Origin of the sequence: Pseudomonas sp. SLFW (assembly GCF_009905615.1) — a bacterium.
Taxonomy (GTDB): domain Bacteria; phylum Pseudomonadota; class Gammaproteobacteria; order Pseudomonadales; family Pseudomonadaceae; genus Aquipseudomonas; species Aquipseudomonas bambusae.
Window position 1 is genome coordinate 114437 of the sequence record NZ_JAAAKW010000002.1, and the last position, 57671, is coordinate 172107.

A 57671-nucleotide genomic window follows, 5' to 3' on the forward strand; every position below is an offset into this window, starting at 1 on the left:
GGGCAGCTCATCGATGGAGGTGCGGCGAATGAATGCGCCTACGCGGGTGACACGGGAGTCGTTTTGCGTCGCTTGTTTCACTGATGTGTCGTCGTGTAAGCGCATGGAGCGAAACTTCCAGACCATGATGATCAGGCCGTTACATCCATGCCTCGGCTGACGAAAAAACACCGGACCGGGAGACGACAGTTTCACCGCAACGGCCACGCTCAGCATCACTGGCAGCAGGACGATCAACGCCATCAACGCAATACAACGGTCGAACAATTCCTTGCCCAAGGCTGCCGCCGGATGCGAACTGATTGGGGTTTCGTTGAGGTAGATCGCAGGGAAACGCTCGATCTGCGAGATGGACTGATTGAGCAGCATCATGCTGCTGAAATCAGGAATCCACACCACGTCGACGCTGAGGTCCAGCAGGGCCAGGTAGATCGCTTCTATTTGTGCCGCCTTGCTCAACGGCATCGCGATGTACACACGACGAATATTGCTTCGGCTCACCAGATCATTGAGGTTTTCCAACGAGCCCAGCACCGGAAGATCATCGTCGTCAGGGGCGTGAGGAACGTCATCTCCGGTCGCGACCATGCCGAGCACAGGCACTCGTTCACGCAATTGCTGAGCCAGGCTGTAGGCGAGGGGACAGGTGCCGACGATCAGCGCCGTGCGTTCGAAACGCAACCAGCGAGCGTGGAGATTGGTCAGGTAGCGCAATGGCAAGTAGCTGCACGCTTGCGCCAGGAAGCCAAAGCCGACGAGTTTCGCCAACAGCGGCTGATCCAGATTGGCATAGTCGAGGCAGACCAGCACCACGGCTGACAGCGATACCATCAGCACCAGCCAGGCAGCCAGCAACCGCAGCAGTCCAAGACCGTAGCCGTAGCGCTTGTGATAGACGTGCAGGGCCGAATAAATCGGCACCGACGCCAGCATCCCCAGCAAAAGAAGGACGCGGTAGGGAATGGGGATGTGACCGAAGTGATCGTAGACCAGGTAGCAGATGGTCAGATTGGACAGGGCCGTGGCACTGATCCACTGACCCCAGAACGTCAAGCCTCTCCGGTTGACCGAAGGATGTAAGCGTCGAGCAAGCATGGTGGTACTCCCAAGCGTTCGTCGCGTGGCCTGTAATTCGTCGCCCAGGCTGAGCTAATGATTTTCTGTAGCGACAGTCGCCGTTATCCCATTACACCGTTGCCTAATAGGCCTCACCCGGCAGATAGCCGTAATAGCCTTGATGGTCGTAGCGCAGATTGACTGCTGAGACCTGGTTAAGAATCACGCCAATCACCGGCGCCCGATTGCGCAGCAATTGCCCGACCCCACGCTGCACCACGGGCGTGGCCGAGCTGTCGGACTTCACGACGTACAACACCGCATCCGCCAACGCGCACAGCAACGCCGCGTCGCTCACCGAATGACTGGCGGGGGAGTCGATGATGATGCGGTCGTAACGCTGCTTGGCCCACTCCAGAAAACTGTTGAAGCGGGGAGAGGCGAGCAGCTCCAGCGGGTTGGACGGCACGGCACCGGCTGGCAGGACATCCATGTCGCCAACTTGCTGAATGCATTCGCCGCTTCGAGCGCTGCCGTTGACCAGATTGGCCAGGCCGATATGGCCATTGCTCAGGCCGAGGTTTTTCGCCAGCGTTGGCCGACGAAGATCCGCTTCGATCAACAGCACGCGCTCAAGGCGTCCCAGTGCGCAAGCGAGGTTCACCGCGATCGCGCTTTTCCCTTCACCGGGCACGGAGGAGGTGATCACCACCACGTTGCGACGCACCTCGATGTCGCTGAGCATGACCCCCGTTCGCGCCGTTCGAATGGCTTCGCTGAATGCCGAATCGTCGTTGTGTTCGAACTGCCGGGCGATCCGTGCACGATTTTTCTTTTGCAGCAGCGGCACCACACCCAGCACCGGGAGGCGAAGTTTCTTCTCCACGTCGTCGCTGGATTTGACGGTGTTCTTCATCGCATCACGCACCAGCGATAACCCGCACGCCAAACCAAAGCCAAGAATCGCGGCAATCGACAGAATCAGTGACTTGCGCGGCATGTTCGGGATCAACGGCGGGATGGCGTCGTCGACGATGCGCGCATTGGTCGAACCCAGGTCGGATGTCGCCGTGGTTTCCCGCAGGCGATTGACGAAGGTTTCGTACAGCGAGCGATTGCTGTCCACGTCCCGCTGCAATTCGCGCAGCTTGAACTCTTTGCGTGCGATGTCCTGAATCTGTGCACGACTGGTGTTCACCGACGTTCTCAGGGCGCTCTCGTTGGCTTGTGCCAGTTGGTAGTTGTTCTGCAAACCGGCAACGACCTGATTCACCTGCGTCGCCATGCTCGCCTTGGCGGCCGCCAAATCGGAGCGCGCGGCGACCATGCTGGGGTGCAGATCTCCGTAGCGTTTCGACAGCTCATCGACCTTCGCTTGCGCCTTCGCCACATCGGCCTGGAACTGCTGCACCACCGGGTTGTTGATCACTGCGGGCAGTGTGGAAAGCTGCCCCGCACCCTTGCCATTGATCGACTGAACTTGTTGGTACTGACTTTGGGCTTCGGCGCGTTCACGGCGTGCATCGATCATGCGATCGCTGGTACGGGATAACTCATTGGCGGTCAGCGTCGTCACACCGCCCACGTCCACCAATCCTTCGGCATCCCTGTAGGCCTGGAGCTTGTTCTCGGCCTCCTGCAATTGCGTGCGTAATTCGATGACGCGCGAATCCATCCAGCGACTGGCATTGAGTGAGTCATTCACTTGCGCGTCCAGCCGACTGTCCAGATAGCCCCGAGCCAATGCGTTGGCCGCTGCGGCTGCCGTCTGCTTGTCCTCCAGCGTGACCCCAATCGTCACCAACTGACTCTTGCCCACCGAGCCCACCGATGTGTGTTCCATCAATTCCGCTACGGCGGCATCGAACACCTGTGTCGGCGTCAGCACTTCCCCTTTGCTCCACGTCGCAGGAAACATTTCCGGCCAGACTGAGGAGACCATCGCCTTGAAGCGCGTCATCAGGTAAGGCCGTTGGCGCGGGTCGAACTCGGGGTGCTGTGTCAGATTGAGTTGGCGCACCGCGCGTTCTGCCACGCCGCGACTCTGGATCAAGCTCAGCTGCGTTTGGAGGTAATCGCTGGTGGGGTTGTTGGGATCGGCAGGGGGCTGAAAGGTGATCACCGACGTGCCCTTGGGTTCGATCACCAGCGATGCCACCGCGCGAAACATCGGCGTGACTGTCTGCATCAACGCTGCGGCCAGTATTACCGCGAGGAGGGTGAGGGTCAGAATGCTCCATTTGCTCGACCACAGCGTCTGACCGATCTTGCGCGAATCGATGAAATCCTTGTCTTCATCGGGCATGCCGGCGGGATACCGTGGAATCTCGTTTCTTCTGCTAATGCTGATCTGGCCCATGATCAAAAGAACCCCTGATCGATGTTAATGGTGTCACCCGGTTCAACCAGGGTGCTCAGCGTTGCCTTGATCTCGTTGCGTTTTAAGTCGGAGCCACGGACCAACGTGATGCGTTTGTCAGAGGCCCGCTCGGTCAAGCCGCCTGCCAGTGCAATTGCCCGGTCGAGCGTCAGCCCTGGCTGGAATGGATAGCCGCCTGGCAACTTGACCTCGCCGCCAATGAAAAACGGCCGGTACTTGAGCACGCTGACCGACACTCGCGGATTCACCAGATAGCCGTCCTTGAGCCTGGTGGTGATCAATTGCTCGACGGCCGTTGGGGTCATCCCCTTCGCAACGACTTCTCCGAGAAACGGGTAGCTGAACGCGCCGGCATCGTTAAGGACGATCTCCTTGAAGGTGAGGTCGTTTTCCCCGAATACGTTGATGGCGATCGTATCGCCGGAGCTCAGTTGGTACTGCGCCGCCGCCCACGTCGATGCGCTACAGACCAGCAACATCGCGGCGATCATGATTTGACGTACAGACATGAGGGCACCTCCTTTCCAGAATGAAACGCTTGCGACCGGGCGCCCCTATAGACTCAGGGCGACCGTCAGCATGTACACGTTGCGGGTGTAGGTCTGATCGCTGAGATCAGAGTCGTTCTTCCACCGCTGATACCCGAGCGAGACCTCGGCCCATCGAGTGGGTGAGTAGATAACCGATGCGCCGTAGTCATTCAGCTTGTCGTCACGGCCTCCCACGCCCAGGTATTCGAGGTCGGCGTAACGGTAGTGCACGTCAGTGGCGACCCAAGGCGTCCAGGTGTGTCGCCAACCCAAACGCGTGCTGGTGTCGTGAACGGTGTTTGCGCCATCGTCCCCTTCCTCGAAGGCTTTGCTCGCCTTGATGGAAAACGTGGAATACGTGCGCGGCTTGTACTCGACGTTGGCCTCCCATGTCGGGCTGCTGTAGTCGTTCACGTCGTTGTTGTCGAAGTTCTTGCGCTCGTAGCCCACGCGCACGCTGCCACTGAGCTTGGCGGTGATGTCACGTGTCACACCGACGAGGGCCGCGTCGCCGGTGCTGTTGCGCGGGCTGTCAGAGAGGACGTAATCGAAGTCGCTGTGGCGTAACTCCACCAGCGTTCGGGTCTGGCCGCCAAGGCGGTGATACCAGGTGCCGATGTACGTTTTAGTGTCGTGTTCCTTGTCGTCGTTGAGCGTGCCGCTGTTGCGATAGCGCAGCTCTTGGTACTCCGCTGACACCTCAAGCTGGTTCATCGCCGTTCGCGCGCCGTAGATGTAGCCCACCTTGCCATTCTTCAATGTGTACTTGTCGTTCTCACGCGGCTCAGCGGTTTGCACCGTGTCTTCAGCCCGTTTGTAGCCCAACTCCCAATTCAGCCTGTTACGCGCATCCAGTTCCATGACGCTTCTGGCCGTCAGCGCCTGATCAACGTGGTCAGCGGCTGAGTGGTCCTGATAGGTGCGGCTATCGACGGCGTACTCCAGTTGATAGCCGCTTGTGCGGGTCTGGGTTTCCAGCACAAACGTCGGGCGCACGGAGGTGATCCACGACGCTTCTTCGTGGTCCGGCAGGGTTCGAAAGTTGTCGTCGTAAAACTCGCTGACTTTCAGCGTTGGCGTGAAATCAAATCCGCCCAGTTCCACGCTTTGAGGTTTGCCCGCCATGGCGACCATCGGGAAGGGGACAAAAACGAGCAACGTCATGAGATTTTTGCGGTTGATCATTCACACATCCTTTCACGCGACAGGGCCAAAAAACGGACATGGAAATAGAGCAAAGCGAAGCTGGAGCCCGTCCGGACATTCCAGTAGGGCCGATCTTGATCTGGGATTTTTAGCCAGTCATTGCCGAGGCGTGTCGCAGGGCAGATGGCGTACTGCTCAATCGGTTTGTCCGATGGCAGCGGGTACAACAGGCAGGATTAAAATTTTGGGTATAGCTACCGCACCGAGGTGACTCGGAAGTGGCAAACCAAAATGGGATTTCTCACATCAACCATGCGTAAAGCGGGGACGCACGGGACAACCGATGACTGCTGATCCGTCACGACTTCAGTCGCATCCGGGGAACTGCGTCGGCGACCATTGGGTGCGTCGGGACAATAGGATATGTCTTCGACGGCATCGCTCGACGGTCTGAGTATGCTTGAGGAATATGACTTGTGTGAGTCTATCGACGGACGGTCTACGAGCCCGTAACAATTTTGAGACACGTCCAACAGAGAGTGTAATTTCATCGATACAGTCATCTCTGAGCGGGCCCTCTAAGTCAGGTGTCTCCGTTCGTGAGCTTTATATCCTGTTCGATATTTGGATCAAGTACTGTCCAGATCTGAAACGCCTACGCAATGTTCCACGTGGAACACACAATCGAAGTGTTCAAAAAAAACCGGCACATGGCCGGTTTTTTTTGCCGGGCTTAAATCACCCAGCGATACAGCAATGACAGCGTTAGAAATCGAGATTCGACACAGCCAGCGCGTTAGCTTCAATGAAGTCACGGCGAGGCTCTACAGCGTCGCCCATCAACGTGTTGAAAATCTGGTCGGCTGCGATTGCATCTTCGATGGTGACTTTCAGCATACGGCGGACGGTCGGGTCCATCGTAGTTTCCCACAGCTGATCCGGGTTCATCTCACCCAGACCTTTGTATCGCTGAATGGTGTGACGCTTTGTGCTTTCCGCCATCAACCAAGCCAAGGCTTCCTTGAACTCGGTGACAGGCTTCTTACGCTCGCCACGTTGTACGTAAGCACCTTCCTCAAGCAGCGTGCTGATCTGCGCGCCCAAGGCTGTAACGGTCTTGTAATCGTTACTGCCGAAGAAGTCGCGGTTGAACGTGACGTAGTTGGAAAGACCGTGGGAGATCAGCTCGACTTCTGGCAGCCAGACATTACGCTCGCGGTCTTCACGCAAGCTCGCCTTGTAGACCAAGCCAGACTTTTCACCGACACGCAGGCGCTCATCAAACTTCGCCAGCCAATCCTGCATGGCTGCATGGTCAGAAAGCTGATCCATCGACACGGGTGGCAGGTAGACGAAATGCTCGGTCAGTTCCTGCGGATAGAGACGTGACAGACGCTTGAGCGTCTTCATCACCATACGGAAATCGTTGACCAGTTTTTCCAGCGCAGGACCGGAAATGCCAGGGGCCGATTCACTCAGGTGCAGGCTCGCATCTTCAAGAGCCGACTGAGTCATGTACTCTTCCATGGCCTCGTCGTCTTTGATGTATTGCTCTTGCTTGCCTTTCTTCACTTTGTAGAGCGGCGGCTGAGCGATGTAGATATAACCACGCTCGACCAGTTCCGGCAGTTGGCGGAAGAAGAAAGTGAGCAACAGCGTACGGATGTGCGAACCGTCAACGTCGGCATCGGTCATGATGATGATGTTGTGATAACGCAGCTTGTCGATGTTGTACTCTTCGCGACCAATGCCACAGCCCAACGCCGTGATCAAAGTGCCAACTTCCTGCGAGGAAATCATCTTGTCGAAGCGGGCTTTTTCAACGTTCAGAATCTTGCCTTTGAGTGGCAAAATTGCCTGAGTCTTACGATTACGCCCCTGCTTGGCCGAGCCGCCAGCAGAGTCACCTTCCACGAGGTACAGCTCGGAGAGGGCAGGGTCTTTCTCTTGGCAATCAGCGAGTTTGCCTGGCAAGCCAGCGATGTCCAGCGCGCCTTTGCGGCGGGTCATCTCACGCGCTTTACGCGCAGCTTCACGAGCACGCGCAGCGTCGATCATCTTGCCGACAACAGCCTTGGCTTCATTCGGGTTTTCCAGCAGGAAGTCGGAGAAGTATTTACCCATCTCCTGTTCCACAGCAGTTTTAACCTCAGACGAAACCAGCTTGTCCTTGGTTTGCGAACTGAATTTTGGATCAGGCACTTTGACCGAAATGATCGCGGTCAGACCTTCACGTGCGTCGTCGCCAGTGGTCGCAACCTTGTGCTTCTTCGCGAGGCCTTCCTGCTCAATGTAATTGTTCAGGTTACGCGTCAGTGCGGAACGGAAGCCCACGAGGTGAGTGCCGCCATCACGCTGGGGAATATTGTTGGTAAAGCAAAGCAGGTTTTCGTTGAAGCTGTCGTTCCACTGCAACGCGATCTCGACGCCCACACCATCATCACGCTGGATGTTGAAGTGGAACACTTGGTTGACTGGCGTTTTGTTGGTATTGAGATATTCAACAAAGGCACGCAGACCACCTTCGTACTTGAACAGCTCTTCCTTGCCACTGCGCTCATCCTTCAAAACGATACCAACGCCGGAGTTCAGGAACGAGAGTTCACGAATCCGCTTGGCCAGGATGTCCCAGCTGAAGTGAATATTCTTGAAAGTCTCGGCCGACGGTTTGAAGTGGATCTCGGTACCCGTCGAATCGCTATCGCCAACGATTTTCATCGGCTCTTGAGGCACGCCATGGACGTAGGTCTGCTCCCAGATCTTTCCGCTGCGGCGAACGGTGAGATTCAGCACTTCGGACAGTGCGTTAACGACCGATACCCCGACGCCGTGCAGACCGCCGGATACCTTGTAAGAGTTGTCATCAAACTTACCGCCTGCGTGCAGCACAGTCATGATGACCTCGGCAGCCGACACGCCTTCTTCTTTATGCACATCGACCGGAATGCCGCGACCGTTGTCGCGTACCGTAATGGACTCATCCGGGTGGATGATGATGCTAATGTCGTCGCAATGGCCAGCCAGCGCTTCGTCAATAGAGTTATCCACGACTTCAAACACCATGTGGTGAAGGCCGCTACCATCGTCCGTATCGCCGATGTACATACCGGGACGCTTGCGCACGGCATCGAGTCCTTTTAGCACCTTGATGCTGGACGAGTCGTACGTTTGATTTTCGCTCATGCATTCACTCCCGATGGTCGTGGGTCTGGGTGATACTGCCGTGTTCCACGTGGAACAAAGCAACTGGCGTTTCCGTCTGCCAGCCTTCCCTCAACAATTCATGATCTACACAGGTGATAAAAACCTGGCAGCGTAATTCTTCCAGCAAGCGACACAACGCGCTGCGGTGATGCTCGTCGAGCTCTGAAGGCAGATCGTCGACGAGGTAAATACATTGGCCACGTCGGGCCTGGCTTACGAGATGTCCCTGCGCGATACGCAACGCGCACACCACCAGCTTTTGCTGGCCGCGCGAGAGAATATCGGCTGCGTTATGGCCACCTAGCCTGAGCCGCAAATCCGCGCGTTGCGGACCTGCCTGGGTGTGGCCCATTTGCTGATCGCGGTGTAGGGAAGAGGCGAGCACTGTGCTCAAGTCTTTTTCTTTATCCCAACCGCGGTAGTAACTCAGGGTCAAACCTTCAAGCTGCACCAACTCGCTCAAAGTTTGCTCGAAGACGGGTTTCAGAGCTTTGATATAGGCCCGCCGAAACTCATCGATTTCGTCGCTGGCTAAACACAGCTCACGGTCCCAAGCAGCCTGCGAAGCGCCGTCAAGTGTACCATGCCGAAGCCACGAGTTCCGCTGCCTCAACGCCTTCTGTAAACGCTGCCAAGTGGCCATGAAACGAGGTTCCACGTGGAACACTCCCCAGTCGAGGAACTGCCGACGGATCTTCGGAGCCCCTTCAAGAAGACGGAAACTGTCTGGGTTGATCAACTGGAGTGGAAGCGTCTCCGCTAACTGGGCAGCGCTTTTGGCGTTTTGACCATCGATACGAATCTGAAACTCGCCCTGACGGTCACGGGAAATGCCCAAATTACTGTGGCCCCCTTCAGCGAGTGAAACCTGACCGAATACCGTACAGGCAGGTTGTTCGTACTGAATGACTGGCTGCAATCGAGCGCTGCGAAACGAGCGGGCAAGCCCGAGCAGATGTATGGCTTCCAGGACACTGGTTTTCCCACTGCCATTGGCACCATAAAGAATGTTGATTCGGGGAGAAGGGGAGAAGGTCACCGGGTGCAGATTGCGCACCCCGGTGACCGAGACGCGACTGAGAGACATCGAGTGGCAGCTGGTTACAGGCGCATCGGCATGACGACGTATGCAGAATCATCGTTGCCGGATTCTTGCACCAGTGCACTGCTATTGGAGTCGGACAGAATGAGGCGCACTTGTTCGGTGGTCATGACACCGAGAACGTCGAGCAGATAACTCACGTTAAAACCGATTTCCAGCGAGCCGCCGTTGTAATCGACGCTGATCTCTTCCTCTGCTTCTTCCTGCTCAGGGTTGTTCGCTTGAATCTTGAGTTGACCGCTGGCGAGTTGCAGGCGGATACCACGGTACTTCTCGTTGGAAAGAATCGCCGTACGGCTGAACGCTTCACGCAGCGCCTGGCGATCACCGACCACCAACTTGTCGCCGCCTTTGGGCAGAACGCGCTCATAGTCAGGAAATTTGCCGTCAACCAGTTTGGACGTGAACGTGAATTCACCCGTCGTCGCACGGATGTGATGCTGACCCAACACGATGCTGACCAGACCATCCTGCTCGGTAAGTAGACGCGCCAGCTCAAGGATACCCTTGCGCGGGACGATCACTTGATGACGATCAGCCTGCTCGATTTCTGCGGCCATGGAACACATCGCCAAACGGTGCCCGTCAGTGGCAACAGCGCGCAAGACGCCAGACTGAACCTCGATCAGCATCCCGTTGAGGTAGTAACGGACGTCCTGTTGAGCCATTGCAAAACTGGTGCGCTCAATCAGGCGGCGGAGTTTGCTCTGCACCAGGTTGAACGTCAGCGAGCCTGGACCTTCCTCGACTGTCGGGAAATCATTCGCCGGCAAAGTGGACAGCGTGAAACGGCTGCGACCCGCCTTGACGACCAGCTTCTGCTCGTCGACCTTAATATCGATCAGTGCGTCATTGGGCAAGCTCTTGCAGATGTCCATCAGCTTGCGCGCAGGCACAGTAATTTCACCCGGCTCTGCCGGCTCTTCCAACTGCACGCGACCAACCAGCTCGACTTCCAGGTCGGTACCGGTCAGGGACAACTGCTGGCCTTCGACAACCAACAACACGTTAGACAGAACCGGCAAGGTCTGGCGGCGTTCGACAACGCCGGCGACCAGTTGCAGGGGTTTCAACAGGGCTTCGCGTTGAATGGTGAAATGCATGGTCTAGTCCCTTGCCTTGATAAGCTGCGCTGGCATTACGTAGTCAGCGTGCGCAGCAGGTTCTTGTAGTCCTCGCGGATGTCCGCATCGGATTCTTTAAGTTCGTTGATCTTGCGGCAGGCGTGCAGCACCGTGGTGTGGTCCCGACCGCCGAACACATCGCCAATCTCTGGCAAGCTGTGGTTCGTCAGCTCCTTGGACAACGCCATCGCTACCTGGCGCGGCCGCGCGACCGACCTGGAACGCCGTTTAGACAACAGGTCAGATATCTTGATCTTGTAGTACTCAGCGACGGTGCGCTGAATGTTATCCACACTCACAAGCTTGTCTTGCAACGCCAGCAGGTCCTTGAGCGATTCACGAATCAGCTCAATGGTGATATCACGGCCCATGAAGTGCGAGTGAGCGATGACACGCTTCAGCGCGCCTTCCAGCTCACGTACGTTTGAGCGGATACGCTGGGCAATGAAGAATGCGGCATCGTGAGGCAGGTCGACCTTCGCCTGATCCGCTTTTTTCATCAGGATCGCGACGCGTGTTTCGAGCTCGGGTGGCTCGACGGCCACGGTCAAGCCCCAGCCAAAGCGCGACTTGAGACGTTCTTCAAGACCTTCGATCTCTTTGGGATAACGGTCACTGGTGAGAATGACCTGCTGTCCGCCTTCCAGCAGTGCGTTGAAGGTGTGGAAAAACTCTTCCTGCGAACGTTCCTTACGGGCAAAAAACTGAATGTCGTCGATCAGCAATGCGTCGACCGAGCGATAGAAACGCTTGAATTCGTTGATCGCATTCAGCTGCAATGCCTTGACCATGTCGGCCACGAAACGTTCAGAGTGCAGGTATACGACTTTGGCATTCGGATTCTTCTTGAGCAGGTGGTTACCCACAGCGTGCATCAAGTGCGTCTTACCGAGACCAACCCCTCCATAAAGGAAGAGCGGGTTGTAGCCATGCTTGGGATTGTCCGCTACCTGCCAGGCCGCGGCGCGGGCCAGCTGGTTGGATTTACCTTCAACGAAATTCTCGAACGTAAACGTACGGTTCAGATAGCTCGTGTGCTTTAACGCACCCTCGACCTGAACATTACGCTGCTCGGCCCTGGCAGGCGCCTGCTGAGAACTCGCGCCTGCCATGGGGTCAAAACTGGCACGTGATGGCTCGTCGTCCACCTCCAGTATCGCCTGGACAAGGGGCGAGGGCGCTGACATGGGTTCGGCAACAGGCTGCTGGACGGGTGTAGGAGTGCTACCCGAGTTCTGAGCGGCCTGAGACGCTGCTGCTGCGGCCGCCAGTGGAGCATTCGGCGCGGCACGAGGCGCTGAACTCCGTTTGCTGCCTATTAATAAAGAAAGCGCAGGTGCAATACCTTGGCCTTTTTCACCCAAGAGTTCGAGCATACGGCCCAGGTATTTTTCATTCACCCAGTCGAGCACGAACCGGTTAGGCGCATAGACACGCAACTCGTCGCCCTCGGCTTCGACCTGTAGTGGACGGATCCAGGTGTTGAATTGCTGGGCAGGCAGCTCATCGCGCAAAAGCTCCACGCACTGCTGCCAAAGTTCCACTGACACGGATATCCCCTAAGTTTCGAAAGCCGGTGAGGCAAAAACAAGCGCCCATTGTACCCAGCCCCAGCCGACTTATCCACATGTGGCAGGCTGACAGGCATCTCAAAATCAAGATCTTATAGTTATGAAAGAGGGGCCGGTATCTGTGCATAAGCCCTGTGGATAACGGTAAATGAGCTCTTTGCATAACGTGGACTGAAAATCTGTGGACAACCACCCTGTGGATAAATGCGGGTTTCGCGCACAGGTTTTCCGAGGGTGCAGCACAGGCGGAGCACGGTTTTTCGACAGGCTTTCATTTCTCTGTACAGCACACATAACCTGGCTTTCAGAATCTTATCCACAGATACATAGAACCCTAGCTCTTATAAGCTTTACAGAGAAGCTTTAAATACTTTCCTTCTTTATTTCTATGTCTAATCCTTCGCGCTCTCCGAGAAGCCTTGCCCAAGGCGCTGAAAATCCATCCATGAAGTAAATGCACGAAACGCTGGTTGGAAATTGACCTGCGAGCTTGCTTTCTCTAGAATCCCCGCTCTCTTAAAACGGGGTCATTCCGGCCCGTTGTGGACGAACCAGGTAACACACCATGAAACGTACTTTCCAACCGAGCACCATCAAGCGCGCCCGCACCCACGGTTTCCGTGCTCGTATGGCTACCAAAAACGGCCGTGCAGTTCTGTCGCGTCGTCGCGCCAAAGGCCGTAAGCGTCTGGCAGTTTGATTAATCGGCACAGGTGGTGAGTCAGGACTTCAGTCGGGAAAAGCGTTTGCTGACACCCCGGCATTTCAAGGCAGTCTTTGACTCCCCCGCCGGCAAGGTTCCGGGGAAAAATCTCCTGCTCCTTGTGCGCAACAACGACCTGGATCACGCCCGCTTGGGTTTGGTGATCGGTAAGAAGAGCGTCAAGCTTTCCGTTGAGCGCAATCGTTTGAAACGCCTGATGCGCGAATCGTTTCGTCTCCACCAGGACAACCTGGCTGGATGGGATATCGTAGTTGTCGCGCGTAAAGGCTTGGGTGACATTGAAAACCCCGAATTGATTCAGCATTTCGGCAAGCTCTGGAAACGTCTGGCGCGCAGCCGACCCACTCCAGAAGTCAAAACCGAAACTGCGGGGGTAGACAGTCCAGATGCGTAAACTGGCGCTCGCTTCGATCCAGTTTTACCGCTACGCCATTAGTCCGCTGATGGCCAGAAACTGTCGTTTCTACCCCAGTTGCTCCTGCTATGCGTACGAAGCCATTGAACATCATGGCCTGGTACGCGGCGGCTGGCTGACCTTACGCCGTTTAGGCCGCTGTCATCCTTGGAATCCCGGTGGTTTCGACCCGGTTCCATCAGCTCCCACCTCCCGTTCCTCTTCGATGGCCGAGTAATCATGGATATTAAACGCACGATCCTGATCGTCGCCCTGGCAATCGTGACCTATGTCGGTGTCCTGAAATGGAACCAGGACTATGGTCAGGCTGCTTTGCCGACTCAGAATGTTGCCGCCAACACCAACACATCCGCGCTCCCTGACACCCCGCAAGGTACAGCTGCTGCCAATGCAGACGTTCCAAGTGCAACAGGTGAAGTAGCCGCGCCTGTCGAGACGCCGGTTGTCGCCAGTAAAGACCTGATTCAGGTCAAAACCGATGTGTTGAATCTGGAAATCGACCCGGTGGGCGGTGATGTGGTGCAACTTCGCTTGCCACTTTATCCTCGTCGTCAAGACCACCCAGAGATTCCATTCCAGCTGTTCGACAACGGTGGCGAGCGTACTTTTCTTGCGCAAAGCGGTCTGACGGGTGCAAACGGCCCTGATGCACGCGCGGGTGGTCGTCCGGTCTACTCGGCCACACAGAAAAGCTTCCAACTGGCTGATGGTCAGAATGATCTGGTCGTCGACCTGAAATTCAGCGATGCCGGCGTCAACTACATCAAGCGTTTCACATTCAAACGCGGCTTGTACGACCTGACCGTCAGCTACTTGATCGACAACCAGAGTGCTCAGCCCTGGAACGGCAACCTGTTCGCTCAGCTGAAGCGCGATGCCAGTGCCGACCCTTCGTCGACCACTGCGACCGGTACTGCCACGTACTTGGGTGCGGCGATGTGGACACCTTCGGAGCCTTACAAAAAGGTTTCAATGAAGGACATCGACAAAGGCTCTGTAAAAGACACCGTTCAGGGTGGCTGGGTGGCCTGGTTGCAGCACTATTTCGTGACCGCATGGATTCCGAACAAGGCTGACAGCAACACCGTGACCACCCGTAAAGACAGTGCTGGCAACTACATTATTGGCTTCACCGGTCCTGCGGTGACGATCGCACCGGGTGCCAAGGCCGAAACAACGACCACGCTGTATGCGGGTCCGAAGAGCCAGGCTGTTCTGAAAGAGTTGTCCCCAGGTCTGGAACTGACGGTCGATTACGGTATTCTGTGGTTCATTGCCCAGCCAATCTTCTGGCTGCTGCAACATATCCACAGCATTGTGGGTAACTGGGGTTGGTCGATCATCTTCCTCACCATGCTGATCAAAGGGCTTTTCTTCCCTCTGTCTGCCGCCAGCTACAAGTCGATGGCGCGCATGCGTGCCGTAGCGCCGCGTCTGGCTGCTCTGAAAGAGCAACATGGCGATGACCGTCAGAAGCTTTCGCAGTCGATGATGGAGCTGTACAAGAAAGAGAAGATCAACCCGTTGGGTGGATGCTTGCCAATTCTTGTTCAAATGCCGGTGTTCCTGTCGCTGTACTGGGTATTGCTGGAAAGCGTCGAGATGCGTCAAGCGCCTTGGCTGCTGTGGATAACCGACCTGTCGATCAAGGATCCGTTCTTTATCCTGCCGATCATCATGGGCGCGACCATGTTCATCCAGCAGCGTCTGAACCCTACACCTCCGGACCCGATGCAAGCCAAGGTGATGAAGCTGATGCCGATCATCTTCACCTTCTTCTTCCTGTGGTTCCCGGCAGGCCTGGTGCTGTACTGGGTGGTGAACAACACCCTGTCCATCACTCAACAGTGGTACATCACGCGCAACATCGAGGCCAAGGCCAAGAAAGCCGCTGCTTGATCTACCCTGTGAATAAGTAATGCATAACGCCCCCTCGTGGGGCGTTTTGCTATCCGTCAGTTATTCAGGAGCCGGACCATGAATGTCCCTCGTGAAACCATCGCCGCCATTGCCACTGCTCAAGGTCGGGGAGGCGTTGGGATTGTGCGTATCTCCGGCCCGTTGGCGAGTGCGGCGGCGCAGGCCATCGTCGGCAAGCAACTGCTGCCACGGCACGCTCATTACGGCCCATTTCAGGATGAACACGGTCAGATCATCGATGAAGGCATCGCCCTGTATTTCCAGGGTCCGAACTCCTTTACCGGCGAAGATGTGCTGGAACTGCAAGGCCACGGCGGCCCGATCGTGCTCGATATGCTGCTGCAGCGCTGTGTACAACTCGGTAGTCGCCTGGCCCGCCCAGGAGAATTCAGCGAACGTGCATTTCTCAACGACAAACTCGACCTCGCTCAAGCCGAGGCCATTGCTGACCTGATCGAAGCGAGTTCTGCACAAGCGGCCCGAAATGCGCTGCGTTCGTTACAAGGTGCATTTTCCCAACGTGTGCATAGCCTTACAGAGAAGCTCATCAAGCTGCGTATCTACGTTGAAGCCGCGATTGACTTCCCCGAAGAAGAGATCGACTTCCTTGCGGATGGCCATGTGCTCAGCATGCTTGATGACGTTCGCGAACAGTTGTCCACAGTGCAGCGTGAGGCCAATCAAGGCGCGCTGTTACGCGATGGTATGACTGTGGTAATCGCTGGCCGTCCGAACGCTGGAAAATCCAGCCTGCTGAATGCGCTGGCCGGTCGTGAGGCTGCAATCGTTACAGAGGTCGCGGGCACCACGCGAGATGTGCTTCGGGAACATATCCACATTGATGGGATGCCACTTCACGTCGTTGACACTGCGGGGCTCCGCGATACCGACGACCAAGTAGAGAGGATAGGTGTCGAACGAGCCTTGAAAGCGATTGGTGAGGCCGATCGCATCTTGCTCGTGGTTGATGCCACTGCGCCTGAGGCCGTGAACCCATTTGCCCTGTGGCCAGAATTTCTTGATGAACGCCCTGATCCTGCCAACGTCACATTGATCCGGAACAAAACCGATATCAGCGGAGACATCGTAGGGCTACAGATGAGCGCCGACGGCCACGTCACGATCAACCTGAGTGCCAAGGCCGGCGGAGAGGGCCTTGAACTGCTGCGCGAGCACCTGAAAGCCTGCATGGGTTATCAACAGACCTCTGAAAGCAGCTTCAGCGCCCGTCGGCGTCATCTGGAAGCGCTGCACAAGGCCAGCGCCTCCCTCGAACACGGTCGTTCACAGCTGACACTGGCGGGCGCCGGTGAGTTGCTGGCTGAAGATTTGCGACTGGCACAGCAGTTCCTGGGCGAGATTACAGGCGCGTTCAGCTCAGATGATCTGCTGGGACGCATCTTTTCCAGCTTCTGCATCGGTAAATAACGCCTCCGCTTGTCCACAGGCGGACCCTTTTTCGCGGTCTGCCTGTTTTTTCTCCTTCACATTCTTTCCATCCGCACCGTTCAGGCCGTCGGATCGCTTTCGTGCGTCTGCTTTTTAACCGCGAAGCCACTACGAAATGAGAAATGAGCCCTGTGCATAACCGCCAATCAGCTCAGTTGATAAGTTGGCCTTTGACCTGAGGATAATCCCCCCTGTGGGTAACAGATCATTTAATCCACAGGCTTAAACGGGTTATCCAACGCGCTCATTGCTACCTGATCACAGAGTTTTGATTCTCTGTACAGCAGGTAGCATGTGGGCTGTATGAATCTATCCACAGAAAGGCGGTCCACTAAACATAAACATAAAAACAAAGCTTTTATAAATTTCTCTTCTTTTTATTTTTTTATCTGCCATTCATCCACAGTTGGTTAAATTTTGTGCAAAAGGTTCCTTTCAGGGGGGCGAAGTCCCTATACTTGCCGCCAATTTCCTATTCCCCCCATTAACAGGCACGAGGTGCGTGGTGGATTTCCCTTCCCGTTTTGAAGTGATCGTCATCGGCGGCGGTCATGCCGGTACCGAGGCAGCACTGGCGTCTGCTCGCATGGGTGCGAAAACCCTGCTGCTCACGCACAACGTGGAAACCCTCGGCCAAATGAGTTGCAACCCCGCTATTGGCGGCATTGGTAAAAGCCATCTGGTCAAGGAGATCGATGCGCTTGGCGGGGCAATGGCTACCGCCACTGATCTGGGCGGTATTCAATTTCGCGTTTTGAACAGTCGCAAAGGCCCAGCGGTGCGTGCGACACGTGCCCAGGCAGATCGCATCCTCTACAAGGCTGCCATCCGCGAGATCATTGAAAACCAGCCGAACCTGTGGATATTCCAGCAATCCTGCGACGACCTTATCGTCGAGCAGGATCAGGTGCGCGGTGTAGTCACACAGATGGGCCTGCGTTTCATGGCAGATTCTGTCGTGTTGACTACCGGAACCTTCCTCGGTGGACTTATCCACATTGGGTTGCAGAACTACTCAGGCGGCCGCGCCGGCGACCCTCCCTCAATCGCGTTGGCAAGGCGTCTTCGAGAATTGCCCTTACGCGTTGGCCGCTTGAAAACAGGTACACCGCCCCGCATCGATGGCCGGTCTGTTGATTTCTCCGTGATGACCGAGCAACCGGGAGACACGCCGATTCCGGTGATGTCGTTCGTGGGTTCGAAGGAACAGCATCCTCGCCAGGTCAGTTGCTGGATTACACACACCAACGCACGCACCCACGAAATCATCGCGGCCAACCTTGATCGCTCGCCGATGTATTCCGCTGCCGGTGAGATCGAAGGCGTCGGTCCTCGCTACTGCCCGTCGATTGAAGACAAGATTCACCGCTTTGCGGACAAGGAAAGCCATCAGGTCTTCATTGAGCCGGAAGGGTTGACTACCCACGAGCTGTATCCGAACGGCATCTCGACGTCTTTGCCTTTTGACGTGCAATTGCAGATCGTGCGATCGATTCGCGGGATGGAAAATGCCCACATCGTGCGTCCCGGGTACGCCATCGAGTACGACTACTTCGATCCGCGGGACCTGAAATACAGTCTGGAAACCAAGGTGATTGGTGGTCTGTTCTTCGCGGGTCAGATCAACGGCACTACCGGTTACGAAGAAGCCGGTGCGCAAGGTCTGCTCGCCGGCGCCAACGCTGCGCTGCGGGCCCAAGGCAAAGAAAGCTGGTGCCCTCGCCGCGATGAGGCCTACATCGGCGTGCTTGTGGATGATTTGATCACCCTTGGCACCCAGGAACCGTACCGGATGTTTACTTCCCGCGCCGAATACCGGCTGATCTTGCGGGAAGACAATGCCGATTTGCGCCTGACTGAAAAAGGTCGCGAGCTGGGCTTGGTCGATGATGCGCGTTGGGCAGCGTTCTGCGCCAAGCGCGAAGGCATCGAACTGGAAGAACAGCGCCTGAAATCCACCTGGATTCGACCAGGTACGGAACAGGGCGATGCGGTCTCGGCTCACTTCGGTACGCCGCTGACCCACGAATACAATCTGCTGAATCTGCTCAGCCGTCCGGAAGTGGACTACGCAAGCCTTGTAGCCATCACAGGCAATGGATCAATTGATCCACAGGTCGCTGAACAGGTTGAGATCAAGACCAAATATGCGGGATACATCGACCGCCAGCAGGATGAAATTGCACGCCTGCGCGCCAGTGAAGACACCAAGCTTCCAGCGGACATCGACTACACCGGCATTTGCGGGCTTTCGAAAGAAATTCAGAGCAAGCTGGGGATAACTCGTCCAGAGACCCTCGGCCAGGCATCCCGCATTCCGGGCGTTACTCCAGCAGCGATTTCATTGTTGATGATTCATTTGAAAAAACGCGGCGCGGGCCGTCAGTTGGAGCAAAGCGCTTGAGTTCTATGGTCACCCCGCAACACGCAGAAGAATTGACCCTCGGCGCCCGCGAGCTTGGCGTCGAGCTGACCGAAACCCAGCACACGCAGCTGCTGGGTTATCTGGCGCTGTTGATCAAATGGAACAAGGCGTACAACCTGACCGCCGTCCGTGATCCTGATGAAATGGTGTCCCGGCATTTGCTGGACAGTCTGAGCGTGGTGCCTTTCATCGAAGGAAACCGCCAGTTGGACGTCGGCAGCGGCGGAGGCATGCCAGGCATTCCGCTTGCGATCCTGTTTCCGGACATGAAAGTCACGTGCCTTGACAGCAACGGAAAGAAAACCCGGTTTCTTACCCAGGTCAAACTTGAGCTGAAGCTCGACAACCTGGAAGTTATCCACAGCCGCGCAGAAGCCTTCCAGCCAGACGTGCCGTTCACCGGGATCATCTCCCGCGCTTTCAGCAGCCTTGAAGACTTCACGCAGTGGACGCGGCACATGGGCGACACCGAAACACGCTGGCTGGCGATGAAAGGTCTGCATCCTGCGGACGAACTGGTAGCATTGCCCGCAGATTTTCATCTGGAAAGCGCGCAAGCCTTGGCCGTCCCCGGTTGCCAAGGTCAACGGCATCTGCTGATACTGCGCCGCACGGCATGACAGGGAACACACGCAATAATGGCTAAGGTATTCGCGATAGCGAACCAAAAAGGGGGTGTGGGTAAAACCACCACCTGCATCAACCTCGCAGCGTCGCTGGTCGCCACCAAGCGTCGGGTGCTGTTGATCGACCTCGATCCACAAGGCAACGCCACCATGGGCAGCGGTGTGGATAAGCACGCGCTGGAACATTCGGTCTACGATCTGCTGATCGGCGAATGTGATCTGAATCAGGCGATGCATTTTTCCGAGCACGGCGGCTATCAGCTCCTGCCGGCCAACCGTGACCTGACCGCCGCCGAAGTCGTTCTGCTGGAAATGCAGATGAAAGAGTCCCGTTTGCGCACCGCGCTGGGACCGATTCGGGAAAACTACGATTACATCCTCATCGACTGCCCACCATCATTGTCGATGCTCACGCTCAACGCACTGGTTGCGGCCGATGGCGTGATCATTCCCATGCAGTGCGAATACTTCGCTTTGGAAGGTCTGAGCGACCTTGTGGATAACATCAAGCGCATCGCCGAATTGCTGAATCCACAGCTCAAAGTCGAAGGCCTGCTGAGGACGATGTATGACCCGCGCCTCAGCCTGATCAACGACGTTTCCGCGCAGTTGAAGGAACACTTCGGCGATCAGCTTTACGACACGGTGATCCCGCGCAACATCCGTCTGGCAGAAGCGCCGAGCTTCGGCATGCCGGCGCTGGCCTATGACAAGACATCCCGAGGCGCCTTGGCGTACCTGGCCCTGGCCGGCGAAATGGTTCGTCGTCAACGTCGCGGTACGTCACGCGCCGCAGCCCAGCCCACTTAAGGAAATCCCATGGCCGTCAAGAAACGAGGACTCGGGCGTGGGTTGGACGCACTTCTGAGCAGTCCTACCGTCAGCGCGCTGGAAGAACAGGCCGTCAAGGCTGATCAGCGTGAGCTGCAACACATTCCACTGGACCTGATTCAGCGCGGTAAGTACCAGCCGCGTCGGGACATGGACCCGCAAGCGCTGGAAGAACTGGCCAACTCGATCAAAGCGCAGGGTGTCATGCAGCCGATCGTGGTACGGCCGATCGCTGACAACCGCTACGAGATCATTGCCGGTGAACGCCGCTGGCGTGCCAGTCAGCAGGCCGGCGTGGACACCATTCCGGCGATGGTGCGCGATGTGCCGGATGAAGCCGCCATCGCCATGGCGCTCATCGAGAACATTCAGCGTGAAGACCTGAATCCGATCGAAGAGGCCATTGCACTGCAACGTCTGCAGCAGGAATTTCAACTGACCCAGCAGCAGGTGGCCGAGGCTGTGGGCAAGTCGCGCGTCAGCGTTGCCAACCTCCTGCGCCTGATCGCGCTGCCTGAGGTGATCAAGACCATGTTGTCCCATGGTGATCTGGAAATGGGTCATGCCCGTGCATTGTTGGGTTTGCCGGAAGAACGGCAGGTGGACGGGGCGCGACATGTTGTCGCACGCGGTCTTACCGTGCGCCAGACTGAGGCACTTGTGCGCCAGTGGTTGAGTGGTAAACAAGAGCCTGCCGCTCCCGCCAAAGCCGACCCGGATATCACGCGACTCGAACAGCGTCTGGCCGAGCGGCTAGGCTCTAACGTGCAGATTCGCCATGGGCAGAAGGGTAAAGGCCAGCTTGTGATTCGCTATAACTCGCTCGATGAGTTGCAGGGTGTCCTCGCCCACATTCGCTGAAACAAATAGTCCGTAGCGTGTAGTCGGAAATCACTACCCAGCAGTTGAATAGGGGCTGAACCGCCCCTATACTCTGCGCGCATTTTGTCGGCACAAATTATGCCAAGTTATTGATTTTGGCGGCTGGCATACGAGGAGCCCATGTGATGGAGACACGCACGCCAAACCGCTTGCCATTCCATCGCCTGGCTGTTTTCCCGGTACTGCTGGCTCAATTTATTTTCCTGTTACTGGCGGCGGTGACGCTTTGGCAGTGGCATGGAGTCGTAGCTGGGTATTCAGGGCTGTGCGGAGGCCTGATAGCGTGGCTGCCCAATTTGTACTTTGCTCATAAGGCATTTCGGTATTCCGGTGCCAGGGCAGCGCAAGCCATCGTTCGGTCGTTCTATGCCGGCGAGGCGGGCAAACTGATTTTCACGGCAGTGCTTTTTGCACTGACCTTCGCAGGTGTGAAGCCGCTGGCCCCGCTGGCGGTCTTCGGCGTGTTCATACTGACCCAGTTGGTCAGTTGGTTCGCACCCCTGCTAATGAGAACAAGACTTTTGAGACCTTAGGGCGTTTGAGGCAACCATGGCAGAGCAAACAGCTTCGGGCTATATCCAGCACCACTTGCAGAACTTGACCTTCGGTCATTTGCCTGACGGCACTTGGGGCTTCGCGCATTCCGCAGCAGAAGCAAAAGAAATGGGCTTTTGGGCTTTCCACCTCGATACTCTCGGCTGGTCGGTTGCTCTGGGTCTGATTTTCGTCCTGATTTTCCGCATGGCCGCCAAAAAGGCGACTTCTGGTCAACCAGGTGCACTGCAAAACTTCGTTGAAGTCCTGATCGAGTTCGTCGACGGCAGCGTCAAAGACAGCTTCCACGGTCGCAGCGCGGTCATCGCTCCGCTGGCACTGACCATTTTCGTCTGGGTATTCCTGATGAACGCGGTCGACCTGGTACCCGTTGACTGGATTCCACAGTTGGCCGTCATGATTTCCGGTGACCACCACATTCCGTTCCGCGCCGTGTCGACCACCGACCCGAACGCCACCATCGGTATGGCGCTGTCGGTCTTCGCACTGATCATTTTCTACAGCATCAAGGTCAAAGGCATCGGCGGTTTCATTGGCGAGCTGACACTTCACCCGTTCGGTAGCAAGAATGTTCTGGTTCAGGCGCTGTTGATTCCTGTGAACTTCCTGCTTGAATTCGTGACGCTGATCGCCAAACCGGTTTCTCTGGCCCTGCGTCTCTTCGGCAACATGTACGCTGGTGAACTGGTGTTCATCCTGATCGCGGTCATGTTCGGCAGCGGCTTGCTCTGGCTGAGCGGTCTGGGCGTGGTTCTGCAGTGGGCGTGGGCTGTATTCCACATCCTGATCATCACCCTGCAAGCGTTCATCTTCATGATGCTGACCATCGTCTACCTGTCGATGGCTCACGAAGATAACCATTAAGACTCGCCTGGCGAGTCTGATGATCCCCTCATTGCGGTGAGGGGGCGCCCGCAAGGGCGGATGTAAAAAACGATTTTGCTTTACCGCTTTAATCTAAAAAAACCTAACCAATACGACGTAAAAGTCGGGAGGAAAGATGGAAACTGTAGTTGGTCTAACTGCTATCGCTGTTGCACTGCTGATCGGCCTGGGCGCACTGGGTACTGCAATCGGTTTCGGCTTGCTGGGCGGTAAATTCCTGGAAGGCGCCGCGCGTCAACCAGAAATGGTTCCAATGCTGCAAGTTAAAATGTTCATCGTGGCTGGTCTGCTCGACGCCGTAACCATGATCGGTGTTGGTATCGCTCTGTTCTTCACTTTTGCGAACCCCTTCGTTGGTCAACTCGCTGGCTAATCGCTCGAATTTTCGAGTTGATTGGTGTGATGGACAACGAACGAGCGAGGTGTTGGCGTGAACATTAATGCAACCCTGATTGGCCAGTCCGTTGCGTTCTTCATTTTTGTGCTGTTCTGCATGAAGTTCGTGTGGCCTCCGGTCATCGCGGCTTTGCACGAACGTCAGAAGAAGATCGCGGATGGACTGGACGCTGCTACACGAGCAGCTCGCGACCTGGAGCTGGCCCAAGATAAAGCGGGTCAGCAACTGCGCGAAGCGAAAGCTCAGGCAGCTGAAATCATTGAGCAAGCCAAGAAACGCGGTAACCAGATTGTCGACGAAGCCCGTGAACAGGCCCGTGTCGATGCTGACCGCATCAAAGCTCAGGCTCAGGCCGAGATCGAGCAGGAACTGAACGGCGTCAAAGACGCGCTGCGCGCCCAACTGGGCAGCCTGGCAGTCAACGGCGCAGAGAAGATTCTGGGTGCCACAATCGATCAAAACGCGCACGCGGAGCTGGTTAACAAACTGGCAGCAGAAATTTAAGCGAGGGCGATCATGGCAGAACTGACCACGTTGGCCCGACCTTACGCTAAGGCAGCCTTCGAGCATGCCCAGGCCCACCAGCAACTGGCCAATTGGTCAGCCATGCTCGGCCTGGCTGCTGCAGTGTCGCAAGACGACACAATGCAGCGCCTGCTCAAGGCCCCGCGACTGACGAGCGCAGACAAGGCCGCCACTTTTATTGAAGTGTGCGGCGACAAGTTCGATGCCAAGGCACAGAATTTCATCCACGTCGTTGCTGAAAACGACCGTCTCCAGCTTCTGCCGGAGATCTCCGAACTGTTCGAGCTGTACAAGGCCGAGCAGGAAAAATCGGTAGATGTGGATGTCACCAGTGCTTTCGCATTGAACCAAGAACAGCAAGACAAACTCGCCAAGGTTCTCAGTGCACGGCTCGGCCGGGAAGTGCGCCTGCACGCTGCGGAGGATGCTGCCCTGATAGGTGGTGTCATCATCCGCGCCGGCGACCTGGTTATCGATGGCTCAGTTCGCGGCAAACTCGCGCAACTAGCCGAAGCATTGAAATCTTGAGTTTGAAGGGGCAGCAGAGCAATGCAGCAACTCAATCCTTCCGAAATAAGTGAAATCATCAAGGGCCGCATCGAGAAACTCGATGTAGCCTCCCAAGCCCGAAACGAAGGCACTGTCGTCAGCGTGTCTGACGGTATCGTGCGGATTCACGGTCTGGCCGACGCTATGTACGGCGAAATGATCGAGTTCCCGGGCGGCGTTTACGGTATGGCACTGAACCTGGAGCAAGACTCCGTGGGTGCGGTGGTACTGGGCGCTTACACATCGCTGGCTGAAGGCATGAGTGCCAAGTGCACCGGCCGCATCCTGGAAGTTCCGGTTGGTAAGGAACTGCTGGGTCGCGTTGTCGACGCACTGGGTAACCCGGTCGACGGCAAAGGCCCCCTGAACAACACCGAGACCGATGCGGTCGAGAAGGTTGCTCCGGGCGTTATCTGGCGTAAGTCGGTAGACCAGCCTGTACAGACTGGCTACAAGGCTGTCGATGCCATGATCCCTGTCGGCCGTGGCCAGCGTGAGCTGATCATCGGTGACCGTCAGATCGGTAAAACCGCTCTGGCGATCGACGCGATCATCAACCAGAAAGACAGCGGCATTTTTTGCGTATACGTAGCAGTTGGTCAGAAGCAATCGACCATCGCCAACGTTGTTCGCAAGCTGGAAGAAAACGGCGCTCTGGCCAACACGATCATCGTGGCTGCCAGTGCTTCCGAATCCCCTGCGCTGCAATTCCTGGCTCCGTATGCCGGTTGCACCATGGGCGAATTCTTCCGCGACCGTGGTGAAGACGCGCTGATCGTTTATGACGATCTGTCCAAGCAGGCTGTGGCTTATCGCCAGATTTCCCTGTTGCTGCGTCGTCCACCAGGACGTGAAGCTTACCCAGGCGACGTGTTCTATCTCCACTCCCGTCTGCTGGAGCGCGCATCCCGCGTTTCGGAAGAATATGTAGAGAAGTTCACCAATGGCGCAGTGACCGGCAAAACCGGTTCGCTGACCGCATTGCCGATCATCGAAACCCAGGCTGGCGACGTTTCCGCGTTCGTTCCGACCAACGTGATTTCCATCACCGACGGTCAGATCTTCCTGGAATCGGCCATGTTCAACTCCGGCATCCGTCCGGCAGTGAACGCCGGTGTTTCGGTATCCCGTGTGGGTGGTGCCGCTCAGACCAAGATCATCAAGAAGCTGTCCGGTGGTATCCGTACCGCTCTGGCTCAGTACCGTGAACTGGCGGCATTCGCCCAGTTCGCTTCTGACCTGGACGAAGCGACCCGTAAGCAACTTGAGCATGGTCAGCGCGTTACCGAGCTGATGAAGCAGAAGCAATATGCGCCAATGTCGATCGCTGACATGTCGCTGTCGCTGTATGCCGCTGAACGTGGGTTCCTGACCGACGTTGAAATCGCCAAAGTCGGCAGCTTCGAACAAGCGCTGATTGCTTACTTCAACCGCGATCACGCCGATTTGATGGCCAAGATCAACGTGAAGGGTGACTTCAATGACGAAATCGATTCTGGCCTGAAAGCCGGTATCGAGAAGTTCAAGGCCACCCAAACCTGGTAAGCCGCAGCGGGAGCCGCGAGGCTCCCGCTTGCTAACCTGATAGGTGTTACATGGCAGGCGCAAAAGAGATTCGCAGCAAGATTGCGAGCATCAAAAGCACGCAAAAGATCACCAGCGCCATGGAAAAAGTGGCGGTCAGTAAAATGCGCAAGGCTCAAATGCGCATGGCTGCTAGCCGTCCTTACGCGGAGCGCATCCGCCAGGTGATTGGTCATCTTGCCAACGCTAACCCGGAATACCGCCACCCGTTCATGATCGACCGTGAAGTCAAGCGCGTCGGTTATATCGTGGTAAGCAGTGACCGTGGTCTGTGCGGTGGCTTGAATACCAACCTGTTCAAGGCTTTGGTCAAGGACATGGCGAAGAACCGTGAAAACGGCGTAGAGATCGATCTGTGCGTGGTCGGCAGCAAAGGTGCGGCGTTTTTCCGCAACTTCGGCGGTAACGTCGTCGCTGCGATCAGCCACTTGGGCGAAGAGCCGTCGATCAACGATTTGATCGGCAGCGTCAAGGTGATGCTGGATGCCTACCTGGAGGGCCGTATTGACCGCCTGTCCGTGGTATCCAACAAGTTCATCAACACCATGACTCAGCAACCAACGGTCGAGCAGTTGATTCCGTTGGTCGCCACCCAGGATCAAGAACTCAAGCACCACTGGGATTACCTGTACGAACCCGACGCTAAAGAGCTGCTGGACGGCTTGATGGTCCGTTACGTGGAGTCGCAGGTGTACCAGGCGGTGGTCGAGAACAACGCAGCTGAACAAGCCGCGCGGATGATCGCGATGAAGAACGCTACTGACAACGCCGGCGACCTGATCAGCGATTTGCAGCTGATCTACAACAAGGCACGTCAGGCAGCGATCACCCAAGAGATCTCGGAAATCGTCAGCGGCGCTGCCGCGGTTTAACGGTTCAAATATTCAGAGGATCCAGCTAATGAGTAGCGGACGTATCGTTCAAATCATCGGCGCCGTGATCGACGTGGAATTTCCACGCGACAGCGTACCGAGCATCTACAACGCGCTGAAAGTACAAGGCGCGGAAACCACCCTGGAAGTTCAGCAGCAGCTGGGCGACGGCGTGGTTCGTACCATTGCGATGGGTTCTACCGAAGGCTTGAAGCGCGGTCTGGACGTTATCGACAGCGGCGCAGCCATCTCCGTACCGGTCGGTAAAGGTACCCTGGGCCGTATCATGGACGTCCTGGGTAACCCGATCGACGAAGCGGGCCCGATCGAAGCTGACGAGCGTTGGGGCATTCACCGTCCAGCGCCTTCGTTCGCTGATCAGGCAGGCGGCAACGACCTGTTGGAAACCGGCATCAAGGTTATCGACCTGGTTTGCCCGTTCGCCAAGGGCGGTAAAGTCGGTCTGTTCGGTGGTGCCGGTGTCGGCAAGACCGTAAACATGATGGAACTGATCCGTAACATCGCCATCGAGCACAGCGGTTATTCCGTGTTCGCTGGTGTGGGTGAGCGTACCCGTGAGGGTAACGACTTCTACCACGAGATGAAGGACTCCAACGTTCTGGACAAAGTAGCCTTGGTATACGGCCAGATGAACGAGCCGCCGGGAAACCGTCTGCGCGTTGCTCTGACCGGCCTGACCATGGCAGAGAAGTTCCGTGACGAAGGTAACGACGTTCTGCTGTTCGTCGACAACATCTACCGTTACACACTGGCCGGTACCGAAGTATCCGCACTGCTGGGCCGTATGCCTTCCGCAGTAGGTTACCAACCGACCCTGGCTGAAGAGATGGGCGTGCTGCAAGAGCGCATCACTTCGACCAAAGAAGGTTCGATCACGTCGATCCAGGCGGTATACGTACCAGCGGACGACTTGACCGACCCGTCGCCAGCGACCACTTTCGCCCACTTGGACGCCACCGTCGTTCTGTCCCGTGACATCGCTTCCCTGGGTATCTACCCGGCGGTTGACCCACTGGACTCGACTTCGCGCCAACTGGACCCGAACGTTATCGGCCAGGACCACTACGACACCGCTCGCGGCGTCCAGTATGTTCTGCAGCGCTACAAAGAGCTGAAAGACATCATCGCGATCCTGGGTATGGACGAGCTGTCGGAAACCGACAAGCAGTTGGTATCCCGCGCTCGTAAGATTCAGCGCTTCCTGTCGCAGCCGTTCTTCGTGGCTGAAGTCTTCACCGGTGCTTCGGGTAAATACGTTTCCCTGAAAGACACCATTGCTGGCTTCAAAGGCATCCTCGCCGGTGAGTACGACCATCTGCCAGAACAAGCGTTCTACATGGTCGGCGGCATCGAAGAAGCGATCGAGAAAGCCAAGAAACTGTAATCCAGGCGCCCGGCAACGGGCGCTAATCAGGTTGAGGCAAGCAAATGGCTATGACAGTCCATTGCGATATCGTCAGCGCGGAAGGAGAGATTTTCTCCGGTCTGGTCGAGATGGTGATTGCACACGGTAACCTGGGTGATATCGGTATTGCTCCAGGTCACGCGCCGCTGATCACTGATCTGAAGCCGGGTCCTATCCGTCTGATCAAGCAGGGTGGAGAAGCCGAGGTGTTTTACATCTCCGGTGGTTTCCTTGAGGTTCAACCGAACATGGTCAAAGTGCTTGCCGATACCGTGCAACGCGCTGCCGACCTGGACGAAGCCTCTGCTCAGGAAGCCGTCAAGGCTGCCGAGAAAGCCCTGAATGAAAAAGGCGCAGATTTCGACTACGGATCTGCTGCTGCACGTCTGGCGGAAGCCGCAGCCCAGCTGCGTACCGTTCAGCAAATTCGCAAGAAGTTCGGGGGCTAAGGTCGGCGGCTCTCATGCGCGATTGAGTAAAAGGGTAGCCTCGGCTACCCTTTTTCTTTTTCGGCTCTTTCTCCTGAACCACCTGCCCGGCCAAGGCTGAGGCTAGTCCGCCTGGAATCCCTTCATGTCTCTCGATATCGTCATTCTCGCCGCAGGTCAGGGCACCCGCATGCGTTCGGCGCTGCCCAAGGTGCTGCACCCGGTCGCCGGCAACTCTATGCTGGGCCATGTTATCCACAGCGCCCGTCAGCTTTCTCCGCAGAGCATTCAAGTCGTGATTGGCCACGGCGCGGATCTGGTACGGGACCGTCTCGCCGCTGACGACCTGAGCTTTGTGCTGCAGGACAAGCAACTGGGCACCGGCCACGCCGTAGCGCAGGCTGTACCTGTCCTGAGTGCTGACACCGTGCTGATTCTCTACGGCGATGTGCCGTTGATCGAGGTGGAAACACTGCAACGCCTCTTGACCCTTGTGAATGACCAACAGCTCGGCCTGCTGACAGTCAATCTGAATGACCCCACCGGCTACGGCCGCATCGTCCGCGACGCAGATAACCGTGTCAGCGCCATCGTCGAACACAAAGACGCCACCGAGGCACAGAAGGCGATCAAGGAAGGGAATACCGGCATTCTGGCGGTGCCGGGCAAACGTCTCGCCGACTGGCTCGGTCGTCTGTCGAACAACAATGCTCAGGGCGAGTACTACCTTACCGACGTTATCGCCATGGCGGTGTACGATGGTCTGACCGTGGCCACGGCGCAGCCGCTGGACGCGATGGAAGTGCAAGGCGCCAACGACCGCAAACAACTCGCGGAGCTTGAACGCCACTATCAGATGCGTGAAGGCCGCCGACTGATGGCCCTAGGCGTGACGCTCCGTGATCCTGCGCGATTTGATGTGCGAGGCGACGTCACCGTGGGCCGCGACGTGCTGATCGACGTGAACGTGATCCTCGAAGGCCGTGTCGTGATTGAGGACGACGTGTCCATCGGTCCGAACTGCGTGATCAAGGACAGCACCCTGCGCAAAGGCGCCATCATCAAGGCCAACAGCCACCTTGAGGGCGCCATCGTGGGTGAAGCGGCCGACGCAGGCCCGTTCGCGCGTCTGCGTCCTGGCAGCGTGCTGGGCCCTCGCGCCCATGTGGGTAATTTTGTCGAGTTGAAGAATGCCGAGATGGGCGAGGGCGCCAAGGCGGGTCATCTGACTTATCTGGGTGACGCGGTCATCGGCGCGCGTACCAACGTCGGTGCCGGCACGATCACCTGTAATTACGATGGTGCGAACAAGCACAAGACCATCCTGGGCGAAGACGTGTTCATCGGCTCCAACAACTCTCTGGTCGCGCCTGTGGATATCTCATCCGGTGCCACGACGGCCGCTGGTTCAACCATCAATCAAAATGTAGGTGCCGAGCAATTGGCAGTCGCACGCGCGCGTCAGCGCAATATCGACGGCTGGAAGCGGCCAGTTAAAACCAAGAAAACCTGAGTTATCCACAATTGGAACCGGCGTGAGCGTCAGTGAGGGCGTTCAGGCCGGATTCAGTCCCCATGTGCCACGCTGCTTGGCATTCGAATGCACCGCCCTCGAAATATGCCGCCATTTCACAGCCACCTCTTGACGAACATCTTTCGATAGGTTTCAATTACGATCGTTATCTTTCGAAACGAAACTTAAGGTCGACCATGTCGAAGCGCAATACCCCTCAACGCCGCCACAACATTCTTACGCTGCTTAACGAGCAGGGTGAGGTAAGTGTGGATGCGTTGGCAAAGCGTTTCGAAACATCCGAAGTTACGATTCGTAAAGATTTGGCAGCGCTTGAAAGCAATGGTCTGTTGTTGCGTCGCTACGGCGGCGCTGTGCCTATGCCACAAGAGCTGATCGGTGAACCCGGACAGCCAGTGTCGCGTTACAAGCAGGCCATCGCTCGTGCCGCCGTCGCGCGTATTCGTGAACATGCGCGCATCATCATCGACAGCGGCAGTACCACCGCCGCGATGATTCCTGAACTCGGCCAGCAACCCGGCCTCGTGGTCATGACCAATTCCTTGCATGTTGCCAACGCGTTGGGTGAGTTGGAACATGAGCCGGTGCTGTTGATGACCGGTGGCACCTGGGACCCTCATTCCGAGTCCTTTCAGGGGCAAGTCGCCGAACAGGTGCTCCGATCCTACGATTTCGATCAACTGTTTATCGGCGCAGATGGTATCGATTTACAGCGCGGTACAACGACATTCAACGAACTGCTGGGCTTGAGCCGCGTCATGGCGGAAGTCGCCCGGGAAGTGATCGTGATGGTCGAGGCCGACAAAGTCGGTCGCAAGATTCCCAATCTGGAGCTGCCATGGAGCAGCGTCCACACCCTCATTACCGATGATCGCCTGCCCCAAGAGGCTCGCGACCAAATTCAGGCTCGCGGCGTGACATTGATCTGCGCCGCTGTTTCCTAGGAGAAGACCATGTGTGGAATCGTCGGCGCCGTCGCTGAACGTAATGTCACAGCCATCCTGCTGGAGGGCCTCAAGCGCCTTGAATACCGCGGCTACGACAGCGCCGGTGTCGCGCTGTTCAGTAACGCCGGTGTATTGGAGCGCCGTCGCCGTGTGGGTAAGGTCAACGAGTTGGAGCAATCGCTGGCAGGTGAACCATTGGTGGGCCGCCTGGGCATTGCCCATACCCGTTGGGCCACCCACGGTGCGCCGCTGGAACACAACGCCCACCCCCATTTCTCCAGCGGCGAGTTGGCGGTTGTCCACAACGGCATCATCGAAAACCACGAGCCACTGCGCGAGCGCCTGAAAGGTCTGGGCTACCTGTTCACGTCCGACACGGACACAGAAGTCATCGTCCATTTGCTGCACCATAAGCTGCAGGACACGCCGGACCTGGCCGCTGCCCTGAAAGCCACCGTTAAAGAACTGCACGGTGCATACGGCCTGGCCGTGATCAGCGCCAAGCAACCGGATCGTTTGATTGCTGCCCGCAGTGGCAGCCCGCTAGTGGTGGGCTTGGGGCTTGGGGAAAACTTCCTGGCATCGGACCAATTGGCGCTGCGCCAGGTCACCGACCGCTTCATGTACCTGGAAGAAGGCGACATCGCTGAAATCCGCCGTGACAGCGTCCAGATCTGGACCGCAGATGGCCAGCCGGTCGAGCGCGAAGTGGTCCAGTACCGTGAAGGCGCAGAAGCGGCCGACAAGGGCGAGTTCCGCCACTTCATGCTCAAGGAAATCCACGAGCAGCCAAAAGTCGTGCAGCGCACCCTGGAAAACCGCCTCGGCCACGGCCAGGTGCTGGTCCAGGCCTTCGGTCCACAAGCCGCCGAGCTGTTCGCTAAAGTGCGCAACGTGCAAATCGTTGCCTGCGGCACGAGCTATCACGCGGGGATGGTCGCGCGTTACTGGCTCGAAGGGCTGGCGGGCATTCCGTGTCAGGTCGAAGTGGCCAGCGAATTCCGCTACCGCAAAGTCGTGGTGCAGCCAGACACGCTGTTCGTCTCGATCTCGCAATCAGGCGAGACCGCTGACACGCTTGCTGCACTGCGCAACGCCAAAGAGCTGGGCTTTCTCGCCAGCCTGGCCATCTGCAACGTCAGCATCAGCTCGCTGGTACGCGAATCCGACCTGACCCTGCTGACCCAGGCCGGTCCCGAAATCGGTGTCGCATCGACCAAGGCCTTCACCACGCAACTGGTGGCGCTGATGCTGCTGACCCTGTCGTTGGGCCAAGTCAAAGGCACGCTGGAAGCCGGCGTTGAAGCCGAACTGGTCGAAGAACTCCGTCGCTTGCCGACCCGGTTGGGCGAAGCGCTGGCGATGGACAGCACCGTGGAGAAAGTGGCCGAGCTGTTCGCCGAGAAGAACCACACCCTGTTCCTGGGCCGTGGTGCCCAATTCCCGGTGGCAATGGAAGGTGCGCTCAAACTTAAAGAGATTTCCTACATCCACGCCGAAGCCTACCCCGCTGGCGAGCTGAAACATGGCCCGCTGGCTCTGGTCGACAGCGACATGCCTGTCGTCACGGTAGCCCCGAACAACGAGCTGCTGGAAAAGCTGAAATCCAACCTCCAGGAAGTCCGCGCCCGTGGGGGCGAGCTGATCGTCTTCGCCGACGAACAAGCCGGCCTGAACAACGGCGAAGGTACCCACGTCATCTCGATGCCGCACATCGTCGACGCCTTAGCCCCGATCCTCTACACCATCCCGCTACAACTGTTGTCGTACTACGTCGCAGTGTTGAAGGGCACGGATGTGGATCAGCCGCGGAATTTGGCGAAGTCGGTGACTGTCGAGTAAGTCACGCGTCAGCTCAGAAAAAAAAGAGGCCGCTATCACGCGGCCTCTTCTCTGAAAAATTTAAACCTTCGCCAGCGGCTCATACGCCTGTTCCGGTATTTCGGACAGTCCGGACGCATGCACCTGTCCGCTCAGGCCATAGAACTTCTGAAAGCTCATGATCAATGGCGTCCATTTGTCCGGATCGATCCGATTGGCGTGGCCGTCCATGAGCACATCTGGGTGGACGTGCACGCGGTTGATCCTGACTTCGTTGATGACTCATGGTGCGTCCCGGTCGTGATCAATACGCTCCGATTCTTGCTGCGCTAATGCCACCAATCAGAGGGCGGATGTGCGTTTGATGAAATCAATCAGGTAGGTGGATAACGTTTCGTAATCATCGTTGAAATGGTGATTACCTGGAATTCCGACAGTCTTTCCGACGACGGTGGCATCTGTACACCCGCTCTTGCGCGCTTCATCCGTGCCGTACACACAGAACACCTTACTCGCAGGGAGTCGCGCCATTTCCGGGCCTGTCGGGTATTTGCCGGTGTCTTTGCCCATCATGCCTTCGATGCGGATTTCGAAGTTGGCGCTACGTGCGAACGACAGCAGCACAATGCTCTGAACATCGGCCTGATCGCTAACAGGCAAGCGATTGTAGAGCGCGGGGAGTACATCGGCGCCAAACGAATAGCCGGTGAGAATGAAGTGTTTGATACCCCATTTCTGGCGGTAGTGTTCCATCATTTGGGACAACTCTTGGGCGCTTTTTTCCGGGCTTTTGAAGTCCCAGTAATACTCCAGCGCATCGACGCCGACGACGGCGATATCGGCGTCGGACAGATGTTCCGAAACACGCTTGTCCAGTCCCCGCCAACCGCCATCACCTGAATAAAAGAGCGTTAGTGTGTCGCTGGGGCTGGCGGCAGGCAGTTCAATCAACGGCAGTTTGTTGAGCATGTTCAGTTCGGGGATGTTGAGAATCGTATGACGCAGATACGTTTCCAGTTCCTCGGAAATCAGCTTTTTCGGCGTCATCGGTGTGGTGACGTGAGTCGCGACGCCGTTTTCCCAAACCGTCAATTTGTTCGACGTCAGGTTGTGCCATGTCCCTTTTGACGGGAGCACGGTGGCGGGGTCTGCGCAGACTTCCTTGCTGGCCTCGCCAATGCCATCGGTCGTCAGCGAAACGGCGACCGCCCGTTCATTTGTTTGCAGGGAGAGCCAACGCTGCGCCAGCATGGCCTCTTCATCGAGCCCTACGACAATATCGGCAGTCGGCGCGAAGCGTCGCAAGGACTCGTCGAATTTGCGAAGGGCCTGCAGGCAATCGGAAGGTGAAAGCTCGATCTTCACAACGGTGGCGGAGGCATCGAAACTCAGTTTCCGCAGGCGCTTGGTCTCCAGATCGTTGTCCACAGGCACAGCGATGACGATGGTTTTTTTCGACACATTGGGCACGAATAGCGTCAGCGTCGACGAGCCGCCGAGGTCGTGAGTCTGCACGGTGGGCAAGACGCGCGGCAGCATGGCTCTGCGAGCTTTTCGTTCAACGACCGAGTGAGAGTGGACCGCCCATGCAACGGCCAATGCGACGAGGACAGCGATGGCGACCAGCAGGTATTTTTTTTGTTTGAAGCGCCGACTGAGGGCTTTGATCGTTTGCATTCTGATTATTCTAAAAAGCCTTTCTGCCTCAGGTATCGCGAGGAAAATCTCTGACGGGCACAGGGCGAAAACGTGGGTATGGGATTGGGCGCAAAAGGCACCCGAGCGCAGGCGCCGCATCATACGTGAAGACTTGAATGCCGTTCACTGTATGCCGCTCCGCCTGTCTGAAGGCTGACGGACTATCGTCCACAGGAATCAATAGAGGAAAAAAAACACCCGTAAGTGGTTTAAAAAGAGGGTGTAACTAGGTCGCCGGTGAAACCTCGCAGGTGTTTGAACTCACGCGACCTTGTGCACACTCGCTGCTTCACGAACATGCCCCTTTGCCGTCTTGCCCGCCTGTTGTACCGCCCACTTCATGAACTCGACGATAGCCCATTCCTCGCGCCGCTCTTTGGCGCAGTACACGAAGTAATCGAATTTCAGTTCGGACGTAGCGTTGGTCACTTGCACCAGGCGCTTGGAGCGCAGGGCTTCGGACGCAAACACGTTGTTGACCAAGGCAATCCCTTGACCCGCGCAAGCGGCACTTATCAACAGGGATTCATCGCCATAACTCGATCCCTGGATCATTTTGCGGTTGTTCACACCGAACGCATTCATCCACACCTTCCAGTAGTTGCGTTCGGTGTCTTGCAGCAGTGGATAAGTCAGGCAGTCTTGTGGACTGTCGATGGTCCGTTGTTTGGTGAGCAAGTTTGGACTGCACACGGGGATCAAATAAGACGACCAGAGGCGGGTGGCATGGTTGTCCGGGCTGCTGGCCATTTCTCGCTGAATAGAGATATCCACATGGCCATGCTTGAGATCCGAGAGGCCATTGCAAATCTGTATCGAGATTTCGATGGTCGGGCAGCGCTCTTTGAAATCTCCCAGCGCGGGGATCAGCCAGGAGCTGGCGATGGTGGACGTGGTGCTGATGACCAGGCGGGTCTGGCGAGGCTGTTTGAGGGCCGCGCCAGACCAGGCTTTTTCGATCACGTCGAAGGTGTCGGACAGCTCATCGAACAGGCTGCGGCCACTGGTGGTGAGCTGAATGCCTTTGGCGTCGCGTTCGAACAGACGTTTTCCAATTTGATCTTCCAGCCCTTTGATCTGCTGGCTGATGGCGGCGGGGGAGACGCACAGGTGATCGGCGGCGCGTTTCATACTGCCCACCTTGCACACCTCGACGAAGGTGCGAAGGGCAATCAAGGGAATCGCTCTGCTCATCGTACTGACTCCGCCCGGATGCCACAGCCCGAAAGCTGAAGGGTGAACGCGTGTGTGAGTGATGCCATGTCAGTCATTCCAGAACGTGTCGTTATCTCCGGTCCGGCAGATCCATGAGTAAATGCCGAGCGAAGAAAGGCCGAGTCTGGCGGTCGCCACCAGACAGTCTCGTTACGGATTCAGCTGTGGATAAGTGCGTGAATCAGGTGGTGGCGGGGTTGTCCCGTGATTCGGGTAACGGTTTGGGCCTGCTCTTGCTGAGCACGAACCACACGGCCAGACAAATCAGCCCGCCACCGTACAGATGACCCGCCGACAAGTGTTCATCCAGGAACATCACGCCCCAGAGCACCCCGAATGGCGGGATCAAAAAGGTGACGGTCAGTGAGCGGACCGGGCCGATGTCAGCAATCAGCCGGAAATACAGAATGTAGGCGCAGGCCGTACACACAAAACCCACTGCGAGAAGGGACAACCAGACCGTTGAATCTCCCCAGCTGGCGGGCGGGTTGACGGTGGCCGAGATGCCGAAGAACGGCGCGAGAAACAGCGTTGCGCCGATTTGACTGCCAAACGCGACGAGTTTGGCGTCGAGACCGCCTTTGTCGGCAATCCACTGGCGGGTGAGAAACCCTGCCACGCCGTAGCAAGTGGTTGCGACCAAACAGGCCAGAGCACCCATCACCACCGTGTCGGTGAAGGTCATCGGGCCGGTGGTGGTCAACAAGGTGATCCCCAACAAGCCCACCAATACACCCGCTGCTTTTTTCGGAGTCAGCGTGTCATTGAAAAACATGGACCCGATCAAGACGCCCATTAACGGCGTGGTGGCATTGAGAATGGCGGAGTATCCGGCGGGTAATAGCAAAGCCGCCATGCTGTACATCAAAAACGGAATACCCGAGTTGATGATACCTAGCACCATGGTCGCTTTGAGTTTGCCCTGGAAATCGTGGCGGGTTTTGAACATCGCCAGGATGACGAATAAACCGATGGCCGCGATTGACACCCGGAAGAATGCGGTAGGCAGTGCGCCTAATACTGGGGCGGCCACGCGCATGAACAGAAAACTTGCTCCCCAGATCGCAGCGAGAAGAAGCAGCCGAACATAATCAGATGGACGCATGGCACTTCCTTCCCAAATCCAATGCTTGAAACGGACGGCGCGAAAGTTGTGGATTGACGCTTGTCGAGCCGGGGTGTGATGATTTGAGCAGTCTCTCCAGTCGTGCTCAAGCGAGCTTTTCTAACGCACATTAGATTTTCTTAACTGATTTTCTTAACTAAGGACCGGCATGAAATTCCCGCCCTTGTACGCGTTGCTTTGCTTTGAAGCGACGGGGCGTCACGCCAGCATGAAGAGCGCGGCGGGCGAGCTTTTCGTCACACCGGCGGCGATCAGCCAACAGATTGCCAAGTTGGAAAAAGCCGTGGGCGTCACCCTGTTCATCCGCAACACCAAGCGTCTGGAGCTGACCCCCGAAGGTAAGATTTACTTACGCGCGATCCGCCCCGCATTAGGCCAGATCTCAGACGCGACCCAGCGGCTGATGAGCGACAACGGCCCCAATACCATCACGGTCAGTTGCACCAGCGGCTTTGCAATGCAATGGCTGTTGCCGCGCCTGCCGGATTTTCAGGCGATCTGCCCTGCCATCGAAGTGTTGATCAGCACGACCAATCGACTGGTTGACCTGTTGGGCGACGGGGTGGATTTCGCCGTGCGCCACGGGCTTGGACGCTATCCGGGCCTGGAGGTCGAGATGCTGATCAACGACCGTCTGCAGCCGGTATGCGCGCCGAGCCTGCTGCCGGAGTCGCGCTTTCTGTCATCGCCCATCGACCTCAAGAATTACAACCTGCTGCACGACGAACACCGCGAAGACTGGGCGCTGTGGCTGCGGGCGGTGGGCATCGAGGACGCTGAAGCTGCGGTGCACAGAGGCTCGGTATTTGTGGATTCCAACGGCGTGATCGAGGCCGCGTTGGCGGGCATGGGCATCGCACTGGTGCGCCGGTCGCTGGTCCGCGAGGAGCTGTCGTCAGGGAGGCTGGTGGTGCCGTTTCGCGCGACGATCGACACGCCCATCGCGTATTACCTGGTCTACGACGAGACCGCCATCCTGCCTAAATCCAGCCGTCAGTTCCGGGATTGGCTGGTGTCCCAGGCGATAGCCACCCAACGGGAATTCACGACGCGCTGAGGAGTGGGGTGCCTATTTACGGCGGCTATACCGTTCACATGCTACCTGCTGGAGAATCGCGGCCCCCCTGTAGGAGCGAACTCATTCGCGAAAAGTCAGTTCAGACGATGCATTTGTAGCGACTGATCCATTTTTCGCGAAAGAATTCGCTCCCACAAGTTTCAATACATCCGCCCCTTTTTATCGCGACAGTTAAGCCCTGCTTTAGGGTGTAGCAAGCGATGATTTCACGCTGAATAATCCGTTAAGCACCTAATAAATATGAAGATTAAGCAAACTTGAGTTAAGTCAAACTTAACCACTGATTGCATATTTCTTGTTTGCTCCCCTTCCCGAATTTCTTCAGCTTATCCCTCAACTCAACGGCGTCGTTAAGCCTTGGCTAGCGCCGGCAAAACAACGAGCAAGGATGCTCCGGGTTGAAGGAGACACTTCATGACAGACTTTCAAATTTTCCGTCCCATGGCGTGGGACAAACTGGTTCATGAATACGATCTGGACGGGTCCCGGCTTTTGCCGTGGGACGGTTATCCGACCCCGATTGGTGGCGGTTGGTGCGTTGTTCGTCCCGGCACCAAGTCCTTGTCCCACACCCAGATCGATCAAGAGTTCTTCATCGGCATCAAAGGCACGGCCAAGTTGGTCGTTGGCGATCAGACCTACCCCTTCACCATGGGCGATATCGCCGCCATTCCGAAACACACCGACCATTACGTCCTTAACGACACCGACGAAGATTTTCACTTCTACGTGGTCTGGTGGGACCGCGATTCGGCCAACCGTTTCCTCGACGAAGACGCCCAACAGGCCGTCGCCCTGAACGAGTTCGCGCTGCAAAAAGCGACGATCCATGACGTGTCCGATCAGAGGGCTTCGTAATGGGCAAGCTCCTGGTCACCATTACACCGCCCACCCCGAACGGCGACCTGCACATCGGTCACATGGCCGGGCCGTTTCTGGCAGCGGATATCTACACCCGCGCACAACGCCAGCGCGGGCATGACTGCACGCTGGTTTCCTATTCCGATGACTATCAGTCCTACATGCTGCGCCGTGGCATCGAACTGGACCGATCGCCCCAGGAGCTGGCGCTGGAAAACACCGACAAGATCAACGACACCCTGAAAAAGATGGGGATTGAAGTTGATTTCTGGATGCGCCCTTATCGCAATAACTATTTCAAGAAGGCGGTCGAAGAAACCTACGAATCGGCGATGAAGGCGGGGGCCATTTACAGAAAAGTCAGCCAGGAACCCTATTGCGAACAGTGCGACAAATGGGGCTATGAGGCGTTTGGGCGGGGCAATTGCGATCATTGCGGTTCTGACTCCGACGCCAGCCAGTGCGAGGAATGCGCCCACACGCCCAACGCGTCGAAGATGACCGAGTTTCGCTGCAAGCTGTGTTCGTCCCAAATGATTTGGCGACCCGTCGAGCGTGAATTTCTGGCGCTCTCCAATTTCCGCAGCCATCTACAGAGCACTTTCGAACACGTTCCGCTGCGCCCTTTCATTCGCCGCTTCCTCAACGAAGAATTCGAAATCGGGCCGATTGATTGGGGCATCACACGTCCTCACGACGGCGGCTTAGACCTCAAGCCCGACGGCAGCCGACGCATTCACACCTGGGTGATGGGCCTGTCGGGTTATCTCGGCGCGTTCCGCGAATACCTCAACGAACACAAGCACGCGCCTTGGGAATACGACGAGTACTGCCGCTCGGGCAAAGGCCGATTGGTGCATTTCCTTGGCTACGACTGCGCGTTCAGCCACATGATGGTTTACCCCGCACTGCTGCAAACCATGCACAGCTACCGCATGCGTCAGACCTTCTATACCAATCAATTCCTGACCCTGAACGGCAAAAACCTCTCCACCAGCCGCAATTACGCGATCTGGGCGCGGGACCTGGTGGCCGACGCCTGCACCGACAGCGCCCGGTTCTATCTGGCGTTGATTGCGCCGGAGCAAGACACCGATGACTTCGATGTCGAAAAATTCGCCGCCTGGCGCGAGCAAACTTTCAACGAGGTGCTGGTGAAACTCGCCGCGCAGGCCGAGCGGGAGCGTGTGGAGGGCGACAGCCTGAAGGTCACGTCTGCGGATGCGGCGGCGATCAAGCTACTGGTAGCGCGCTGGTTCGAAGTGACTTCGGTGGATCACTTCAGCATGAAAGGTCTGGCCGTCTTGCTCAGCGACGTGATCAACGCGGCCCGTGATCGCCAATTGCTCGGCAAACGCATCCTGCCTTACATGGCGTTGATCGGGGCGATTGGTGCGCCAGTGTTTCCGGATTTGGCCAAGCAGATTCTGCGCTACTGCCGTTTCACGGAGAACGAAGTATTTCATCAGCTGGTGTACGTCAGCGCCGTTGAGTACGAGATCTGATCAGGAGACGCTGATGAAAACGTCATTCGATGTGATCGTGATCGGCGCGGGTGTCATGGGCGCGTCGATTGCCGCAGCGCTCGTCGAAAGCGGCCTCGACGTTGCCCTTATGGAAAAGGGTATCGGCGGCGGCCAAGGGGCGACGCGTGATACCGGCGGCATCGTTCGGGCTCTGGAGCTGGACCCCGCGTTGCGCCCGCTGACGCGACGCGGCGCGCATCACGGCACGACGGGGATCGTTCATGCCGTGTTCGAACAGGCGCTCAAACGCACTGGCGTCGCGTACATCGCCAATTCTGAAATCTGCGGCCGTTATCTCGATGCCGTGGGCACGCAAAACGTCGAGCTGCATGCGTCGGTCAGCGCGCTGGACAACGGTCGCTTCAGCGCCTTTTGCGATGACGAATGCCTGCTCATCGAACGTGATGGCGGCATGGTCGATGCCTTGTCGGCGGTCTCGAACCTGTGCCGTTACGTCAGTGAGAAGGCAACGTTTCTCGATCATCTCGCGGTGGATCATTGCGTCGAACGCGAAGGCTCAGTTCAAGTGCACGCGGGCAAATTGTGTCTGGAGGCGACCTGGGTCGTCGACGCCTGCGGTGCTGATGGTCCGCTGCCGAGGCCGCCTGGCGCGGTGCACGCCCGCACCATTCCGTTTACTCGGGTGAGTTGCGACGAAGCCCCGAGCATGCCGGTCATCGCGCATCATCTGAACACCTATTTGCTGCCGCTTGGACGCACCTTGATGCAAGTGGGCGGGCAGCGCCGCCATCGCGCGGACCACGCAAGCCACTTGAACCTGTCTGTAATGGATAACGAACAGGACGTGATGGCGCGCATCGCCAAGCTGGGCTTTGACACGCAACACAGCCTTCCGGTCGTCACTCAGGTCGCTTGGGATGCCTACACCGATGACGGTCGGCCGCTGATGGGTCGTTCCAGCGCCAACAGCCACATTTATCTGGCCACAGGCTTTTGTGGCATCGGCTTCAAGATGGCGCCGAGCGTCGCAGAGTTGCTGTCTTTCGAACTCCGCGGTTTGACGGCGGGCGTGTCGATGGATGCTGACCATCGCTCGATCATGAAAGCGTTCAACCCCAGCCGGTTCACCGAGGTGGCATTGTCATGATGCGCCTGGGTATCTGCGCCGCGTTGGACGTCGGCACCACGCTGCATGCCCGCAGCTTTTTGCGTGGCGTATACCTCTCAAGCCATTTATTCAGCCAAGTCCGGCGTGCTCAGCATTTCTACTTCGACGATGGCGCCACGGCTGCTGGCGGTCGTGCGGCGGCCGAGCGTTTTATCGACGCGCGGGTGGACGCGGTGATCGGCCATTTCGCGTCCGAGTCTGCTGCCGCCGTGGTGGAGAGTTATGCACAGGCGGGCATTCCGCTGATCCTCCCGGCCTCGACTGCTGCGGCCTTGACCGAAGAGGGCCGCACCACGTTCAGGGTATGCGCTTCGGACAAGGTGTTGGCAAAACGGCTGCTGGCGTTTGCCGACACTCAGGGCCTGCTCAAGCTTGCGCTGTTCGCCGATCAAAGCCTGCACGGTCAGCGCCAGTTAAAAGAGCTTGAGAACGCTGTCAAGTTATCCACAGTGCAGATTGTTCAAGACACCGTTCAAGCCGACGCGCTGGTTTTTTGTGGACGATTGAAAGCCAGCCGCCAGTTCCTTGTGGAAAACCGCCTCTCAGATTGTGGATTACCGCTGTTTTTCACCGACGATGCTGCATCACCTGCGTTGGTGAGCGGACTACCGCAGACCGGCACTGTGTACGTGGTCAGCTTTCCCATCGCCAGCGATCTGCCCGAGGCCCAATCAGTGGATCGGGCGTACCAGCGGATCTACGGCGAACCGGCGCCGGTCTACGCCATTGAGACGTTGGCCGCGTTCTCTCTGATAGACCTCGCCGTTCGCCAGCACCGCAGCCTGCTAACGGCGCTGCGTTCCGATGAGTTTTCCACACCCGCAGGCCCTATCCGTTTCAGCGATGGGGAAAACGATCACGCCCGGGTTTCGCTTTGGGTCTACGCCGACAAGCGCGTCCATGAAAGACGGCTGCTGTGTTGAATCGGGCCGCTCTCGGCTCGCCAAGTCTTTGAACCTTTCAGGAAGAACCACCATGAATCAGTTTGAAATCGAGGGTTTGCGTCAGGAGCTGGACGTCGTGTCGGTCGGCTTCGGTCCCGCCGGTATCGCACTGGCCTGTGCGCTGGAAGACGAAGCGGAAGACAACGGCAAGAAGCCGTTTCAGCGTGTCCGTTTTTTTGAGAAAGGGCGCGATTCGACCTGGCACGGCGCCTTCCTGCTGGCGGGCACTGACATCAACCACCACGTCTTTCGCGACCTGGTGACGCCGCGCAATCCCCGCAGCCGTTTCTCCTTCGCGATGTACCTCAAGGAGAAAGGGCGGCTGTACAAGTTCGGCTTGCTGGGACGTCCTGCAAGCCGAGTGGAATGGTCCGACTACATCGGGTGGGTCGCCTCACAACTGAAAGACTATGTGTCCTACGACGAAGGCGTGCTGGATGTGTTACCCGTTGCAGAAAAAGGCATCCTGCGCGCCGTCGATGTGGTCACCACTCAAGGGACCTATCGCACCAAACGGCTGGTGCTTTCCCACGGCAGCTTGCCCAACATCCCCGAAGCGTTCGCGCCTCATCTGGGCGGGCGGGTTTTTCACACCTCGCAGTACCTGAAGAACATTCATTTGGGCGGCGGCCCGATTGCCCAGCGCTGGCTGGTGCTGGGGTCGGGCCAAAGTGCAGGCGAGGCGGTGGCGCATCTGCTCGGTGCCGCGCCAACCACGCAAGTGCATTCTGTCCACAGGGGCGTGGGTTTCCGGGTCGGGCAACTGGGGCAGTTTCCGAACATGGCGTTCTTGCCAGAGCAGGTCGATTACTTCCACCAACTGGAGCCATCGCGTCGCAGCAAGGTGTTCGACGAGATCCGTTCGACCAACTACGCAGGCATCGACGCCGATGAAAGTCAGGCTTTGTACTCCTTCATGTACGAAGGCGAAGTCAGTGGGCATCAGCGTTTGAAACTGCACACGTGGTCCAGCGTCATCTCGGTGGAGAAGGTGGGCGACGCGTATTCCGTCGTTCTGCGCGACAGCAACACGGGGCTTGAAACCACGCTTTATGTCGATGGTATTGTCCTTGGCACTGGTTATGAACAGCTCGCGGTGCCGCCGCTGCTGACCCTGCTGCAACCCTGGCTGCTGCGCGAAGAGGACGGCCATCTGGCCGTGGACCGGCACTACCGCGTGGGCCTGCAAAACAGCGAGGGCGTGCAGATTCTGGCCAACGGCACGTCAGAAAAAACCCACGGCATCAGTGACGCGCAGTCGTTTTCCATGGTCGCGCTGCGCGCCCAGCAACTGACCGACGCCTTGCTCGCCACGCAACCTCGGCAACTGGCGCCGGTGGTGGCACATCCCAAGCGCTTAATGGCCGCACGGGCTGAGGCACGGCCATGAACTTCATCTCGCATATCGTGGGCGATTCGAACTTCGTCCGGCTCAAGGGGTTAGGGTTCGAGAATCTGCACCTCAAGCTGGAGTCCTGTAACCCAGCCGGTTCGATCAAGATGAAAACCGCCATCGGCCTGATCGACTCTTATGCCGAGCGCCGACTTATCCACAGGGACACGGTGTTGATCGAGTCATCTTCGGGCAACCTCGGTGTGGCCCTGGCAATGATCTGTGCCGAGCGAGGCTACAAGTTTTGTTGTGTGGTCGACCCCAACACCAACCTGCACAACATCAAGATGATGGAAGCCTTCGGCGCGCAGATCGTGATTGTCACCGAGCGCGACGATAACGACGGCTACCTGGGCACTCGCATTCGCTACATCCGCGACACCGTGGCCCGCGATCCGCGTTATCTGTGGCTCAACCAGTACAGCAACCCGGCCAACGCCCGCACCCATGAGCAAACCACGGCGCGCTCGATTCACATCGCATTTCCGGCGCTGGATTACCTGGTGGTTGGCGCGGGCACCACGGGCACGTTGATGGGCTGCGTGCAGTATTTCCGCAAGCATTCGCCACGCACCAAGATCATCGCTGTGGACAGCACCGGGTCGGTGACGTTTGGCCAGGCGCCGGGGAAGCGCTTCATTCCTGGATTGGGTTCGAGCCAGATGCCGCCGATTTTCCGCGCCAAACATCTGCACAAACAGCAAGTGGTCGATGAGCGCGCCACCGTCGCGATGTGTCGCTGGCTGGCCAAGTCCAACGGCGTCTTGGCGGGGGGATCGACCGGCACGGTGGTCGCGGGTCTGGCGGCGCCCTCGCTGGGGATTCCCAAAGATGCGGTGGTGGTGGCGATCTCCCCCGACGCTGGCGAGCGCTACCTCGAAACGATCTACAACGATGAATGGGTCATGCAGAAATTCGGGCGAGCCGAGCTGGCCGCGCTGTCGTCGCAGCCCATCAGCCGCTACCTGAACACCTACGTCCACACCTTCGAGGGGGAAGCGTTGAATGTCTGAATTCCATGTCATCCCGGGCGCCGTGATCAAGGACATCCTCGACCGCCAGGCGCACACCATGGTCGCGCGCGTCGAACAGGTTTATCTGCAACACCACGACGGTCAGACCCTCAACCCGGACAGCTACTTCCTGCGTTTTCCACAGCAACCGGCCAACCGCATCATCGCCCTACCCGCATCGCTGGAGGGCGAGGACGCTGTCGCGGGCATCAAATGGATTTCCAGCTTTCCCGGTAACGTGGCTCAGCAAAAACCTCGCGCCTCGGCGGTGGTGATTCTCAATGATCGCGAAACGGGCTACCCCTATGCCTGCCTTGAAGGCGCTCGGATCAGCGCGGTCAGAACAGCGGCGTCAGCGGTGTCAGGCGCTTACTGGCTCAATGGTCAGTCGCGTCAGGCGAAGTCTGTGGGATTTATCGGCGCAGGCGTTATCGCCCGCAACATTGCTCGGATGCTGGCGGTTGAAGGTTGGGAGATCGAACAAGCGGTGGTGCACGACTTTGACGACGCGTCGGCCCTGGCGTTGAAGGGATTCATTGAGCAGACCGACTTATGCACAACCCGCACGGGCTCATTGGAAGACGCGCTGGCGGCAGATCTCGTGATCTTCGCCACCACGGCGGGCGAGCCGTACGTGAAGCCGCCGATGGCGTTCCGCGCCGGTCAGGTGGTGCTGAACATTTCGTTGCGCGACGTTGCCCCTCAACTGCTGCTGACGGCTAACAATCTGTGCGATGACGTCGAGCATTGTATGAAGGCCAATACCTCGCCGCATTTGGCGGAGCAAGTGACCGGCAACCGTGAATTCATGAACGGCACACTGGCGGGGTTGATTCGCGGCGAAGTGCAGCTTGATCCAGGCAAACCCTCAATCTTCTCGCCTTTCGGGCTGGGTGTGCTGGACCTAGCGTTGAGCAAATTCGTTGTAGACACCGCGCTAGCGGATGGCCGCGCCGTTGCCATCGACTCGTTCTTCGGAGAAACGCTGAGATGGAATTGAGTGCCGATCTGCGCCTTGATGGGTCCTTCCTAGACACGCCCCCTGTGGATAAAGTCGGGCAAAAACCGGCAATCAAAATTGGCATTGTCGGCTGTGGGTCACGTGGGCTGACCGTCCTGGAGCGTCTTTGCGCGTTGGCAGGCGAGGGTGAGCGGCGGTTGGAAATCAATGTGTTCGATCCCCATCGGCCGGGGCCGGGCCTGCATTCGGTTGAGCAGCCCGAATATTTGATGCTCAACACTGTGGCGTCGCAGATTTCCATGTTCCCTGATCAGGCTGCTCTGGGCGGGTTGACGGGCCGACAAGGGCCGAATTTCTACGAGTGGTGTCTGCGTTTCAAATCCGCTGAACGTGTGGTGAAACCCAATGAATTTCTGCCCCGTTCCTGGCTAGGCGAATACCTCGCGTGGACTTATGACGAGGTGATTCGGACGCTGCCCGAGCAGATTCGGGTGATCCATCATGCGCGGACTGTGGATAACGTCGACTACACCGATCTGGGCCGTTTTGAATTGTCCACAGGGGATAAAAAACACCGTGTTGACTGGCTTTTGATCACGGTCGGTCACGCTGCAAAGCCGTCTGTACCTGCACAAGACGTGCAGATAACAACGCGCCTCAAGGCTTATCCACAACCGTTTTCGCTTCAAACGATTTCAGCCACAGATGCGGTGGGCGTTGAGGGGATCGGCCTGGCCGCAATGGATGTCGTCGCCGGGTTGACGGTCGGTAGAGGCGGGCGCTTTATGCAAGGACCCGAGGGACTGCGCTATCTGACGTCAGGTCAGGAACCGCAGGTGTTCATGTACTCCCGCAGCGGTCTGCCTTACCGCACACGCCCCGACATCACGCCCCATCGTATGGGAGCGCCCGCGCTGATCTTCACGCTGGCTGCGGTGGCCGATCTTCGCGCCCGGCACCCGGACGGGCTGGACTTTGAAGCTCACGTGCTACCGCTGCTCAAGGCCGAGATGCTCGCGGAGTACTTCGGCATGGTTGCAATGCGCCGAAGCGAGTCAGCGCTACGTATCAAATCGGAGGTCGCGACTGCGTTTTACCTGGGCGAGATCGAAGCCAAACATCACGAGCTTGCCGAGCTTTTTGAGGTCCCGCTTCTGGCTGACAGCGTGTACAACCCTCGCAGCATGGCTGCCCCTGTGGATAATTATCAAGGGTGGATTGAAGCGTTCATCCGCGATGATCTCCACGAGAGCATTCTTGATCTGGACCACAGCCCGATAAAGGCAGCCGTTGAGGTGTGGAGAAGCTGCCGCGAACAGCTCAGGCGAGTTGTGGATAACAGAGGCCTGACGCCGACTTCACACACGGTCTTCTTCAACGAATACGCTCCCCTGGTCAACCGCATGGTCGCTGGACCGCAAAAAGAACGGCATCAAGAGTTGCTGGCGCTGGCCGAGGCAGGCGTCATTCAGTGGGTTCATAGCGCCCATGTTATTTACAACGCTGACAATGGCGCCGTTTCAGTCGCATTGGGGGACGGACGCACCTTGGTGCTGAACGCCTGCGTGCATGCCCATGGCAGTGAGGCACGAAAAGCCGATGGCTACCCCGGGATCATCCGCCAATTACGCGCCGCCGGAATTGTCCACAGCGCGGCTGAAGATGGAGAGGGTGTGTATGTGGACAGTCACGGCAAGGCGCAGCACCACCTGTGGATAACCGGCCCCATCGTTGAGGGAGCGACGTACTACAACCACTACGTGCCGTCGTCCGGCAGTTATTCGCGAGCGTTTGTGAATGCGGATCGTATAGCGCGGGAGATGTTGGGAATGGCTGTGTTCGTTTGACCGCATCGACTGTAGGAGCCTGCTCGCTGCGAAGGCGGTAGGGCAGGCAGCGAATCGTCAACTGATCCGACGCTTTCGCCACCCATTTGACGCCTACAGGTCAGCGTAATTTCTGAGATCTGTCTAACACTCCCTTCCCGTGGCTGCGCACGCCACGGCGTTGTTCCCTGGCAGATAGCGCCGTCTGATGCTCTCCAGCTCTCCAGTGCGGCGCAGGGTGTCGATGGCCTGGTTGATTTGACTGAGCCATTTCGCGTGTGCCGGCTGGAGTTTGATTACCAGCGGCGCTTCGCTGAGCTTGGCGCCCTGGCGGAACTGGGTGGGATCGAGGTGGGTGGTGTTGATCAAACCTTCGAAAATATCGTCCACCATGGCAATCGCATCGACGCGTCGGCTTTGCAGCAGCTTGATCAGGGCGTCGTCCTGAGAGGTCTCAAGCCGGTCGAGACGGTGAGTTTCAAGGGCCGGTTCCAACGCTGCGTAGGTGTAACCGCGTACTGTGCCGATGGTGAGGTGATCCATCTTCTCGATGGGTTGACCGAGCGCGGGATGGTCTGCGAGGAAATACAGGTGCTCGCTGACGATGGAGTAGGGTTTGGAGAACACATAATGCTGCCGTTCTTCAGGGGTGTTCCAGATCAGCGCATCGGCGTAGTTGAGGTCGATTTCGTTCTTTTGCAGCATCGATTGCAGACGGTTGACGGGGTACGTGACGAAAGTGACGTCCACGTTTGCGAGTTGCATCACTCGGCGGGTGATGTCCACGGCCAAGCCGCGGAGGCGACCGTTATCGTCCTCGAACGCATAGGGCTTCCACTGCGCAGTGCCTGCCACGAAGGCCTCCGCAGCAACGGGCAGCGCGATCAAACAGAGCAAGCACACAGCGAGCAGTCTGCAACGTAACCCCATACCTTCCCCCGATCATGGGCATCCATGAAGGAGCCCAAGCCTAGCAGCGGAAAATGTCGGGCATGTGTCGTAATGCCACTATTTGCAGATCGTTTCACGAAAAACCACGAAAAAAGCCCGCGCAGACGAGGTCAGGCGGGCTTTTCAGGGTGTTTGAGTCAGGCGCCGGGGCTTAGCCGGATGATTTTTGGAAACTCGGTAAGACTGACAGACGCCGTGCAACGGTCGCCGGTGCAGCTCCAGCGTTGCTCGCTGGTGACCATCCCCTTGCTCGCCATTTGCGTATCGAGCACCCGCAACGGCGCGTTGTTCATTGCTTGGCTGACGACCTGTTCTTCTCGGGTGCGTCCCGTGGCCCAGGCCACGACGATCCGCTCGCGACCATCGCTGAACACCAATTTGTAGAGGCCGTCAGACTGCAAACTGGCGCTGGCGTCGTACTCGAAGTCTTTCAGGTAGGGGCTGATCGCTTTGAGCACCGAGTAGGCCGGTTTGGGGCTCAGGTCCACGTTCAGCAAGCCAAAGTTGTGTTCCTGATCGTCGCGCTTGTTGCCATCGTTGATCAGGTCGTACCACCAGATGCCCTTGATCGAAGGTACGGTGCGAGCGAGAAACCAGGCGCGGGCCAGGTAAGCCGCCTGACGCGTAGTGTCGATGCCGCAATGGCCCTCATGACTTGGCCAGCTCATTTCGGTCAGGTACAGAGGCACAGGCTTATGGGCCAGGCCCGTGAAGCGCCGGTCCAGATCGCGCATCCAGTTAATCCAGCTTTCCGGCGTGTTGTGGTCGCGTCCCTCGCAGTGCACGTAAGGATGGAGCGAAATGCCGTCCGCGTAATTCATGATGCCCGCCGTCAGCAGGCGATCCACGAAACCACCCTTGATGCCCGCGGACGTCACCGCACCCGCCAGCACTTTGGCCTGTGGATTGTTTTTGCGAATGATCGGTGCTGCTTCCTTCACGATGGCGACGTAATCCCGGCTAAGGCGCGAGTCGGTTGGCCCTTCGATGTCCCACTCGTTCCAAACCTCGTAGTACTTCACTGGATTGCCCAACTGGCGGGTGAGGTAATCGACGTATTTCAGGTACGGAATCTTCACCTCGGGCGTGCGCGGCTTGGCGTTGCCATTGAAGGACGTGCCGTAACCGAGGATGACCATCGGTGCTTGGTTCAACGAGTTAGCCTTGGCGAGCCACGCCCGCCATGGCGGGATGATTTGCAGCTGATTGGGCGCCGGTTCAGCCGTGGACCAGAACCCGTCATCACGCACCGAGGTGAAGCCTGCCAGACTGGCCAGCTCCAGACTGCGCAGTGGCTGGTTAACGTTGTTCATCGAGTGGGTGGCGACACCGACGATGAATGAATCGGTAGCCGTGACGTAAGTAGAGATCAGGCACGACAGCAGCAACAGGCTTCCACGGCCAATACGCGATAGGCTCATGCGCACGCATTCCTTTGTGGGATCAGCTCAGGCCGGGGAGACCGGCCCAGGGTGCCGCTTCAACCGGCTTTGGGGCGACGGCCTTCACGTGCGACCTCGCCGCCATGGCATGCCCGATGGCCATGCCGAGGAACAGGTTCGCCAGCGTTACTTCAAGTGTGTCAGTCGTCCAACTGACGATGCAGATGCAGAAGCTGGTGGCGAGCATCGCCCGGCCATAGCGGGTCGTGATGTCAGCCAGAGTGATGAACAGCGGGATGTGCAGCGCGTAGAGGAACAACCCCGCCACGCCAAAGGCCGCCCAGAGGTAAACGACGGTGCTGTCGGAAACCATGAACAGGTCCGCACCGATCACAGGGAATGCCGCCACTGAACTGCCCACCAGCCCAAATCCTGCTCCGGTGTAGGCGCGGTCTTCGCTGACCAGCTCGCGGATCACGTTTGGCCAGGTGTTGACGAGGCGGTCGTAAATCGATGACAGCGAGCTGCCGGTGGAGATTTTATTGGGGTCGAAGTCGTACATCATCGCCACGAACGGCAACGCCATCCCAAGCAACACCGCCACCACGATGGCACCGCGGGTGGTCCATCGGAAGCGGGTGATCAGCAGCAGGCCAACGGCGCCCGCAAAGGCCAGGACCGGCGCTTTACTGGTGGTCAGAATCACCCCCGCCAGCCCGGCGGCGCAGATGGCGATGGCCAGCATTCTCGAACGTACGGTGGTCATCAGGTAGAGGCTGAAAATCGAGATGATGATCGCCAGCGCGCTGGAAATTCGGGCGAACCCGGCAGGCCGGTCGGCGTCTTCGGAGGCCCAGGTTGTGTTGGCGCTCAGCTCGGTGCCGCCAATGCTGTAGCTGTAGCCCTTCCACGGCAGGTCGGTGTACTTGTCCATCGCGATGCCCGCCAGCGAGGCCGCCAGTGCAAAGGCGATGGCCCACATGAACAGCCGTTTGTGCTTGGTGATCTGATCGCCGCACGCCAGTCCGAACAGCATCGGGCTGATGCCGTACAGGGCAAAAGCGAAGTTTCCTGCCCCCGCGCCATTCAGCACCGCCCATGCAGACGACAGTAACAAGGCGATGAAGCTGAGCCACACACTAGGCCCTGCCTTGAACCGGCCGAGTTCCAGCGCGAAGAACAGCAGGCAGGCGACTTTCGGGGCGTACAGCAACACCGAGATGCCCGCTTTGTCCAGGTAGAAGCGCAAGGCGCCAGAGAAGGTCTCGACCAGAATCAGGCTGATCGCGACCAGCACGATGGCCGTCGATTTGTCGAAGGACATGATCGACGGCTTTTCAACGTAAGCGGGGGTAGGCGACATCATGGGAACAGCCTCTCAAGAGCGCTGGATCGAAAATAGGGTGACAAATGAAAGAAGCGTCGTGGCCACGCTACCGCTCACCGACGTCGGCAACGCCGTCGATGAAACCGGTAAGTCCTTGTGTGCTGGAGGGCCGTGACGGGAGGGAATTGCCGAATGGGGTCCCTCTCAAAGCGGCGTGACAGGGGATATATCAGCCGCAGATCAAAGGGCTGTCAATGAAATAGTCAAATTTTCGGACAGTTTGAATAAGGCTTAAAAATCAGAGTTTCTAACTTATTGAAATTATTGAGAGTGTAAAAATTGACGCTAATAAATAAAGGAAAAAAATGAGCCTTAGGCGTGCCGCCTATGATTCATTTTTGTTACAGGTCGCTCGATTTTCGACCAATCCTGCAAGAGCAAGCTCACCGGCGCCACGAAATAAGCGTCTGGCTCAATCCAACTGTGGGAGCGAATTTATTCGCGAATACGGGTAGAGACGACGCATCTCTATCGCCTGACCGAACTTCGCGAATGAATTCGCTCCCACAAAGGGTTCATCACCGGATCAGAGTTCGGACCTCAAACTCAGGTGTATTTACGCTTATCAGCCGCAGGCGGGAAGTATTGATACAGCCAGGTCTCGCTCAGCGTACGGTCGCCAGTCTTGATGAACATGCGCATCTCCACCGGGTCCACCGAATCACTGGTCGGGTACCAGTCAAAGCTCACGCGGAAGCCTTTGATGTCCGGCAGCACCAGCACGTTGAAATCCTGCACTTTGCCGTTCGACACGGTAACCATCGGCTCGATGGCCGAGCCTTCCGGCAGCCGGTCGATGCCCCCACCATTGAAGTCCACCGCAAAGCGGCGTGCCCAGACATCCGGGTAATGCTCGCCAGGTGCCCAGCCTTCGATGAAGCCGCCCATGCCCGAACGTGTCGCGTGCACCTGCGCCAATGGCGTACTTACCGGCGGCAGCGGGCTCCAGTACAGCTTGTAGCCGTAGTTCATGGACATTCCGGCCTTGATCGGCACTTTCGGGTTCCAGAACGCAACGATGTTGTCCAGTGTCTCGCCGGTGGTCGGCAGCTCCATCAGGTCAATGGAGCCCTCGCCCCAGGCGGTCGTCGGCTCGACCCACAGGCTCGGTCGACGGTGATACCAGTCGACGGTGTCCTGATAGGTCTTGAACTCGTGATCGGTCTGTACCAGGCCAAAACCTTTCGGGTCTTTGTCGGCAAAGGCGTTGAACTGGAGCTTCGCCGGGTTGTTCAGCGGACGGCAGATCCACTCGCCGTTGCCGCGCCACATGGCCAGGCGGTCCGAGTCATGGATTTCCGGGTGGATGGTGTCGCACATCCGGCGTTCATGAGTGCCACAGCTGAACATGCTGGTCATGGTCGCAATGCCCATTTGTTCGATGTCGGCGCGGGCGTTGATGTGCGCGTCGATGTCCATGACCACGCGATCGGCCTGGCAATCGATATCGAATTTGTAGGCACCGGTCGCGCTCGGCGAATCCAGCAGCGCGTAGACCACGAAGCGGGTGGCGTCCTTGGTCGGTTTTTCGAACCAGAACTTGGTGAAGTCAGGAAATTCTTCGGGCTTGTGGGCATAGGTGTCGATCGCCAGGCCCCGGGCCGACAGGCCGTACTGCTTGTTGCTGTCGATGGCGCGGAAGTAGCTGGCGCCTAGGAACGACAGAATGTCGTTGATCGCGATTTCCGGGGCCTTGAACAGCTTGAAGCCTGCAAAACCCAGATCACCCTTGAGTTGGGTCTGATCGATGCGGCTGGCTTCGTAGTTGAACAGCTCGGGGCGGAAATGCACCTCGCGCGCCTCGTTCGTTGCGGGGTCCACGCTGTACATGCGTACCGGCGTCTTGAAGCCTGCGCCGACGTGGAAGAAATGCACGTCCAACTGGCCTTTGACATCATTCCAAAGGGAATGGCCTGCGTCGTATTTGATCGCGTTGAACTGCTGTGGCGTCATATTTGCCAGCGTGGGCGGCAAGTTTTGCTTAGTGCTGACGTAGGCTTTGCCGGCCATCTGTTTGGCGAGGTCTTGCAACGTTTTGAAGTCGAAATGTTCGATGTCGCCATCTGCTGCTGCCGCCAGGGCGCGTGCTGCATAAAGACCCGTGGCTGGCAGCGCGCTATAGGCTGCCAGCGCCATGGAAGCTTTCAGTAGATTCCTGCGATTCATAAGGTGAAGCCTCTGAAGAAATGCCGTGCCTTCCTGCACATGAAAGTGCGCTTTCCCAATCCTTGCCGAACGCAAACTACCAACAAACAGATAACAATCTCGGCATCTTGTTCGCAAAAAAGAGAAAAAATCGTTTCAGAGGGCTACTTGTGAGCATTCAGAGTATTGCGGGTTGTGTTTTAGGTGAGGTGTTCACGCCTGCTGGATAAAAGCCAGACGCACGGCGAAACCGATCAGCATCGTGCCGAACACCCATTGCTGAAAGCGTTGCGCGGTCGCGCTGCGGGCCAGCCATCGACCGATCCAGCCGCCTGCCATTGCGTACACGCTGTCGAACGACAGGCCGACCAGCACCAGAATCACCCCCAGTGCAGCGAACTGCCCGGCCACCGAACCCGCGTGTGGGTCGATGAATTGCGGTAGCAGTACCGAGCAAAACAGCAGGGCTTTGGGGTTGAGCAGGTTGGTCAAAAGCCCGCGCCCGACGGCTGCGCGCCAAGAGAGCGCCGTCCCACCCTCGCCGCCTTGGGCCGTCATGCTCATCGCGCCCGGTTTGAACATCTTGAGCCCCAGCCACAGCAGGTATGCAGCGCCGATGATGCGCACCGCTTCGAATGTCCAGGGCGAGACTTTGAACAACGTTGCCAGCCCCAGCGCAGCCAACGCCACATGACCGCCACGGGCGATGGCCAATCCGAGCGCCGTCGCCAGTGCTTTGCCACGACCGTGGCGGGCGCCGGTCTGGAGCAGCAGGATCATGTCTGGTCCCGGCACCAGCAGAACCATCGACAGGGCAGCGATAAACAGCGCGATGTTTTCCATGGTTCGGCTCTCGGATGAAGGGATGATGGAAGAAAATTCTAAGGCGAGAGAGTGGGGCAGGTGCTTGCGTGTTTGACCCCTGAACGGCTTAGTATTGGCATCTTCTGCTGATTGCCCGCTGAAACGGAGTCTTTTGTGCCAAATCAATCAAACGTGAAGCTCGATGCCTACGACCGCCGCATTCTCAATGCTTTGCAACGGGACGGTCGATTGACCAACGTTCAACTGGCAGATGAGATCGGGTTGTCAGCTTCGCCATGCCTGCGACGGGTTAGGCATTTGGAAGAGGCGGGGGTGATCAGCGGCTACCAGGCAACGCTGGATGCCGATGCAGTGGGTCTGGGATTGACGGTGTTCATCGGGGTGAAAGTTGACCGCCATCACGAAGACGAGGCGCAGAAGTTTCAACAGATGGTGTCGGTGTTGCCTGAGGTAATCTCTGCGCACATCGTGTCGGGCGAATCGGATTTTCTGCTGCACGTGGTGGTGCCTGACTTACGCAGTTACGACCGGTTTCTCACAGACACACTGCTGAAAATGCCCAGCGTGCGGGACATTCGCAGCAACTTCGCGATTCGCACCCTCAAGCAGCAAGGGCCGTTGCCTTTGGGGCATTTGCCAGTGTGATGCGACGCGCAGTCAAACTGTAGGAGCGTGGCTTGTCCCGCGATCTGCTGCGCAGCGGCAGTAAAATCCGGAGACCACCGACCTGCTGAATTGCATCCACCGGATTTGCGACTGCTGCGCAGCCGATCGCGGGACAGGCCACGCTCCTACAGGGTCATCACTGTTTGGCTCACGCCTGCGTCGTATGCCCACCCACTGCCATCGCCGCCTGGCGCAAGGCCTCGGAGCGGGTAGGGTGCGGATGGCAGGTGAGCGCGATGTCTTCCGCCGACGCTGCAAATTCCATCGCCACGCAATACTCGGCAATCATCTCACTGACGCTTGGCCCAACCAGATGCACACCCAGAATCTCGTCGGTTTTTTCATCAGCCAGCACTTTGGCGAAGCCGTCTGTTTCGTGATTGACCTTGGCCCGGCTGTTGGCGCTGAACGGGAATTTTCCCACCTTGTAGGCGCGGCCTTCCTCCTTCAATTGCTCCTCGGTCTTACCGACGCTGGCCAGCTCCGGCCAGGTGTAAATCACGTTGGGGATCAGGTTGTAATTCAGCTCGCCCTTCTTGCCGACGATCCGCTCGACGCACACCGCTGCTTCATCTTCTGCCTTGTGCGCGAGCATCGGGCCGGAGGTCACGTCGCCGATCACCCAGATGCCGTCCACTGATGTGCGATGGCCCTTGTTGGCCAGCGCGCCGCGCTTGTCGACTTCAAGCCCCACTGTTTCCAGCCCCAGACCTTTCGTGACCGGACGTCGGCCGATGGACACCAGCACGTAGTCCGCTTCGATCACTTCGGCTTCGCCACCGGCGGCGGGTTCGACTGTCAGGCTCACGCCTGTGTCACTGGCGACGGCCGACGTCACTTTGGAGCTGAGTTTGAAATTCATGCCCTGGCGCGACAGTGAGCGATGCAGGGTCTTGCCAGTCTCCAGATCCGAGCCGTGGGCCACGTGATCGAGGAATTCCACGACCGTGACCTTGGCCCCCAGACGACGCCATACGGACCCCAGCTCAAGGCCGATCACGCCTGCACCAATCACTACCAAGTGCTTGGGTACTTCGCTCAGGGACAGCGCGCCGGTTGAATCGAGAATGCGCTGGTTATCGATAGTCACGCCCGGCAGCGGGGTCGGTTCGGAGCCGGTGGCGATGATGATGTCCTTGGCCGTCAGCTCGGTTTCGGCGCCGCTGGCATCGGTGACGATGACCTTGCCCGGCCCGGCCAGACGACCCCAGCCCTTGATCCACTCGGCTTTGTACTTGCGAAACAGGAACTCAATGCCTTTGGTGAGGCCGGTCACGCTCTCGACCTTCTGCGCCATCATCTGCGCCAGATTCAGGGTCGGCGTGACCTCAATGCCGAGCTTTTTGAATTCATCGCCTGTCGCCGCTTCGTACAACTCAGAGGCGTGCAGCAGGGATTTGGACGGGATGCATCCCACATTCAGGCAGGTGCCACCTAAGGTCTCGCGGCCTTCGATGCAGGCGACCTTCAAGCCTTTCTGACCGGCGTGAATGGCTGCGTTGTAGCCGCCTGGGCCGCCGCCAATAATGACAACGTCGTAGTGACTCATGAGCGTACTCCTGAATGAAGAAATGACAGTGGAGGAAGCGTAGTCTGCTCTCCGCGAATGTCTTGATGGACCCTATCAGAGAAAAATTATGTCCGTAATATCGACTCAGGAGTGAGGTGAGGTCAAGGCCAGGGCTTTACAAGGCTGAAACGGTTTTTGCCCGGATGATTAATTTCGCTGCCGTCGAAATCCGGTCTCCTACAAGAAAAGGTGCACGGAATGAGACCTGTGGATAACGTGTTGGCAGTCTGTGTGTAAAGCTGTTGAAACACTTTCTTCAATCTTGTGCATAAACCTTGGCGTTAGGGGTGGTGGCAGGCTTTGTCACTTCAGCCACTGCGCCCCGAATGCGTCTGACGAGGGTCACCAGCAGCAGAATGGCCATCACCGCCATGATGACGTTAATCGGCGCTGTGAGGACGCGCTCCGAGGCGATGCCTACGCCAAACAGACCAAAACACAGCATGCGCACGTGGCTTTTCAAGGGACCGTCCCGCCGACGAGACGCCTTGATCAACGGCCCGAGCAAACCGGCGAATTCACTGAAAATCGCCAGCAGCGTGACCGTCAGCACCAGCAACAGGCTGACCTTGGGAATCACTGCAAACGGCAGAAATAGAGCGGTTTCAGCGACAACTCGGCTCAACTCGCGGGCGCAGGTGCCGAATCTGGAGTGTTGTCCGAACTCTGTCACCAGCAACGTTTCCACCGCGTTGAACAGCATCCGAATCAGCATCCAGATCGGAATCAACAGGAAGATTGGCGGGTACGCGGCAAACGCGGCCACCAGCATCCCGACGGCCACCGAAATGAGCCCCGCGCATGACGTCACGTGAATAGCGCGCACGCCGTCATCGAACAGAACCCTGGCCACCGGATGCAGGACTTTGAGCAGCCAGGTCTTGAGTGTGGTCAGCATGATCGCGGGCCGCTCCCCTGTGGATAACTTTCTGGGAGCATAGTGCAAGTTTGGGGTTGTGCTTAGCCATCACGCCACGCCCATGTAGGAGCGTGGCTTGTCCCGCGATCGGCTGCGCAGCAGTCGTAAATCCATTCCTATTGGCCGTGTCAGACATACCGCATGCATA

At 57.6% G+C, this 57671-nt stretch carries 50 protein-coding genes (1 of these 50 cut by a window edge); 31 read left to right on the top strand and 19 right to left on the bottom strand.

Features of this window, described 5'->3' with window-relative positions; translation table 11 throughout:
* From GVN17_RS03890 to dnaA, 8 genes are all read right to left on the bottom strand, one after another.
* Positions 1 to 1095, bottom strand: partial view of an undecaprenyl-phosphate glucose phosphotransferase gene (locus GVN17_RS03890; RefSeq protein WP_166593928.1) — the 5' portion only. It extends 297 nt beyond the left edge of the window; 1095 of the gene's 1392 nt are visible here — the first part of the coding sequence; its start codon is at positions 1093 to 1095; its stop codon lies beyond the left edge, outside the window.
* Between the two features lie 103 nt (positions 1096 to 1198).
* Positions 1199 to 3361: a polysaccharide biosynthesis tyrosine autokinase gene (locus GVN17_RS03895; RefSeq protein ID WP_256665067.1), complete on the bottom strand. Its 2163-nt coding sequence runs from the start codon at positions 3359 to 3361 to the stop codon at positions 1199 to 1201.
* A 56-nt stretch (positions 3362 to 3417) separates the two neighbouring features.
* The gene (locus GVN17_RS03900) at positions 3418 to 3945 is read right to left on the bottom strand and encodes a polysaccharide biosynthesis/export family protein (protein ID WP_166593930.1); all 528 of its coding nucleotides are present in this window, start codon (positions 3943 to 3945) and stop codon (positions 3418 to 3420) included.
* A gap of 45 nt (positions 3946 to 3990) precedes the next feature.
* Entirely contained in the window at positions 3991 to 5151 is a 1161-nt protein-coding gene (locus GVN17_RS03905; protein ID WP_218576085.1) for an outer membrane beta-barrel protein, read from the bottom strand.
* 726 nt (positions 5152 to 5877) lie between these two features.
* Positions 5878 to 8295 (bottom strand): DNA topoisomerase (ATP-hydrolyzing) subunit B, encoded by a 2418-nt coding sequence (gene gyrB, locus GVN17_RS03910; protein ID WP_166594270.1) that lies wholly within the window; start codon positions 8293 to 8295, stop codon positions 5878 to 5880.
* 4 nt (positions 8296 to 8299) lie between these two features.
* Positions 8300 to 9403, bottom strand: a complete 1104-nt coding sequence (gene recF / locus GVN17_RS03915; RefSeq protein ID WP_166593931.1) for a DNA replication/repair protein RecF — start codon at positions 9401 to 9403, stop codon at positions 8300 to 8302.
* A gap of 14 nt (positions 9404 to 9417) precedes the next feature.
* Positions 9418 to 10521: a DNA polymerase III subunit beta gene (gene dnaN / locus GVN17_RS03920; RefSeq protein WP_166593932.1), complete on the bottom strand. Its 1104-nt coding sequence runs from the start codon at positions 10519 to 10521 to the stop codon at positions 9418 to 9420.
* Positions 10522 to 10556: 35 nt separating this feature from the next.
* Positions 10557 to 12092: a chromosomal replication initiator protein DnaA gene (dnaA, locus tag GVN17_RS03925; protein ID WP_166593933.1), complete on the bottom strand. Its 1536-nt coding sequence runs from the start codon at positions 12090 to 12092 to the stop codon at positions 10557 to 10559.
* 586 nt (positions 12093 to 12678) lie between these two features.
* Between dnaA and rpmH the strand changes: the two genes are divergently transcribed.
* From rpmH to glmS, 21 genes are all read left to right on the top strand, one after another.
* Positions 12679 to 12813 carry a 50S ribosomal protein L34 gene (gene rpmH / locus GVN17_RS03930; RefSeq protein WP_002551315.1) on the top strand — a complete coding sequence of 45 codons (135 nt, stop codon included), beginning with the start codon at positions 12679 to 12681 and terminating at the stop codon, positions 12811 to 12813.
* 16 nt (positions 12814 to 12829) lie between these two features.
* Positions 12830 to 13231: a ribonuclease P protein component gene (gene rnpA / locus GVN17_RS03935; protein ID WP_166593934.1), complete on the top strand. Its 402-nt coding sequence runs from the start codon at positions 12830 to 12832 to the stop codon at positions 13229 to 13231.
* Positions 13224 to 13469, top strand: a complete 246-nt coding sequence (gene yidD / locus GVN17_RS03940) for a membrane protein insertion efficiency factor YidD (protein ID WP_166593935.1) — start codon at positions 13224 to 13226, stop codon at positions 13467 to 13469. Before rnpA ends, yidD begins: the two co-directional genes overlap by 8 nt.
* Positions 13470 to 13471: 2 nt before the next feature.
* Positions 13472 to 15151, top strand: coding sequence for a membrane protein insertase YidC (yidC, locus tag GVN17_RS03945; protein ID WP_166593936.1), 1680 nt, complete (start codon positions 13472 to 13474; stop codon positions 15149 to 15151).
* Between the two features lie 78 nt (positions 15152 to 15229).
* The gene (gene mnmE, locus GVN17_RS03950) at positions 15230 to 16600 is read left to right on the top strand and encodes a tRNA uridine-5-carboxymethylaminomethyl(34) synthesis GTPase MnmE (protein ID WP_166594271.1); all 1371 of its coding nucleotides are present in this window, start codon (positions 15230 to 15232) and stop codon (positions 16598 to 16600) included.
* A gap of 526 nt (positions 16601 to 17126) precedes the next feature.
* Complete coding sequence (gene mnmG / locus GVN17_RS03955; protein WP_166593937.1) at positions 17127 to 19025, top strand: tRNA uridine-5-carboxymethylaminomethyl(34) synthesis enzyme MnmG; 1899 nt, start codon at positions 17127 to 17129, stop codon at positions 19023 to 19025.
* Between the two features lie 5 nt (positions 19026 to 19030).
* Complete coding sequence (gene rsmG, locus GVN17_RS03960) at positions 19031 to 19666, top strand: 16S rRNA (guanine(527)-N(7))-methyltransferase RsmG (protein ID WP_178115701.1); 636 nt, start codon at positions 19031 to 19033, stop codon at positions 19664 to 19666.
* An 18-nt stretch (positions 19667 to 19684) separates the two neighbouring features.
* A complete protein-coding gene (locus GVN17_RS03965) occupies positions 19685 to 20482 on the top strand; it encodes a ParA family protein (protein ID WP_166593939.1) in 798 nt (265 codons plus the stop codon).
* A 9-nt stretch (positions 20483 to 20491) separates the two neighbouring features.
* A complete protein-coding gene (locus tag GVN17_RS03970; protein ID WP_166593940.1) occupies positions 20492 to 21364 on the top strand; it encodes a ParB/RepB/Spo0J family partition protein in 873 nt (290 codons plus the stop codon).
* A 146-nt stretch (positions 21365 to 21510) separates the two neighbouring features.
* Entirely contained in the window at positions 21511 to 21918 is a 408-nt protein-coding gene (locus GVN17_RS03975; RefSeq protein ID WP_166593941.1) for a F0F1 ATP synthase subunit I, read from the top strand.
* A gap of 16 nt (positions 21919 to 21934) precedes the next feature.
* The gene (gene atpB, locus GVN17_RS03980) at positions 21935 to 22804 is read left to right on the top strand and encodes a F0F1 ATP synthase subunit A (RefSeq protein ID WP_081564624.1); all 870 of its coding nucleotides are present in this window, start codon (positions 21935 to 21937) and stop codon (positions 22802 to 22804) included.
* A gap of 136 nt (positions 22805 to 22940) precedes the next feature.
* Positions 22941 to 23198: a F0F1 ATP synthase subunit C gene (gene atpE / locus GVN17_RS03985; protein WP_002555987.1), complete on the top strand. Its 258-nt coding sequence runs from the start codon at positions 22941 to 22943 to the stop codon at positions 23196 to 23198.
* A gap of 57 nt (positions 23199 to 23255) precedes the next feature.
* Positions 23256 to 23726 carry a F0F1 ATP synthase subunit B gene (locus GVN17_RS03990; RefSeq protein ID WP_166593942.1) on the top strand — a complete coding sequence of 157 codons (471 nt, stop codon included), beginning with the start codon at positions 23256 to 23258 and terminating at the stop codon, positions 23724 to 23726.
* A 12-nt stretch (positions 23727 to 23738) separates the two neighbouring features.
* Positions 23739 to 24275 (top strand): F0F1 ATP synthase subunit delta, encoded by a 537-nt coding sequence (locus GVN17_RS03995; protein ID WP_166593943.1) that lies wholly within the window; start codon positions 23739 to 23741, stop codon positions 24273 to 24275.
* A gap of 21 nt (positions 24276 to 24296) precedes the next feature.
* On the top strand, positions 24297 to 25841 hold the full coding sequence (atpA, locus tag GVN17_RS04000; protein ID WP_108236322.1) for a F0F1 ATP synthase subunit alpha: 1545 nt from the start codon (positions 24297 to 24299) through the stop codon (positions 25839 to 25841).
* A gap of 50 nt (positions 25842 to 25891) precedes the next feature.
* Entirely contained in the window at positions 25892 to 26752 is an 861-nt protein-coding gene (gene atpG / locus GVN17_RS04005; protein WP_166593944.1) for a F0F1 ATP synthase subunit gamma, read from the top strand.
* A 28-nt stretch (positions 26753 to 26780) separates the two neighbouring features.
* On the top strand, positions 26781 to 28157 hold the full coding sequence (gene atpD / locus GVN17_RS04010; protein WP_166593945.1) for a F0F1 ATP synthase subunit beta: 1377 nt from the start codon (positions 26781 to 26783) through the stop codon (positions 28155 to 28157).
* Between the two features lie 44 nt (positions 28158 to 28201).
* A complete protein-coding gene (locus GVN17_RS04015; protein WP_043192055.1) occupies positions 28202 to 28627 on the top strand; it encodes a F0F1 ATP synthase subunit epsilon in 426 nt (141 codons plus the stop codon).
* Between the two features lie 124 nt (positions 28628 to 28751).
* Positions 28752 to 30119 carry a bifunctional UDP-N-acetylglucosamine diphosphorylase/glucosamine-1-phosphate N-acetyltransferase GlmU gene (gene glmU, locus GVN17_RS04020; RefSeq protein ID WP_166593946.1) on the top strand — a complete coding sequence of 456 codons (1368 nt, stop codon included), beginning with the start codon at positions 28752 to 28754 and terminating at the stop codon, positions 30117 to 30119.
* A 197-nt stretch (positions 30120 to 30316) separates the two neighbouring features.
* Complete coding sequence (locus tag GVN17_RS04025; RefSeq protein WP_166594272.1) at positions 30317 to 31084, top strand: DeoR/GlpR family DNA-binding transcription regulator; 768 nt, start codon at positions 30317 to 30319, stop codon at positions 31082 to 31084.
* Between the two features lie 9 nt (positions 31085 to 31093).
* Positions 31094 to 32929: a glutamine--fructose-6-phosphate transaminase (isomerizing) gene (gene glmS, locus GVN17_RS04030; RefSeq protein WP_166593947.1), complete on the top strand. Its 1836-nt coding sequence runs from the start codon at positions 31094 to 31096 to the stop codon at positions 32927 to 32929.
* A gap of 60 nt (positions 32930 to 32989) precedes the next feature.
* On the opposite strand, the gene GVN17_RS04035 is transcribed toward glmS, so the two are convergent.
* The 4 genes from GVN17_RS04035 to GVN17_RS04050 form a co-directional block, all read right to left on the bottom strand.
* A complete protein-coding gene (locus GVN17_RS04035; protein ID WP_218576086.1) occupies positions 32990 to 33163 on the bottom strand; it encodes a hypothetical protein in 174 nt (57 codons plus the stop codon).
* Between the two features lie 87 nt (positions 33164 to 33250).
* Positions 33251 to 34708, bottom strand: coding sequence for a virulence factor family protein (locus GVN17_RS04040; RefSeq protein WP_166593948.1), 1458 nt, complete (start codon positions 34706 to 34708; stop codon positions 33251 to 33253).
* Positions 34709 to 34867: 159 nt separating this feature from the next.
* Complete coding sequence (locus tag GVN17_RS04045; protein ID WP_166593949.1) at positions 34868 to 35800, bottom strand: LysR substrate-binding domain-containing protein; 933 nt, start codon at positions 35798 to 35800, stop codon at positions 34868 to 34870.
* A 202-nt stretch (positions 35801 to 36002) separates the two neighbouring features.
* Positions 36003 to 36926: a DMT family transporter gene (locus tag GVN17_RS04050; protein WP_166593950.1), complete on the bottom strand. Its 924-nt coding sequence runs from the start codon at positions 36924 to 36926 to the stop codon at positions 36003 to 36005.
* A gap of 169 nt (positions 36927 to 37095) precedes the next feature.
* Here GVN17_RS04050 and gcvA point away from each other — a divergent pair, with 169 nt between their 5' ends.
* The 9 genes from gcvA (at position 37096) to GVN17_RS04095 (ending at position 47699) form a co-directional block, all read left to right on the top strand.
* Entirely contained in the window at positions 37096 to 38004 is a 909-nt protein-coding gene (gcvA, locus tag GVN17_RS04055; protein WP_166593951.1) for a transcriptional regulator GcvA, read from the top strand.
* Between the two features lie 435 nt (positions 38005 to 38439).
* A complete protein-coding gene (locus GVN17_RS04060; RefSeq protein WP_166593952.1) occupies positions 38440 to 38883 on the top strand; it encodes a cupin domain-containing protein in 444 nt (147 codons plus the stop codon).
* Positions 38883 to 40391, top strand: coding sequence for a methionine--tRNA ligase (locus GVN17_RS04065; protein WP_166593953.1), 1509 nt, complete (start codon positions 38883 to 38885; stop codon positions 40389 to 40391). Before GVN17_RS04060 ends, GVN17_RS04065 begins: the two co-directional genes overlap by 1 nt.
* Positions 40392 to 40404: 13 nt before the next feature.
* The gene (locus GVN17_RS04070) at positions 40405 to 41520 is read left to right on the top strand and encodes an FAD-binding oxidoreductase (RefSeq protein ID WP_166593954.1); all 1116 of its coding nucleotides are present in this window, start codon (positions 40405 to 40407) and stop codon (positions 41518 to 41520) included.
* Positions 41517 to 42464, top strand: a complete 948-nt coding sequence (locus tag GVN17_RS04075; RefSeq protein WP_166593955.1) for an ABC transporter substrate-binding protein — start codon at positions 41517 to 41519, stop codon at positions 42462 to 42464. The genes GVN17_RS04070 and GVN17_RS04075 overlap by 4 nt, the downstream gene beginning before the upstream one ends.
* A 52-nt stretch (positions 42465 to 42516) precedes the next feature.
* On the top strand, positions 42517 to 43875 hold the full coding sequence (locus tag GVN17_RS04080) for a SidA/IucD/PvdA family monooxygenase (protein WP_166593956.1): 1359 nt from the start codon (positions 42517 to 42519) through the stop codon (positions 43873 to 43875).
* Positions 43872 to 44891, top strand: a complete 1020-nt coding sequence (gene sbnA / locus GVN17_RS29855) for a 2,3-diaminopropionate biosynthesis protein SbnA (protein WP_166593957.1) — start codon at positions 43872 to 43874, stop codon at positions 44889 to 44891. Before GVN17_RS04080 ends, sbnA begins: the two co-directional genes overlap by 4 nt.
* Positions 44884 to 45891 carry a 2,3-diaminopropionate biosynthesis protein SbnB gene (gene sbnB / locus GVN17_RS29860; RefSeq protein WP_166593958.1) on the top strand — a complete coding sequence of 336 codons (1008 nt, stop codon included), beginning with the start codon at positions 44884 to 44886 and terminating at the stop codon, positions 45889 to 45891. The genes sbnA and sbnB overlap by 8 nt, the downstream gene beginning before the upstream one ends.
* On the top strand, positions 45882 to 47699 hold the full coding sequence (locus GVN17_RS04095; protein ID WP_166593959.1) for an FAD/NAD(P)-binding protein: 1818 nt from the start codon (positions 45882 to 45884) through the stop codon (positions 47697 to 47699). Before sbnB ends, GVN17_RS04095 begins: the two co-directional genes overlap by 10 nt.
* A 123-nt stretch (positions 47700 to 47822) precedes the next feature.
* Here the strand turns inward: GVN17_RS04095 and GVN17_RS04100 are convergent, their stop codons facing one another.
* The 5 genes from GVN17_RS04100 to GVN17_RS04120 form a co-directional block, all read right to left on the bottom strand.
* Positions 47823 to 48533 carry a transporter substrate-binding domain-containing protein gene (locus tag GVN17_RS04100; protein WP_166593960.1) on the bottom strand — a complete coding sequence of 237 codons (711 nt, stop codon included), beginning with the start codon at positions 48531 to 48533 and terminating at the stop codon, positions 47823 to 47825.
* Positions 48534 to 48766: 233 nt separating this feature from the next.
* On the bottom strand, positions 48767 to 50050 hold the full coding sequence (locus GVN17_RS04105; protein WP_166593961.1) for a hypothetical protein: 1284 nt from the start codon (positions 50048 to 50050) through the stop codon (positions 48767 to 48769).
* Positions 50051 to 50072: 22 nt separating this feature from the next.
* Positions 50073 to 51377, bottom strand: a complete 1305-nt coding sequence (locus GVN17_RS04110; RefSeq protein WP_166593962.1) for a hypothetical protein — start codon at positions 51375 to 51377, stop codon at positions 50073 to 50075.
* A gap of 567 nt (positions 51378 to 51944) precedes the next feature.
* Positions 51945 to 53564 (bottom strand): glucan biosynthesis protein D, encoded by a 1620-nt coding sequence (locus GVN17_RS04115; protein ID WP_166593963.1) that lies wholly within the window; start codon positions 53562 to 53564, stop codon positions 51945 to 51947.
* A gap of 192 nt (positions 53565 to 53756) precedes the next feature.
* Positions 53757 to 54386: a LysE family translocator gene (locus GVN17_RS04120; protein ID WP_166593964.1), complete on the bottom strand. Its 630-nt coding sequence runs from the start codon at positions 54384 to 54386 to the stop codon at positions 53757 to 53759.
* A 153-nt stretch (positions 54387 to 54539) separates the two neighbouring features.
* Between GVN17_RS04120 and GVN17_RS04125 the strand changes: the two genes are divergently transcribed.
* Positions 54540 to 55013 (top strand): Lrp/AsnC family transcriptional regulator, encoded by a 474-nt coding sequence (locus tag GVN17_RS04125; protein WP_166594273.1) that lies wholly within the window; start codon positions 54540 to 54542, stop codon positions 55011 to 55013.
* Between the two features lie 169 nt (positions 55014 to 55182).
* On the opposite strand, the gene lpdA is transcribed toward GVN17_RS04125, so the two are convergent.
* Both lpdA and GVN17_RS04135 read right to left on the bottom strand, forming a co-directional pair.
* Positions 55183 to 56583, bottom strand: coding sequence for a dihydrolipoyl dehydrogenase (gene lpdA / locus GVN17_RS04130; protein WP_166593965.1), 1401 nt, complete (start codon positions 56581 to 56583; stop codon positions 55183 to 55185).
* Positions 56584 to 56860: 277 nt separating this feature from the next.
* Entirely contained in the window at positions 56861 to 57502 is a 642-nt protein-coding gene (locus GVN17_RS04135) for a CDP-alcohol phosphatidyltransferase family protein (RefSeq protein ID WP_166593966.1), read from the bottom strand.
* Positions 57503 to 57671: the final 169 nt, after the last annotated feature.

Coding starts and splice junctions, on each gene's coding strand:
- GVN17_RS03895 (WP_256665067.1), bottom strand. CDS start 3,361: ATGCCCGATGAAGACAAGGATTTCATCGATTCGCGCAAGATCGGTCAG.
- GVN17_RS03900 (WP_166593930.1), bottom strand. CDS start 3,945: ATGTCTGTACGTCAAATCATGATCGCCGCGATGTTGCTGGTCTGTAGC.
- GVN17_RS03905 (WP_218576085.1), bottom strand. CDS start 5,151: ATGATCAACCGCAAAAATCTCATGACGTTGCTCGTTTTTGTCCCCTTC.
- gyrB (WP_166594270.1), bottom strand. CDS start 8,295: ATGAGCGAAAATCAAACGTACGACTCGTCCAGCATCAAGGTGCTAAAA.
- recF (WP_166593931.1), bottom strand. CDS start 9,403: ATGTCTCTCAGTCGCGTCTCGGTCACCGGGGTGCGCAATCTGCACCCG.
- dnaN (WP_166593932.1), bottom strand. CDS start 10,521: ATGCATTTCACCATTCAACGCGAAGCCCTGTTGAAACCCCTGCAACTG.
- rpmH (WP_002551315.1), top strand. CDS start 12,679: ATGAAACGTACTTTCCAACCGAGCACCATCAAGCGCGCCCGCACCCAC.
- yidD (WP_166593935.1), top strand. CDS start 13,224: ATGCGTAAACTGGCGCTCGCTTCGATCCAGTTTTACCGCTACGCCATT.
- yidC (WP_166593936.1), top strand. CDS start 13,472: ATGGATATTAAACGCACGATCCTGATCGTCGCCCTGGCAATCGTGACC.
- mnmE (WP_166594271.1), top strand. CDS start 15,230: ATGAATGTCCCTCGTGAAACCATCGCCGCCATTGCCACTGCTCAAGGT.
- rsmG (WP_178115701.1), top strand. CDS start 19,031: ATGGTCACCCCGCAACACGCAGAAGAATTGACCCTCGGCGCCCGCGAG.
- GVN17_RS03965 (WP_166593939.1), top strand. CDS start 19,685: ATGGCTAAGGTATTCGCGATAGCGAACCAAAAAGGGGGTGTGGGTAAA.
- GVN17_RS03970 (WP_166593940.1), top strand. CDS start 20,492: ATGGCCGTCAAGAAACGAGGACTCGGGCGTGGGTTGGACGCACTTCTG.
- GVN17_RS03975 (WP_166593941.1), top strand. CDS start 21,511: ATGGAGACACGCACGCCAAACCGCTTGCCATTCCATCGCCTGGCTGTT.
- atpB (WP_081564624.1), top strand. CDS start 21,935: ATGGCAGAGCAAACAGCTTCGGGCTATATCCAGCACCACTTGCAGAAC.
- atpE (WP_002555987.1), top strand. CDS start 22,941: ATGGAAACTGTAGTTGGTCTAACTGCTATCGCTGTTGCACTGCTGATC.
- GVN17_RS03995 (WP_166593943.1), top strand. CDS start 23,739: ATGGCAGAACTGACCACGTTGGCCCGACCTTACGCTAAGGCAGCCTTC.
- atpA (WP_108236322.1), top strand. CDS start 24,297: ATGCAGCAACTCAATCCTTCCGAAATAAGTGAAATCATCAAGGGCCGC.
- atpG (WP_166593944.1), top strand. CDS start 25,892: ATGGCAGGCGCAAAAGAGATTCGCAGCAAGATTGCGAGCATCAAAAGC.
- atpD (WP_166593945.1), top strand. CDS start 26,781: ATGAGTAGCGGACGTATCGTTCAAATCATCGGCGCCGTGATCGACGTG.
- GVN17_RS04015 (WP_043192055.1), top strand. CDS start 28,202: ATGGCTATGACAGTCCATTGCGATATCGTCAGCGCGGAAGGAGAGATT.
- glmU (WP_166593946.1), top strand. CDS start 28,752: ATGTCTCTCGATATCGTCATTCTCGCCGCAGGTCAGGGCACCCGCATG.
- GVN17_RS04025 (WP_166594272.1), top strand. CDS start 30,317: ATGTCGAAGCGCAATACCCCTCAACGCCGCCACAACATTCTTACGCTG.
- glmS (WP_166593947.1), top strand. CDS start 31,094: ATGTGTGGAATCGTCGGCGCCGTCGCTGAACGTAATGTCACAGCCATC.
- GVN17_RS04040 (WP_166593948.1), bottom strand. CDS start 34,708: ATGATGCGGCGCCTGCGCTCGGGTGCCTTTTGCGCCCAATCCCATACC.
- GVN17_RS04045 (WP_166593949.1), bottom strand. CDS start 35,800: ATGAGCAGAGCGATTCCCTTGATTGCCCTTCGCACCTTCGTCGAGGTG.
- GVN17_RS04050 (WP_166593950.1), bottom strand. CDS start 36,926: ATGCGTCCATCTGATTATGTTCGGCTGCTTCTTCTCGCTGCGATCTGG.
- gcvA (WP_166593951.1), top strand. CDS start 37,096: ATGAAATTCCCGCCCTTGTACGCGTTGCTTTGCTTTGAAGCGACGGGG.
- GVN17_RS04060 (WP_166593952.1), top strand. CDS start 38,440: ATGACAGACTTTCAAATTTTCCGTCCCATGGCGTGGGACAAACTGGTT.
- GVN17_RS04065 (WP_166593953.1), top strand. CDS start 38,883: ATGGGCAAGCTCCTGGTCACCATTACACCGCCCACCCCGAACGGCGAC.
- GVN17_RS04070 (WP_166593954.1), top strand. CDS start 40,405: ATGAAAACGTCATTCGATGTGATCGTGATCGGCGCGGGTGTCATGGGC.
- GVN17_RS04075 (WP_166593955.1), top strand. CDS start 41,517: ATGATGCGCCTGGGTATCTGCGCCGCGTTGGACGTCGGCACCACGCTG.
- GVN17_RS04080 (WP_166593956.1), top strand. CDS start 42,517: ATGAATCAGTTTGAAATCGAGGGTTTGCGTCAGGAGCTGGACGTCGTG.
- sbnA (WP_166593957.1), top strand. CDS start 43,872: ATGAACTTCATCTCGCATATCGTGGGCGATTCGAACTTCGTCCGGCTC.
- sbnB (WP_166593958.1), top strand. CDS start 44,884: ATGTCTGAATTCCATGTCATCCCGGGCGCCGTGATCAAGGACATCCTC.
- GVN17_RS04095 (WP_166593959.1), top strand. CDS start 45,882: ATGGAATTGAGTGCCGATCTGCGCCTTGATGGGTCCTTCCTAGACACG.
- GVN17_RS04105 (WP_166593961.1), bottom strand. CDS start 50,050: ATGAGCCTATCGCGTATTGGCCGTGGAAGCCTGTTGCTGCTGTCGTGC.
- GVN17_RS04110 (WP_166593962.1), bottom strand. CDS start 51,377: ATGATGTCGCCTACCCCCGCTTACGTTGAAAAGCCGTCGATCATGTCC.
- GVN17_RS04115 (WP_166593963.1), bottom strand. CDS start 53,564: ATGAATCGCAGGAATCTACTGAAAGCTTCCATGGCGCTGGCAGCCTAT.
- GVN17_RS04120 (WP_166593964.1), bottom strand. CDS start 54,386: ATGGAAAACATCGCGCTGTTTATCGCTGCCCTGTCGATGGTTCTGCTG.
- lpdA (WP_166593965.1), bottom strand. CDS start 56,583: ATGAGTCACTACGACGTTGTCATTATTGGCGGCGGCCCAGGCGGCTAC.
- GVN17_RS04135 (WP_166593966.1), bottom strand. CDS start 57,502: ATGCTGACCACACTCAAGACCTGGCTGCTCAAAGTCCTGCATCCGGTG.